The sequence below is a fragment of the Streptomyces virginiae genome, assembly GCF_000720455.1.
Taxonomy (GTDB): domain Bacteria; phylum Actinomycetota; class Actinomycetes; order Streptomycetales; family Streptomycetaceae; genus Streptomyces; species Streptomyces virginiae.
Genome location: NZ_JOAK01000028.1, coordinates 1 through 56910, shown reverse-complemented (window position 1 = coordinate 56910; position 56910 = coordinate 1). Strand labels below are relative to the sequence as shown.

Sequence of the window (56910 nt, the reverse complement as noted above, 5' to 3'; positions counted from 1 at the left end):
GCCGGAGGTGAGGCCGACGGCGCGGGTGCCCGAGTAGAGCGGGCCGCCGCTGTCGCCGGGTTCGGCGCACACGTTGGTGCGGATCATGCCGTAGACGACGTCGCCGCCGCCGTAGTTGACGGTGGCGTTGAGGCCGGTGACCCGGCCGCTGTGGATGCCGGTGGTGGAGCCGCGCCGGGTCACGGACATGTTGACCGTCGCGTTGACGGCGCTGGTGATGTCCTGGCTGCCGACGGTCCCCGGGGGCGCGGGGGTGTTGCTGGCGTACTTGATGAGGCCGTAGTCGTTGTTCGGGAAGCTGGACCCGGCGGTGGAGCCGAGGACGTTCGTGCGGGCGGAGTTGGTCCACCAGGTGCCCGCGCCGTCGGTGCAGTGTCCGGCGGTCAGGGCGTAGTAGTTGGCGCCGCTGCGGACGTTGAAGCCGAGCGAACAGCGCCAGCTGTTGGCGTAGATGGCGTCGCCGCCGGAGGCCAGTTTGGTGAGCTTGCCGGGGATGCGTTGGATGCGCAGCGCCCCCGCCTCGGTTCCGGCCTCGCGCTTGATTCTCGCGATGGCGGCGGCGGAGACGGTGGAGTCGGCGGAGACCACGAGGGTTCCGGTGGCGGGGTCGGCGTGCCAGGCGGTGCCCGCGACGTCGGCGCGCAGGACGGAGGCGCCGGCCGAGGCGAGCCGGTCGGCGCTGAATCCGCCGTCCTGGGGGTCCGCGCTCGCCGCCGTGGGTGCGGCGAGCGCTGCGGCGGCGGCCAGGCCGGTGGCCACCGCGAGCAGCCTGTTACGGGTGGTGCGCTTGATCCTCACTTCTCGTCCTCCTGGAGAGGGTCGGGGGCCCGGCGGTCGTGGGGGTGCCAGAGCCCGTGAGGCGCAGCCGGGGGCACGGCGGGCGCATGAACTTTGGCCGTGTCCCTGACAAGCGCTGTCGGGAGTGTCCTGTCGTCGGATACCGGTCGCAAGAGCGGCTTTCGGCCTCCGCGCGCCGCGTTTCACCGTGGTGTGCGGTGGGGTCCGGGGCGGTGGGAGAGGCCGGGGGAACGGGTCCGCGAGGGCGCGGTCGGACGGCGCGGCAGAGCCCGGTCGGGGCCCACGGTGATCGCGCCCCGCGCCTGGGATATGCCGGCTTGCGGGCGGCGGAGGTGGCGTCGGCCGCGCCGGGCGGGCGCGGCGGCGACGGTCGGTCTCCGGCCGGGGCCGGGTCGGCGCGGGTCCCCGTCGGAGTTCACCGCCCGGCCGGCCCGCTCGCGCGCGTACGCGCCGAAACGCCCCGGCGGCACGGTCACCGGGGCGGCCGGGTGGGGTTCAGCGCCCTCGGGTCCCTCGGGTCCCTCGGCACCCTCGGCGCCCTCCGCGACGAGGCCGGAGGCGCGTGCCGCCCGACGCCCTACGGGCCGGCGCACGACGGCCCGGGCGGTCACGGCCGGACGCCGGGGCCCTGCGGACGGGAAGGTGCCGACGGCCGGAACGGCCCCGTCCGCGGCGGGCGCGCGGCCTCGCCGTGCGCGGTCCTCGGCGGTGGCGGTCCGGGCAGCGCCGCGGACGCGGGCGCGACCGGGGCACGTTCGCGCGGCGGCGCCGGCCCCCGCGAGCGCGGAGCCCGCGGCGTCTGGTGCCACAGGGTCTCCCCCGGGCCCGCACGAGAGGGGGCCTGGCGCATACCGGTCGCACCCGGGCACACCCGTGGACGCGGCCCGGCGCGGTGCCGGGCGCCCCGGGGCGGGTAGGACCGGGCAGCACCGGAACGGCCGGAATTCGACCTTCCGGGTAGCCGGAAAGCCGGGTGTCCGGAGGGCCCCGCCCGGCGCCGGGCGACCGTACGGGGCGGCGTGCGGATCGTCTGCGTCTTCGCTCATCCCGCTCAGCCCTTCCACGCGCGTCCGGACGGGAATCCCCTCATACGCCGTCCGGGCGCGTGGAACTGACGTCGGCTCAGTCGCAGCAGCAGCCGCAGTTGCAGTCGCAGCAACCGCCGTCGCCACCGCCGCCGCCGGAGCCGCCCTCGGAACCCCCGCTCGCCGAGGAGTTCGGGCAGCAGTTGCAGCACTCGCAGGCGTCGCACCACGGGTCCCGCTTCTTGCGCGACCAGGGGCCCTCGTGCTCGGTGCAGCAGATCTGACAGGTGCAGAAGAGCCCGATGGCCACGGCGCAGCCGGCCAGCAGGCCGCGGGGCTGCCGCTGCGGGTGCCGACCGCCGCCGCCGAAGCCTCCGCCGAAGTCACCGCCGCCGAAGCCGCCGCCTCCCCCACCGCCGCCGTACCCGCCGGGTCCCGTGGGCGGCGGCCCGGCCGGGCCGCCGGGAGCCTGCGGGGTGTTCACGCCGTGCGGGCCGGCGCCGTAGGGGCTGGCGCCGTGCGGAGCGCCGCCGTAGGGATTGCCGCCGGTCCCGTCGTACGGGTTCGAGCCGTACGGATTCGAGCCGTACGGGTTCGGGCCCTGCCCGGCCGAGGCGGTGGCCGTGTGGCCGCAGCTCATGGTCCCGAAGGCCCGGTCGACCGAGGTGCGCAGTTCGTGCACGAGCAGCCGGTGGGCGAGCCCCGCGTCGGCGAACTCGACCTCGCCCAGCGCCAGACGGATGCCGTGCAGGGCGTCGTCACAGAGCCTGCGGGCCTCGGCGCGCGAGGTGCCGGTGGCGGTGAGCGGGTTCCAGGCGCCCGCCTCCGCGTCGGCGCCCTGGTCCTCCACGGCGTCCAGCAGGTGCGCGAGCCGGCCGAAGTAGCGGCCCGCCTCGGCCAGCGCGGGGGCGTTGCCCGGCCGTCCGGCCAGCTGTGCGGTATGCGCGAAGGCGGCGGCCGTCGCGGTCTCGGTCGGCTCGGTCACCACGAGCACGGAGGTGCCGGGGCCGGCCAGCGTCTCGATGCCCGCCTGCCGGTCCACCGCGTCCACGAGGACGGCGGTGTCGAAGCCGAGCGAGGCGCCGGTGCGCGCACCGGCCCGGTCCCAGCCGCGGGCCACCTTGCGGGCGGCGAGGGCGATGGGGGCGCGGGCCAACAGGCCGTCCCGGTCCGCCACGTGGTCGCGCACCTTCGCGGAGGCCAGGACGAGGGAGACGGCGGCCGCGAGCCTGGCCCCCTCGCCCTGGGCGACGGCGGCGGTGCGCATGCCGCGCAGGGGGCAGGGTCCGGCGGTGCGCCGGGAGCCGGGTGCGGGACCGGACTGAGCCTCCGTCAGAACGGAGACGAGGAGCCCGTCATAGTTCGTGACGATCCGGGCGAACTGCCCGTGGTCCCCCCGAAGTGCCAGGCACAGCCCGCACAGATGGGCCATCCACTCCGCCTTGAACCGCTCCCCGAGCCGGTGCGTGCAAGGTCTGACTATGCCGAACAAGCTGCTTCCCCCGTGTGTCGTACGCGTGCCTGCCCGGCATCGTATCGACCCGCGTCTTTCACCCGTACGTCCCCGTCGCCCACCCGTACGGCGGCGGCGGTCGTATTTTCACTCAGTCAGCAGCGGTAGCGACCGGGATCCTTGACCGTGCAACGGATGTTCTGCACCAGTACCGTCACGAAACCCCTGCGCGGCGACTATCCACTTGGCGCGTTGTCAGCATCATGGACGAGCATAGGGGCAGCGGAGAGAAAGACAGACTGACCGCGGTGAAAGGAGGCAGTCCATGGGTTCGGTGCGCAAGGCGAGTGCCTGGCTGGGTCTCGTGGAGGACAGCGACGACGAGCGCTACTACGACGACGACTACGCGGAGGCCGCCCACGGTTCCGTCGCGGGCCCCGGAGACCAGTGGGTGACCGACCCCCGCGTCAAGGTGGCCTCCGAGTCGGCCGTCGAGCACGGCCGCCGGATCGCGACGGTCACCCCGGACGGATTCCGCGACGCGCGCGGCATCGGCGAGCTGTTCCGCGACGGTGTCCCGGTGATCGTGAACCTGTCGTCGATGGACCCGACCGACGCGAAGCGCGTCGTCGACTTCGCGGCCGGACTGACCTTCGGGCTGCGCGGTTCGATCGAGCGGGTGGCGACCAGGGTCTTCCTGCTGACCCCGGCCGACACCCAGATCGTGAGCGGCGAGCCCGGCGGCCGCTCGCGCGACTTCTTCAACCAGAGCTGAGCAGGGCTCTCACCGGAAGGCGTCCAGCCCGGTGAGCGCCTTGCCCAGCACCAACTGGTGCATCTCGACGGTGCCCTCGTAGGTGAGGACCGATTCGAGGTTGGTGGCGTGCCGCATGACGGGGTATTCGAGAGAGATCCCGTTGGCGCCGAGGATGGTCCGCGCGGTGCGGCAGATCTCGATGGCCTCGCGGACGTTGTTGAGCTTGCCGAAACTGATCTGCTCGGGCCGCAGGGTGCCCGCGTCCATCCGCCGGCCCAGGTGGTGGGCGAGCAGGATGCCCTTGTGGAGTTCGAGGGCCATGTCCGCCAGCTTGGCCTGGGTGAGCTGGAAGCCGCCGATCGGCTTGCCGAACTGCTCCCGCGTCCTGGCGTAGTCGAGCGCGGCCTCGAAACTGGCCCGCGCCGCGCCCATGGACCCCCAGATGATCCCGTAGCGCGCGTGGCTGAGACAGCCGAGCGGCCCCTTGAGCCCGGTGACGAGCGGCAGCACCGCGTCGGCGGGCAGCCGTACGTCGTCCATGACCAGCTCGCTGGTGACGCTGGCCCGCAGCGACCACTTGTGCTTGATCTCCGGCGCGGAGAAGCCGGGCGTGTCGGTGGGCACCGCGAAGCCGCGGATCCCGTCGTCGGTCTGCGCCCACACCACGGCCACCGCCGCGACGGAGCCGTTGGTGATCCACATCTTGCGGCCGTTCAGCACCCAGTCCGTGCCGTCGCGCTTGGCGTAGGTCCGCATCGCCGCCGGGTCCGATCCCACATCGGGCTCGGTCAGCCCGAAGCAGCCGATGAGCTCGCCGGCGGCCATGCCGGGCAGCCAGCGCTGCTTCTGCTCCTCGGAGCCGTACTTCCAGATCGCGTACATGGCGAGCGAGCCCTGCACCGACACGAGGGAGCGGATCCCGGAGTCGGCGGCCTCCAGCTCCAGGCAGGCCAGGCCGTACTGGACGGCGCTGGCACCGGCGCAGCCGTAGCCCTCCAGGGACATCCCGAGCGCCCCGATGGCGCCGAGTTCCCGCGCCAGCTCGCGGATCGCCGGCAGCTCGCCGCTCTCGTACCACTGGGCGATGTTCGGCAGCACCCGGTCCGCGGCCCAGCCGCGGACGGTGTCCCGGACCGCGAGGTCCTCGGGCCCGAGGAGCTCGTCGAGCCCGAGCGGATCGGTGGGTACGAAGGACACGGGGCCTCCCGGCGGCCTGGGCGGCCCGAGGGCCGCGTGGTGCCGGGGGCCGCGTCGCGGCCGGCCCGGCCGACAGAACCTAGCAGCGCAAGTTTTGCGCGGTACCGCTGACGCTAGCGACCCGGCCGGTACAAAATCCAGCCCCGCTTCCCCGGCTCCGCCGAGCCGGTCCGGCTGCGCCGGGCGAAGAGGGCGGTCAGCCCGCGTGCTCCACCGGGGTCGGCCGCGGCTCGCCCTTGGCCTGCGCGGGCAACCGCACCGGCTCGGCCGCCTCTGCCGCCCCGCACTCCATGACCCTCGGAAGCTTCAGCGCCATCACCGCGCCGGCGAACAGCAGCCCCGCGCTGACCAGCAGCGTGACGTGCAGCCCGTGCACGAAGGCGTGCCGCGCCGCCGCGTACAGCGAGGCCCCGGCCGGGCCGCCGAGGCCCGCCGCGATCTGGTAGGCCTCGCCCAGGGAGTTCGCGGCGCCCGCCGAGTCCGCCGCCGAAACCCCCGGCACCGACGCCAGCCCCGGCCGGTACGCCGCGTTCATCACGCTGCCCAGCAGCGCGATGCCGATACCCGCGCCCAGCTGGTAGGAGGTCTCACCGATCGAGGCCGCCCCGCCCGCGGTCTCCGCCGGCGCCTCGCTCAGCATGGACTCGTAGGCGGCGAACAGCGTGGTCTGCAGTCCGAAGCCCAGCAGGATGAAGCCGACGGTCAGCAGCACCGGCCGGTCCTGCTGGCCCATCAGCGTCAGCAGCAGCACGGCGAAGGCCGTCAGCACGAAGCCCAGCGACACCATGGTGCGCGGCCCGACCCGGGCCAGGGTGTAGGAGCCGGTGGCGCCCGCGGCCATGGCGGCGAAGGTCAGCGGCAGCAGCCGAAGGCCGGTCTCCAGCGGGCTGAGGTGCAGCACCAGCTGCAGGTACTGGACGGCGATCAGCTCCAGGCCCACCAGCGCGAGCATGGCGAGCACGATGCAGGCGACCGAGGTGGAGAAGGCGGCCCGCGAGAACATCCGCATGTCGATCAGCGGGTGCTCGCGCCGCTTCTGGCGCCGTACGAACAGCACGAGGAGCGCCGCGCCGAGCAGCAGCGGGACCAGTGCCTCGGCGTCGAGGAGGTGCCGCTCGGCGCCGAACCGCTTGATCCCGAGGACCGAGCCGAGCACGCCGGCGGCGGCCATCAGCGCGCCGAGCACGTCCCACGGCCCGTCCGCCGAGCCGCGCGACTCCGGCAGCAGCCAGCGTCCGAGCGGCAGGATCAGCGCCATGAGCGGGATGTTGATGAGGAAGACCGAGCCCCACCAGAAGTGCTCGATGAGGAAGCCGCCGAGGACCGGACCGCTGGCCGCGCCGACCGCGGCGACGGCGGTCCAGATGCCGATGGCGAGGGCCCGCTCACGCCGGTCGGGGAAGACCTGGCGAAGGATCGACAGGGTGGCCGGCATGATCATCGCGCCGCCGACGCCGAGCAGGGCGCGCGCGGCGATGAGGACCTGGGCGTTGTCGGCGAGGGCCGCTGTCGCGGAGGCCACGCCGAAGAGTCCGTAGCCGAGGAGGAGGATGCGGCGGCGGCCGACCCGGTCCCCGAGGGTGCCGAAGAGGATCAGCAGCGAGGCGCAGACCAGCGGGTAGGCGTCGACGATCCAGAGGAGCTCGATCGGGCCGGGCCGCAGGTCCTCGGTGACGGACGGGACCGCGACGTGCAGGATCGTCGCGTCGAGCGCGACGAGGACCAGGCTGACGCACAGAACCGCCAGGACGAGCCAGCGGTTGGCACCGCCGGAGACCGCACCCAGCCGCTGCCAGGGCGAAGGGGTCCGGGCCGCGGCCGCGTTCGTCCCCGCCATGCATGTACCTCCCAGGTGATCCCTCGCGCTCGGTGGACCAGCGTCTGGTGGAGCCGCGAGGGGTGGTGCGCTGTGCGGCGTCCAACGGGGTCCGGCATCGACACGCGAGTGAACGGTCAGCGTACGCGAGTTCGTGTGCCCGTCACGTGGCCAAGCTCTCATCCCGGCGGCGCCCCCCGTGTGGCGTGTGCCACTCCCCCACCCCGGAATTCTCCCCCGCGTACGCGCCCGCTCACGTTGCGTCGTCCTCGGCGCCGGCCCCGGTCGGGCGCCACCGATAATCATGCCCGTGGAAGATCTTGGATTTCGCCGGGCCGCGCCCGCGCTGGCCGTCTTCGCGGCGGTCCGGCTGCTCGGGCTGACCGTGCTCGCCGTGTGGGGCGCGGCGGCGGGCAGCAGCCCGCACACGCTGCTGTCGGCCCGATGGGACTCGCTCTGGTACGCCCGCATCGCCGCCGAGGGGTACGGCTACGAGATCGTCCTGCCCGACGGGGACGTTCACTCGAACCTGGCGTTCTTCCCGCTCCTGCCGTGGCTGGAACGGGCGGTGTCGGCGGTGACCGGGCTCTCGTACGGCTCGGCGGGCCTGGTGGTGTCGGTGCTCGCCGGGCTCGCGGCGGCATGGGGGATCTTCGCGGTGGCCGACCTGCTCCACGGCCGCCGGACCGGGGTGTTCGCCGTCGCCGTCTGGGCGGCACTGCCCGTCGGGATCGTGCAGTCCATGGCCTACAGCGAGGCGCTGTTCACGGCGCTGGCCGCGTGGGCCCTGTACGGGGCCCTGCGCGGCCGGTGGCTGACGGCGGGCCTGCTCGCCGCCGGGGCCGGGCTGACCCGACCGGTCGGCGCGGCGGTCGTCGCGGCGGTGTGGGTGGCCGCCGTACTGGCCTGGCGGCGCGGGGAGCGGTCGTGGCGCGTGGCGCTCGGGGCGCTCCTGGCTCCGGCGGGCGCGGCCGCGTACGTGCTGTGGGTGGGCGCGCGCACCGGGGGCGGTCTGCTCGGGTACCTGGACGTGCAGGCCGGCTGGGGCAACGGCTTCGACGGCGGCTGGGCCTTCGCCCGCTTCGTCGGGGCGAAGCTGGCCTCGTCCGCCTGGCCGGCCGGGCTGGGGCTGATCGCCGGGGTCGTCCTGGTGCTGTGGCTGTACGGGGCGTGCGTGCGGCAGCGGCAGCCGGCGCCGCTCCTCGTGTACTGCGGGATCGTCGTGGCGCTCGCGCTGTGCGCGTCCGGTTACTTCGGTTCGAAGCCTCGGCTGTTGCTGCCGGCGTTCCCGCTGATGCTGGTGCCGGCGGTGGCGCTCGCCCGGTGGCGGACCCGGCGGGCGGTCCTGGTGCTGGGCGCGGCCGCCCTGGCCTCGGCGGTGTACGGGGCGTTCTGGCTGAACGGCTCGGGCCCTCCGTAGGATCCCCCGAGCGCCGGACCGGATCTCTGCCGGCCCTCCACGGGCAGGGGAATCGACCTGCGGCAATAAAGCCCGAATAAGCGGCCGAAACAATTACCGGACACCGGATCGAGAAGCATCCAACCCCTGCCGGAATGCCGGGAATTAGGGCCCGCGTGAGACCAACTCCACATCACATGGTCATCACAAAGCCCGCGATTCGCCCGGGCTGACCATCGCCGCGCGGTAACGTCGATTGAGTGCGTACCGACCAAATCCTGACCCGTCTGGAGCGGGTGTTCGCCCGGCTGGACCGGGAACCAGAGCGACCGGCTCATCTGCAGACCCCGCAGATGAGCCGGCACCGCGTCGTACTCCTGGGCTCGACCCTCGCGTTCTACCTCGCCATCGTGGTGGCCGTGCTGACCACGTCCTGGCTGGTCCGCCTCGACTGGCAGATCATGTTCTTCCGGCCCTACGAGCAGTGGCCGCAGCTGCACGCCTTCCTCGACTACCTGGTCGTGCTCGGCCAGCGCGGGCCCACCGCGGTCATGGTCGCCGCGTGGCTCGGCTGGCGCTCCTGGCGGCAGCACACCCTCCGCCCGCTGATCACCCTCGGCGTGGCGCTGTTGCTGCTCAACGTCACCGTCGGGTCCGTGAAGCTGGGCCTGGGCCGGCTCGGCCCGCACTACGCCACCGAGATCGGCTCGGCCGAACTCTTCGCGGGCGGCGATATATTCCCTTCCGGCCACACCGCCAACGCCGTCGTGACCTGGGGGATCCTGGCCTACCTGGCCTCCACCGTGGTCACCCGGCGGGTGCTGTCCGTGGTGTCCGCGGTCGTCTCGCTGAGCGTCGGCGCCACCACCGTGTACCTCGGCACGCACTGGGTCAGCGATGTCCTGCTGGGCTGGTCCGCGGGTCTGCTGATCCTGCTGGCCCTCCCCTGGTTCGAGCCGCTCATCGCACGGGCCGAGGCCTACGTCTTCGACCTGCGCGAGATGCTGCGCCGCCGGGCCGAGACCGGGCGGATGCCCGCCCCGGTCGTCTCCGCGCTCACCCCGCTGCTCTCCGCGGGCGGCAAGTGGCAGCTGAGGCCCCTCACGCAGACCCCCGAGGAACCGGCCGCGGTGCCCACCGCGGCCGTGCCGGCCGGCGCCCCCACGGGACACTCCCCGGCGCACCGCCCGGCCGTGCACCCGGCCAACCGGCCCCACCTGATCCGCTCCGAGCGGACCCCGGTCACCCCGGTCGGCAGCCGCCGGCCTCCGCACACCGAGCGGGCCGGCACCAGGGGCACCGCCGCCCGTCCGGTCGCCGGCGGCTGACGTCCACGGCGGGGGCGGTACGCACCACCCACCCCCGCACCGCGAAGGCGGGCCGGGTCATCGACCCGGCCCGCCTTCGGCGTTCGTCAGCGCCGCGCCCGGACGTTCGTCCGTCCCGGGTCACGCTTGTGTCACAGAATATCTACAGTCGCCAATTGCTTTCCCGAGCGCGACACGCCCGGGGTTCGGACGTATTCGAATTTCCGTCGAGAAGCACAGAATTGCCGCGGCGCATTTCCGCGGGCAGCCTGGACCGGACCAGCTGAATCCCCCTCAGGTCCGCTACATTTCCTTCACTTCTCCGGCCCCACGGCCCGCCCCAGCAGATCTCTCAGGTCCCTCATCCGATCGGTGAGCCCGGGCGGCTCGACCACTTCGAACTCACAACCGAGCAGCATGATGTGAATCACCAGAACGTCCAGGTTCACGGCCCCGGTGCGCAGCAGGCAGGTGTGCGCGTCGACCGCTTCCAGGACTCCGTCGCTCGGCCCGATGATCTGCGCCGCCTCCTGCTCGGAGATCTTCAGCCGGACCACCGCGCGGGCGGCGTAGACCCGCTGGGACACGCCTTCGGAGACGTACGCGGCGAGGTCCTCGGCGGGTGGCGGGCGCGGGGTGAAGCGCGGTCCGTGGGGCGGTCTGGGCTCGATCCGGTCCGCGCGGAAGGTGCGCCACGCCTCGCGGTCCAGGTCCCAGGCGACCAGGTACCAGCGCCGCTCCGTGCAGACGAGCCGGTGCGGTTCGACAGTGCGGCGGCTGACGCTGCCGCCGTGGTCGCGGTACCCGAAGCGCAGCCGCTCGGCGTCCCGGCAGACCGCGGCCAGTTCGGTCAGGACCGAGGCGTCCACGGTGGACCGCTGGGCCCCCCGCAGCATCGGCACGGTGAAGTCGTTGAGGGCGGACACCCTGCGGCGCAGGCGCGACGGCAGAACCTGCTCCAGCTTCGCGAGGGCCCGTACGGAGGCCTCCCCGATCCCCTCGACCCCGTTGCCCGCGGCGGTCCGCAGCCCGACGGCGACGGCCACGGCCTCGTCGTCGTCCAGCAGCAGCGGCGGCAGTTCGGCCCCGGCTCCCAGCTGGTAACCGCCACCGGTCCCGGGACTGGCGTTCACCGGGTACCCCAGCTCCCGCAGCCGGTCCACGTCGCGCCGGACCGTCCGGGCGGTGACGCCGAGGCGGTCGGCGAGGTCGGCGCCGGTCCATTCGCGGTGGGCCTGGAGCAGGGACAGCAGGCGCAACAGCCGTGCGGAGGTCTCGAGCATCCCCCGAGTCTGCCAGCGCCCGGCCGCCGTTCCGCCGGGTCCCGACGAAGGGCCGCGGAGCCCCAAGCCTGCGGCTCCGCCCCGCCCACACCCTCCACCTCCGCCCCGAGCCCGATCCCGGCTCCGCCGCAGGCGCGGGCTTCCGGCTCCCCCCCCAGCCCCGAATCGGCACGGCTGCAGGCCAAGGCTTCGGCTCCGCTGCAGGCACGGGCCCGGCTCCGCCGCGAACGCATGCTTCGCCTCCGCCGCAGGCGCGGGCTTCCGGCTGCACCCCAGCCCCGAATCGGCACGGCCGCAGGACACCGACTTGGGCTCAGCCTCCAGCACCCGACTTCGCCACAGGCACGGGGCTCAGGACGGCCGCAGGCTTCGGCTCCGCCGCAGGCGCGGGCTTCCGGCTGCACCCCAGCCCCGAATCGGCACGGCCGCAAGCACCGACTTGGGCTCAGCCTCCAGCACCCGACTTCGCCACAGGCACGGGGCTCAGCACGGCCGCAGGCCTCGGCTCCGCCGCCGACGCGGGGCCCGGCTTCGCCGTGAGCGCAGGCTTCGGTTCCGCCCCAGCGGCGAATCGACACAGCCGCAGGCACCAACTTGGGCTCACCCTTCAGGACCCGGGTTCGCCACCGGCACGGGTTCGGCACGGCCGCAGGCGCGGGGATCGGCACGGCCGCAGGCTTCGACTTCGACGCAGGCATAGGGCATGGCTTCGCCGCAGGCGCGGGCTTCGGCTGCGCCCGGGCGCCGAATCGGCACGGCCGCAGGCCAAGGCTTCGGCTCCGCCGCAGGCCTCGGCTTCGCCGCTTACACGGGACTCGGCTTCGCACCCGGCACGGGGCCCGGCTTCGCCACAGGCGCGGGGCCCGGTTTCGCGCCCGGCACGGGACTCGGCTTCGCCGCAGGCGCGGGGCCCGGTTTCGCGCCCGGCACGGGACTCGGCTTCGCCGCAGGCGCGGGACCCGGCTTCGCGCCCGGCACGGGACTCGGCTTCGCCGCCGGCACGGGGCCCGGCTTCGCGCCCGGCACGGGGCCCGGCTTCGCCGCCGGCACGGGGCCCGGCTTCGCGCCCGGCACGGGCCTCGGCTTCGCCGCAGGCACGGGACCCGGCTTCGCGCCCGGCACGGGACTCGGCTTCGCCGCAGGCGCGGGACCCGGCTTCGCGCCCGGCACGGGACCCGGCTTCGCGCCCGGCACGGGACCCGGCTTCGCGCCCGGCACGGGGCCCGGCTTCGCCGCAGGCGCGGGACCCGGCTTCGCCACAGGCGCAGGCTTCGGCTTCGGGCCCGGCACGGGGCTCGGATTCGCCGACGGCGCGGGGCTCGGCTCTGGGATCAGCAGGAGCGTGCCCACGGCGATCGCTTCCGGCTTGGGGCCGATCGCCTCGCGGTTGGCCTCGTACAGCGCCTGCCACCCGCCCTGCACCCGGCGCTCGCGGGCGATCGTGACCAGCGTGTCCCCGCCCCGTACGGTGTGCATCCGCCCGGCGAGCCCGTACCGCTTCGAGCAGACCGGCCACGCGTTCCACCCCTGCGCCGCGAGGACCTCCTGCGCCACCCTGATCTGCTGCGCGCGGTCCGCCAGGTCGGCCCGCGGCGCGAACGCCAGGCCGCCGTACTCCTCCCACGTCGGCTGCCAGAACTGCAGCCCGCCGTAGAAGCCGTTGCCGGTGTTGACCGCCCACCGCCCGCCGCTCTCGCAGTCGGCCACGCAGTCCCAGGGCCATTCCCCGCCAGGGCCGCAGTCCCCGGGTCCGCTCCCGATCACGCCCGGCGACCCGGGGTGCGCGGCCCCGGCCGGACCCGGCGCGGGCGGCGGCGGTGCCGCCTCCGCCGCCGCCTGGGGTGCTGCGAGCGCCAGTACGACGGCCGCGACGGCGGCGCGGGCGGCCCGGGCGATCCGGAGGTTGGGCATCGGGTCACGCTACGCAGCGCTCCACGGCGGCCCGGGCCCCGCCACGCGGCGGGGCACCGCACCCCACCCGGTCGGCCGACCTCCCCCTCCCCCCGAAACGGCCACACCCGGCCACCAACTGCGCACAACCAGAAAACAGTTGGCACAAAACCGAAGCTCCGGTCGCACGGTTCACCCTTCCGGGCGCCCGGTTCGAATCCGTTCCCTCAAATGGCGTGACCCCGGCCGCCGCTCCCGCGTTGTGCCCGGCGAGCCGGGAGCCTCCCGGACCCGCACCTATGCCGAGGAGCACCCCGTGCCGCGCATGCTCGACGTCAGTGATGAGGTACGTGCCGAGATCGGCGACGAAGAAGCCGACAGGCTGCTCGTCGGCGACGACGCGCCGCGCAGTTACGACTGCACCTCCTGCCGCACCCCGGGCGACCCCGAGAACGACCGCACCAGCACGGTGCTGTTCGTCGGCGAGGAGACCGCCGTCCTCGCCTTCGCCCACGCCACCTGCATCCCCTCGCAGGTCGTCTCCGTCTCCGAGGAGCAGCTCCAGGGCGCGGTCCGCAGCATCACCGGCGACAGCCCGGCCTCCGCGCAGGACACGGGCGCGGCCGCTCCGCAGAACGTGCCCGGCGGACAGGCCGTCCTCGGCATCACCAGCGGCCTCGTGCTGATCGGCGGCGAGCTGCACCCCGCCCTGGTCGTCGAGCCGACCGCGCCCATCGCCCGCCCGGGCAGCGACGGCCCCGGCGACGACTTCCTGCCGCTCCTGATCGAGCAGGGCTTCATCCCGGTGACCGACACGGCCGAACTCCCCACCCTCCTCGGCGGCTGGTCGGTCCTGCTCGCGGCCGGGCAGCTGCACGCCGTGCTCCAGCCCGGCGCCGAGGGCGGCGGCCAGGTCGCCTGGTGGCAGGCGCACCAGGCGCTGTCGGTCACCGACGGCTGGCGGGCCGCCGTCCAGAAGACCCAGCGCGTGCTCATCTACGCCGCCCCGGTCGGCTCCATCGGCCAGCAGCCCCGCGAGGACCTGCTGCGCGACGCGCTGGACAAGGCCGCCGCCGCGGGCAAGCTCGTGGCCGCCGCGATGCCCCTGGCGGGGACGCCCGGCGCCTGATCCCAGCCGGTACCGAACGGCCGCCCGGCCCCCGCGGAGGGGGCCGGGCGGCGTGCGCCGGGGGTGTGCGGTCCGTCCCGCACACCCCCGGCGATGTGTGTTTCCTCCCCCGTCACCCCGCATCCGCAGAGCGCGCGTTTCGTTGGCTGATACGTGCATCCATACGACTCCTCCCGCGCCCCGTCCTATCCGAGCACCGTCCCCGCCATGCGTCCCGTACGGGACCGGGACAGCTCTCCGGCCGTCTCGCACACCCCGATCTACGACACGCTGTACTCGGAGTACCTGCGCGCCTTCCGGGCCCTGCCGGGCGACCGTACGGGCGAGGAGGACCTCGGGTTCACGGCCTTCTCGTACGGGGGCGGCTACACGGTCGGCTCGTACGGCAGCGGCGGCTGGAGCGGTTCGGCGTGGCAGCGGATGGACGGCTGGCAGCCCTCCTACAGCCCGCAGAGCCCGTCCCAGACGCAGTCCCCCTCGCAGGCCCAGTCGCCGTCGCAGCCCCAGACCCAGCCCGCCTACTCGTACGCGGGCAGCCCCGGATACGCCGACGGGCGGCAGCACCAGACCGGGATGACGCACATCCCGGCGGCCCTGCCGCCCGCTCCGCGCCGGGGCTACTGACCCCGGACCGCCGCTACTTCTTCTTCTTGTACTGGGCGCCGCGCTTCTCGCGCACCCGCACCGAGATGTGGATCGGGGTGCCCTCGAAGCCGAACTCCTCGCGCAGGCGGCGCTCGATGAAGCGCCGGTAGCCGTGCTCCAGGAAGCCGGAGGCGAAGAGGACGAACCGCGGCGGCTTGCTCCCCGCCTGGGTACCGAACAGGATGCGGGGCTGCTTGCCGCCGCGGATCGGGTGCGGGTGGGCGGCGACGATCTCACCGAGGAAGGCGTTCAGCCGGCCGGTGGGAACGCGCGTCTCCCAGCCCGCCAGGGCCGTCTCGATCGCCGGGACCAGCTTCTCCATGTGACGGCCGGTGAGCGCCGAGACGTTCACCCGCGGCGCCCAGGAGACCTGCTGCATCTCGGTCTCGATCTCGCGCTCGAGGTAGTAGCGGCGCTCCTCGTCGAGCTCGTCCCACTTGTTGTAGGCGATCACGATCGCGCGGCCGGCCTCGACGGCCATGGTGATGATGCGCTGGTCCTGGACGCTGATGGTCTCGGTGGTGTCGATCAGGATGACCGCCACCTCCGCCTTCTCGACGGCCGCGGCGGTGCGCAGCGAGGCGTAGTAGTCGGCGCCCTGCTGGAGGTGGACCTTCTTGCGGATGCCGGCGGTGTCGACGAACTTCCAGGTGACGCCGCCGAGCTCGATGAGCTCGTCGACCGGGTCGCGGGTGGTGCCGGCCAGCTCGTTGACGACGACCCGGTTCTCCTTCGCGACCTTGTTCAGCAGCGAGGACTTGCCGACGTTCGGGCGGCCGATCAGCGCGATGCGGCGCGGGCCGCCGGGCGCGGCGCCGCCGAAGGTCTGCTCCGGGGCTTCCGGGAGGACGTCGAGGACGGCGTCGAGCATGTCGCCGGTGCCGCGGCCGTGGAGCGAGGAGACGGGGTGCGGCACGCCGAGGCCCAGCGACCACAGGGACGCCGCGTCGGACTCGCCGCTCTGGCCGTCGACCTTGTTGGCGCACAGGACGACGGGCTTCTTGGCCTTGCGGAGCAGCTTGACGACGGCCTCGTCGCTGTCGGTGGCGCCGACCTTGGCGTCGACGACGAAGACGACCGCGTCGGCGGTCTCGATGGCGTACTCGGCCTGGGCGGCGACGGCCGCGTCGATGCCGAGGACGTCCTGCTCCCAGCCGCCGGTGTCGACGACCTTGAAGCGCCGGCCGGCCCACTCGGCCTCGTAGGTGACGCGGTCACGGGTGACGCCGGGCTTGTCCTCGACGACCGCCTCGCGGCGGCCGATGATGCGGTTCACCAGGGTCGACTTGCCGACGTTGGGCCGGCCCACGACGGCGAGGACGGGCAGCGGGCCGTGGCCCGCCTCCTCGATGGCACCTTCGACGTCTTCGAGGTCGAAACCCTCTTCCGCGGCGAGCTCCATGAACTCCGCGTACTCGGCATCGCCAAGTGCTCCGTGGTCGTGCTGGTCGTTCATGAAGTCCGTTCCTCGTCGTTCGTGGTGATCGGTGGTGCCCGCGCAGCGCGGTTCCACTACTAGGTCAAGTCTCGCTCAGCGCCCGGTCAGGCGCTTGGCGTCGGCCAGGTGGGCGGTCAGCCGGTCCTGGATGCGTACGGTGGCCTGGTCCAGCGCGGTACGGGTACGACGGCCACTGCCGTCCCCGGCGTCGAAGGCCGAGCCGAAGACGACGTCGACCCGGCTCTTGAAGGGCGGCAGCCCCGGGATCAGCCTGCCGCGGTCCTCGGCGCTGCCGAGGACGGCGACGGGCACGACGGGCGCGCCGCTGCGGACCGCGAAGTACGCCAGTCCCGCGCGCAGCGAGGCGAAGTCGCCCTCTCCCCTGCGGCCCTCGGGGAATATCCCGAGGGCCCCGCCCTGGTCGAGCACGGCGAGGGCGCGGCCTATCGCCGCCCGGTCGGCGCCGGAGCGGTCGACCTTGACCTGCCCGATGCCGTCCAGGAACGGGCCGAGCGGGCCCACGTACGCTTCCTTCTTGATCAGGAAGTGCAGGGGGCGGGGCGCGGTGCCCATCACCATGGGGCCGTCTATGTTGTGCGTGTGGTTCACGGCGAGGATGACGGGGCCCGAGGCGGGCACCTTCCAGGCGCCCAGTACGCGCGGCTTCCACAGCCCGTACATGAGGCCGATGCCGATGCGCCTGCCGACCGCCGCACCCTTGAGGGAGGGCGTTCGGCTCACGTGCGGACCGCCCGCTTCTCTTCGACGAGCGTCACGACGCACTCGATCACCTGGTCGAGCGTGAGCTCGGTGGTGTCCACCTCGACGGCGTCGTCGGCCTTGGCCAGCGGGGAGGTCTTGCGGCCGGAGTCGGCGGCGTCGCGCTTGATCAGCGCCGCCTTGGTGGCCGCGAGGTCGGCGGCCTCCTTGCCGCGGAGCTCTCCGCTGCGCCGGGCGGCGCGCGCCTCGGCGGAGGCCGTCAGGAACACCTTGAGGTCGGCGTCGGGCAGGACGGTGGTGCCGATGTCCCGGCCCTCGACGACGATCCCGTCCGCGTCCCGGGCCGCCTCGGCGGCGATGGAGCGCTGCAGCTCGGTGATGAGCGTGCGCACCTCGGGGACCGCGCTGACGGCGCTGACCTTGGAGGTGACCTCCTGGGTCCGGATGGGGCCGGCGGCGTCGAGGCCGTCCACGGTGATGGTGGGCGCGGCCGGGTCGGTGCCGGACACGATGGAGGGCTTGCCGGCGGCGACCGCCACGGCCTGCGCGTCGTCGGTGTCGACCCCGTTGGAGATCATCCACCAGGTGATGGCCCGGTACTGGGCACCGGTGTCCAGGTAGCGCAGCCCGAGCTTGGCGGCCACGGCCTTGGAGGTGCTGGACTTGCCCGTGCCGGAGGGACCGTCGATGGCGACGATCACGGCGGACGGAGCGGCGGTTTCCACGGTGCGGGCACCTTCCTGGTTGCGCGTACGTGTCCGGGCGCGGCAAAGCGCCCCTCTCCAAGGTTACCGGGCCCCGGAGGGGCGCATTGCCGATCGGGCCGGGCCCGCGCTCTCCGGCTACTGGCTGCGCAGTGCCCAGCCCCGTTCCCGCAGCTCGGCGGTGAGCCCTGCCACGGACCTCGGCTCCACCATGAGCTGGACCAGACCGGCCTGCTGGCCCGTGGCGTGCTCGATCCGCACGTCCTCGATGTTGACCCCGGCACGGCCCGCGTCGGCGAAGATACGTGCCAGCTCGCCCGGCTGGTCGCTGATGAGCACGGCCACCGTCTCGTAGACCGTGGGCGCCGCTCCGTGCTTGCCCGGGACCCGCACCCGGCCCGCGTTCCCGCGGCGCAGTACGTCCTCGATGCCCGCGGCTCCGCCGCGCCGCTTCTCGACGTCGGCGGACTGGAGGCTGCGCAGCGCGTCCACGGTCTCCTCCAGGTCCGCGGCGATCCCGGCGAGGACGTCGGCGACCGGTCCCGGGTTGGCCGAGAGGATCTCCACCCACATCCGCGGATCCGAGGCCGCGATCCGGGTCACGTCGCGGATGCCCTGCCCGCACAGCCGGACGGCCGTCTCGTCGGCCTCCTCCAGGCGGGCGGCGACCATGCTGGAGACGAGCTGCGGGGTGTGCGAGACGAGCGCCACGGCCCGGTCGTGCGCGTCCGCGTCCATCACCACCGGCACGGCCCGGGACAGGGCGACGAGTTCCAGCGCGAGATTGAGCACCTCGTGGTCGGTGTCCCGGGTCGGGGTGAGCACCCAGGGCCGCCCCTCGAAGAGGTCCGCCGTCGCGGCGAGCGGCCCCGACTGCTCCTTGCCCGCCATCGGGTGCGTGCCGATGTAGGCGGTGGCGTCGACGCCGAGCGCGGCCAGTTCCCGCCGCGGCCCGCCCTTGACGCTGGCCACGTCGACGTAGGCGCGCGCCGCACCGCGTCCTATCAGGTCGGCCAGGGTCGCGGCGACGTGGGCCGGCGGTACGGCGACGATCGCGAGGTCGACCTGCTCCTGCGGGGGCTCGTCGGTGCCGGCCCCGAGGGCGGCGGCCGTGCGGGCCCGGTCGGGGTCGTGGTCGGCGAGGTGCACGGTGATCCCGCGTGCTGTCAGGGCGAGCGCCGCGGAGGTGCCGATCAGTCCGGTTCCGATGACGACGGCGGTTCTCACGGGGCGCTCCACGGGTGCGTGACGACAGGTTCTGACTCAGGGTAGCCAGACGGTACGCCGCGAGGGCCCGGCTGCCCGCCCAGTGGGACGGCGGCCGGGCCCTCGCCCGCGCAACCTTCAGAGCTTCTGCTGCCTGATGATGTCCTCCAGGGAACCGGAGGGGATCTCTCCGCCCGGTGTCAGCTGGTCGACCGCCTCCGGCAGGGCCTGCGCGATCTCGTCCGCGGCCTGCTCCGGGGAGACGCCGGTCTGGGCCGCGACCTTCTGGAGGGTCTCGTCCGGCAGGGCCTCGCTGATCTGCGCGCCGCTGACCGACTGGTTCTGGCCCGTGCCGATCCAGGACTGCGCCTGGTCGGCCAGGCCGGACTTGGTCAGCATGTCCAGGAGGCCGCCGAGCGGGTTGTCGGCGCCGCCGCCCGCCCGTGCTCCGCCGGCGCCGCCGCCCATGAGCGCGCCGAGCAGGGCGCCGAGGATGTTGCCTCCGCCACCGCCGCCACCGCCCTGGCCGCCGCCGCCGAGAAGACCTCCGAGGAGACCGCCGAGGTCGTCACCTGCCATCGTCATGCCTTTCGCAGGAGGGCCGGGTCGCGCGGACAGCGCCGTACCCGGCTTCGAGACACGGACAATGTCGCCCATACCGGATGGGGTCGCCACCTGGCACCCGGGCCCGCTCCCCTTGCGGTAGAACGATCGTCATGATCTTCCACATCGTCCCGCTCGCGGACTGGACCGCCGCGCCCGAGCTGCCGTTCGCCCCGCCCTCGCTGGACTCCGAGGGATTCGTGCACTGTTCGGCGGACCGTGCGACGGCGCTCGGCATCGTCGACTCGCACTACCGCGCGCAGCCGGGAACCCTGCTGGCGGTCGAGCTCGACGAGGACGCGCTGACCGCGGAGGTCCGCCGGGAGGGTGATTCCGGTGGCCGATTCCCACATGTTTTCGGACCGCTGAACCGGGACGCCGTGATCCACGTGTGGGAGGTCGTACGCACACCCGGCACACCTGCCTCACTGACACCGTGGCAGCCGGGCCCGTGAAACGGCGCGGCGGGCTTCACCCGAGGCCCGCCGCAGGCCAGGATGCTGCACGCCGATCCGGCCACAGAGCGAGGAGAGACTGATGAGCGACCCCACGCAAACCGTCCGGCGCAAGGTACTGGTGGCCGGTGCGGCCGCCCTGGCCGGCGGTGCGCTCACCGCCTGCGGCAGCGGAGGCGGCGACGGCGAGAAGACCTCGTCGGGCGAGCCGAACGCCGCCACCCCGCCAGCGGGGTCCGCCCCGGCGGCCACCCCCTCGGCGGGCGGTGCCGGCGGCGGGAAGTCCATCGCGAAGGCGGCGGACGTGCCCGTGGGCGGCGGCAAGGTCCTCAAGGAGGAGAAGCTCGTCGTCACCCAGCCCACGAAGGGCTCCTTCCGCTGCTTCACGGCGGTCTGCCCCCACCAGGGCTGCCTGGTGAACAAGGTGGCGGACGGCACCATCGACTGCCCCTGCCACGGCAGCGAGTTCAAGGACACGGACGGCGCGGTGGTCAAGGGACCGGCCACCAAGGGCCTGGCCGAGAAGAAGATCACGGTCGCGGCGGACGGCAACATCACGCTCGCGTAGCGACACTCCCCCAGAGAGGCGCTCACGGCCCTGCCGGCCCGCGGAAACGGCCCGGCAGGGCGGGAGCGTCCTGGCGTAGGCTCCCGGGATGGACGATCTGACGCTGGTACGGGACCACACGGTCTACCGGTGCGTGGTGGGCTCCCGGGCCTTCGGGCTGGCCACGGAGACCAGCGACACCGACCGGCGTGGTGTCTACCTCGCCCCGACGCCGCTGTTCTGGGGGTTCGCCAAGCCCCCCACGCACGTGGAGGGGCCTCGGGACGAGGAGTTCTCCTGGGAGCTGGAGCGCTTCTGCGAACTCGCCCTGCGCGCCAACCCGAACATCCTGGAGTGCCTGCACTCACCCCTGGTGGAGCACGTCGGTCCGGTCGGCGCGGAGCTGCTCTCGCTGCGCGCGGCCTTCCTCTCCCGCCGCGCCCACACCAGCTTCAGCCGGTACGCGGCCTCCCAGCACGGCAAACTCCTCGCGGACGTCCGCGTCCACGGCGCGCCGCGCTGGAAGCACGCCATGCACCTGCTGCGCCTGCTGCTGTCCTGCCGCGACCTGCTGCGCACCGGCACTCTGACCATCGACGCGGGCCCGTACCGCGACCGCCTCCTCGCGGTGCGCCGCGGGGAGCTCACCTGGGACGAGGTCGACGCCTGGATGACGGGCCTGCAGGAGGAGACGGACAAGGCCCTGGCCGGCACCCCCCTGCCGGAGGAACCGGACCGGGCCCGGGTGGAGGACTTCCTCGTCCGCGCCCGGCGCGCGTCAGCCGCGTCAGCCGCGTCAGCCGCGTCAGCCGCGTAGGTCGTGTCAGCCGCGTAGGCCCCCCGGGGCCCGCCGCCGGACGACGAAGGCGTCCAGCGCGTCGTACGCCGACCCGTGCTCGGGCAGCGCGGTGGCCGCCTGCGCGGTGTCCAGCACGGCGTGCAGCGCCTCGAAGTCCTTCCGGACCGCGGCGACGGGCGGGCCCTCGTAGCCCCCGTGCTCGGCGGCCGTCTTCGCCTCGATCAGGGCGGCGAGGTACGGCGGCGCCTCCGGCACCTCGGTCAGCAGGGTCGGCAGGTGCGCCTGCACCTCGGCCGACCGCATCAGGTGGATGCCGGTGAGCAGCGCCCGGAAGGCGTAGAGGAGCGGCTTGAGTTCGGCGGCCTTCTCGAACAGCCGCCACTGGGTGTTCGCGAACCCCCGGTAGTGGTGGGCGTGGTGGGAGGTCAGGACGCCCGGCGCCAGGGCGACCAGTTCCTCGTGCGCCGGCGTCGTGTGGACGACGAGCGGGGAGAGCAGCTGCTCCAGTACGTAGCCGTTGCGGTTGAGCATCAGGCGGACGAACTTGCGCAGGTCGTGCGTGACGAGGTCCATCTCCACGTCGTCCCGGTCCCACATGCGGGTGCGGGTCTCCTCCGGCTCGCGCAGGCCCAGGAGGTCCTCGACCGGCAGCAGGTGCGCCCCTCGCAGGTCGATGTCGGAGTCCCGCGACGGGAAGCCGTACAGGTGGGCTCCCGAGACGGTGGCGAAGAGCAGCGGGTCGGGCTGCTCGGCCACGACGGGGGTCAGGTCGATACTCAGGGCGTCCAGCATGGATCAAGCATCCCAGAGGGCGCCGAAGGCCAGGAGTTCGTCCCGGTACTCGATGCGGCCCTCCCATTCGCGCGGCCAGACGTCCGCTCCGAGGTGGGCTCCGGCGAAGGCGCCGGCGAGGCAGGCGATGGAGTCGGAGTCGCCCTTCGTGCAGGCGGCGCGGCGCAGCGCCGTCAGGGGTTCCTCGGGGAAGAGCAGGAAGCACTGCAGGGCGGTGGCGAGGGCCTCCTCGGCGATCCAGCCGTCGCCGGTGGTCAGGCAGGGGTCGGTCTCCGGGGACGGGGAGCGCAGGGCGGCCGCGAGCCGGTCCAGCACCGCCAGGCACTCGTCCCAGCCGCGCGCGATGAAGGACTCCGCGGTGGCGTCGGAGGCGGTCCGCATCCAGAGGTCGCCCAGCCAGCGCTCGTGGTAGCGGGTGCGGTTCTCCAGGGCGTACGAGCGCAGCCGCCCGACGAGGCCGGTGACCTCGGTGCCGGAGGCCAGCAGGTGCACCGCCCGTGCGGTCAGGTCGGAGGCGGCGAGCGCCGTGGCGTGGCCGTGGGTGAGGGCGGACTGGAGCTGGGCCGCTCCGGCCCGTTCCTCGTCGGTCCAGCCGGGGACGAGCCCGACGGGGGCCACCCGCATGTTCGCCCCGCAGCCCTTGGAGCCGGTCTGGCTGGCGTCGTGCCAGTCGCGCTGCGGGTCGTTCAGCAGGGCGCAGGCCCGCAGGCAGGTGTTGCCGGGCGCCCGGTTGTTCTCCGGGGAGTGGTACCAGTCGACGAACTCCTCCCGGACCGGGCGGGTCAGACGCAGCGGGCCCACCCTGCCGCGGTCGGTCGCGGTCCGTATGCCGCGCGCCAGGGCGAGCGTCATCTGGGTGTCGTCCGTGACGATCGCCGGGCGGGGCAGGCGCATCTCGCGCCACGGGCCCGTCTTGGCGAGGATCGCGGGAACGTCGTTGAACTCGGTCGGGAAGCCCAGGGCGTCGCCGAGGGCCAGGCCGACCAGCGCGCCGGTCGCGGCTCGCTTCGTCATCGGGTGGGTCCTTCCGGTCGGAGCAGGGGTGGGTGGAGGGCGGTCGCCGGGCCGGCCCGGTAGAGGGCGGCCGGTTTGCCGCGGCCTCCGGTGAGCCGGGCGGCGCCCGGTACGGCCTCGACGAACCCGGGCGTCGTGAGGACCTTGCGGCGGAAGTTGGGGCGGTCGAGGACGGTGTCCCAGACGGTCTCGTAGACGGCCAGGAGCTCGCCGAGCGTGAACTCGGGCGGGCAGAAGGCGGTGGCCAGGCAGGTGTACTCCAGCTTCGAGCGGATCCGTACCCGTGCGTCGGCCAGGATCGCCGCGTGGTCGAAGGCCAGGTCCGGGGCCTGCCCCAGGGGCAGCCAGCGGGCCTGGGCCGCGTCCCCGCCGCCTTCCGCCGCCGGTTCCGGCAGGTCCGGGACGAGGGCGGTGAAGGCCACCGAGACGACCCGCATCCGGGGATCGCGGTCCGGCTCGCTGTAGGTGCGCAGCTGCTCCAGGTGCAGGTCGGCCACGACCTGCTGCGGCAGGCCGGTCTCCTCGGCCAGTTCGCGCCGGGCGGCCGTCTCTGCGGACTCCCTGGGCAGGACGAACCCGCCGGGCAGCGCCCAGGCGCCCGCGAACGGCTCCTGGCCGCGCCGGATCAGCAGCACGTGCAGGGCGCCGCCGCGCACGGTGAACACGGCGAGGTCGACGGTCACCGCGAACGGCTCGAAGGCGTACGGGTCATAGCCCGGCTCCGGCGCGCCGCTCATCGGTTCTCCGGGAGCGGGTCGGCGAACCGCCAGCCTTCGGCGAGCAGTTCGTCCACGGCCGCCACGGCCGTGGCCAGCCGCTCCCGCCGGTCCCCGCGCAGGGACAGGAAGCGCCGTCCGGTCGCCTCCAGCTCCTCGCGGAACCGCCGGGTCATCCAGGGTCTGAGCTGGGGGCCGTCGCGCAGTCCGTCGTCCTCGAAGGGCACGTCGGCGTCCTCGGTCAGCAGGTAGAGGTCCCGGTGGGTGCGGGAGGCGATCCGCTCGACCTCGGCGTTGCGGCCGCCCATGTACCGCTCGTGCCAGATGCCGGTGGCGAAGGAGTCGGTGTCGCAGATCAGCACCGGGGAGCCCTGGCGGGCGGCCCGCTCCTCCTCCGCGTCCTGGCGGCGGGCGATCAGCGGGAACTCCTCCGAGGTGAAGGTGACGTCCGCCCACGTGGCGCCCGGGTCGGCGGCCCTGGCCGCGGCGAGCTTGTCCTCGCTGTGGCGGCGTCCGTACTCGGCGACCCAGCCGGTCGCCGACCAGACCCCGCCGCGCGCCCGCAGGTGCGCGGCCAGGTCCCGGGACAGCGTCGTCGTCCCGGTGGACTCGGCGCCGAGTACGACGACGCGGCGTGCGAGGCGGGCCCGTACGGCGGGTCCCAGGAAGTCCCAGCAGGCGGCGGGGTCGGCCCGGACGGCCGTCCCGGACACCGGGAAGAGGGTCCGCGCGGGGTCCACGCAGACCTCCTCGGCGCCGAACCTGCGGGCGAGTTCGGTCCCGTACTCCTCCGAGGTGAAGACGGCGTCGACGGGCCGGCCGACCGCGGCCCGGAAGATCGCCATGTGGGCCTCCCAGACCGCCGGATCGTGCAGGTCGACGGGGATGTCGTCGACGGCTCCGACGACGTCCGCGTCCGGGTGGGCCTCGCGCATCCAGGCGACGCGGTCGGCGAGCGGCACGGACTCCACGGAGGCCGCGCAGACCAGGACGGTCAGCCGCTCGCAGCGGTCCTGGGCGGTGCGCACCAGGTGGTGGTGGCCGGCGTGCGGCGGGTAGAACTTGCCGAGCACCAGCCCGTGGCCGAAGCGCCTCATGCCGTCGCCTCCACGGCCGCCGCGGGGGCGGTGCGCTCCGGGAGCGACCTCCGCCAGCCGAGCAGGCCCACGACGCACAGCGCGAGGAAGCCGACGTAGAGCAGGGCGGTGAGGTGGAGCCCCTTGTAGACGTACAGGGGGACGTAGACGAGGTCCGCGGCGATCCACAGCCACCAGGACTCGACGAGCTTGCGGCACTGGCCGTAGGTCGCCGCGAGGGAGAGCACGGTCGTGGCCGCGTCCCAGAAGGGGACGGTGGAGTCGGTGGCCCGGGCGAGGAGCAGGGTCAGGCCGAGCGTCGCCACCGCCCCGGCGGCGGCCAGCCAGGCCCATTCGGTGCGCGTGGTGCGGCGCACCGGCAGGGCTTGGGCGGTTCCTGGTCCACCCCCGTGGGTCCAGGACCACCAGCCGTACGCGGCCAGGGCGATGAAGACGATCTGGAGCCCGGCGTCGGCGTACAGGCCGGCCTGGGCGAAGAGCACGATGAAGAAGACGTTGTTGGCGATCCCGATCGGCCAGTTGGCGATGTGCTGACGGGCCACCAGCCAGACGCACAGGGCGCCCGTGGCGAAGCCGAGCACCTCGGTCCAGCTCAAGGTCCAGTTCATGCCGAGCCCCACTTCCTTTAATAGTCACTGTGACTATAAACAGGGGTGCGGGGCCGGGGCAAGGGAAAAGCCCGCAGTGCCGTGGGCACTGCGGGCTCTTCCGGTGGAGCGGGGTCCTGCGGGCGGTCCTACAGACCGACCTCGCGCATCAGCATGCCGACCTCGGTGTTGGTCAGGCGGCGCAGCCAGCCGGACTTCTGGTCGCCCAGCTCGATGGGACCGAAGGAGGTCCGCACGAGCTTGTCGACGGGGAAGCCCGCCTCGGACAGCATGCGGCGGACGATGTGCTTGCGGCCCTCGTGGAGGGTCACCTCGACCATGTAGTTCTTGCCGACCTGGTCCAGGACGCGGAAGTTGTCGGCGCGCGCCCAGCCGTCCTCGAGCTCGATGCCGTCCTTGAGCCGCTTGCCGATGTCACGCGGCAGCGAGCCGGTGATGGCGGCGACGTAGGTCTTCTTCACGCCGTACTTCGGGTGCGTGAGGCGGTGGGCCAGCTCGCCGTGGTTGGTGAGCAGGATGATGCCCTCGGTCTCGGTGTCCAGCCGGCCGACGTGGAACAGGCGCGTCTCGCGGTTGGTGACGTAGTCGCCGAGGCACTGGCGGCCGTCGGGGTCCTCCATGGTGGAGACGACACCGGCCGGCTTGTTCAGCGCGAAGAACAGGTACGACTGGGTGGCGACGGTCAGACCGTCCACCTTGATCTCGTCCTTCGGCTGGACGCGCTTGCCCTGCTCGGTGACGATCTCGCCGTTGACCTCGACGCGGGCCTGCTCGATGAGCTCCTCACAGGCGCGGCGCGAGCCCATGCCGGCGCGGGCGAGGACCTTCTGCAGACGCTCGCCCTCCTGCTCGGCGCCCGGGAAGGTCTTCGGGGTCCGGATCACGGGCTTGTCGGCGTACCGGTCGCGCACGCGCTCCTCGATGCGCGCGTCCAGCTCGCGCGGGCGGGACTGGCCGCTACGGCTGCCCGGGCCGCTGCGCGGGCCGCCGGCGCCGCCGATGCCGGGGGTCCGGGAGGTCCGGGGACCGCCCTTGGCGCCACCGCGCGCCGCGGCGCCGCGGGCACCGCCGCCGCCCGCCTTGGGGCCGCTGCGTCCGCTGCGCTCGCCCTCGGGGCCGACGTCGTAGCGGCGCTCCTCCGGGCGGGGGTTGCGGATGCGGGGGGCCGGCTGGTCGCGGTCGCGCGAGTCCGAGCCGCCGCCCTGGTAGCCACCGCCGCCCTGGTAGCCGCCGCGGGAGCCGCTGCCACCGCCGGAGCTGCCACCGCGGTAGCCGCCGGAGGAGGAGCCGCCACGGGACCCGCCGGACCCGCCGGAGCTGCCGCCGCGGCTGCCACCGCCGGAGCCGCTCCCGCGGTAGCCACCGCCGCCGCTGGAGGAGCCGCCGCGGGAGTTACCGCGCCCGCCGCCGCCACCGCCGCCGCTGTTCCTGTTGCCACCGTTGCCGTTGCCGCTGCTTCGCATCAAAGTTCCGTCGTCTTGTCGTCTTCATCGGTGTCCGGTGCGTCCGGATCGAACGACGGCACACCTTCTTGCGTCTCGGCTTCGATCGCGTCCGCCTCGGGGAGGAAGGGCGCGAGCTCCGGGAGCTCGTCCAGGCCGCGCAGGCCCATCCGCTCCAGAAAGTAGTTCGTCGTCCTGTATAGGATCGCACCTGTTTCGGGTTCCGTCCCCGCCTCCTCCACCAGACCGCGCTGGAGGAGGGTCCGCATGACCCCGTCACAGTTGACTCCGCGCACGGCGGACACCCGCGAGCGGCTCACCGGCTGGCGGTACGCGACGACCGCCAGGGTCTCCAGCGCCGCCTGGGTGAGCCGGGCCTGCTGGCCGTCCAGGACGAAGCCCTCGACGGCCGGGGCGTACTCCGCCCGGGTGTAGAACCGCCATCCGCCCGCGACGAGCCGCAGCTCGAAGCCCCTGCGGGCGGCCGTGTACTCGTCGGCGAGCTCCCGCAGCGCGTCCGCGACCTCGCGCGGGGTGCGCTCCAGCACCTTGGCCAGGTGCGCCTCGGTCGCGGGCTCGTCGACGACCATGAGGACGGCCTCCAGGGCCGGCTTCAGTTCCAGCGCGGCCACCGCGCTGACGTCGCTGCTCAATCCTTCACCTCCACGATCTGGTCGAACTCGTCGGTCACGGTCGGCATGCCGTCGCCCTCCCCGCCGCTCCAGCGCACCGTGAGGGTCCGCAGGGCCTCCTCCTGGTCGAGGACGACCGCCTTCTCCCGGTAGAGCTCCAGGAGGGCCAGGAAGCGCGCCACGACGGTGAGGGTGTCCTCGGCGTCCTCGGTGAGCTCCTGGAAGGTGGCCTCCCCGCGCGCCTTCAGCATCCGCACCACCAGCCCGGCCTGCTCGCGCACGCTGACGAGGGGCGCGTGGATGTGGTCCACGTACACCTGGGGCTTGGCCTTGGGCTGCATGGCCTTGACCGCGAGCCGGGCGAACCCTTCGGCGCCGATGCTGATGACGACGTCCGGCAGCAGGTCCGCGTGGTGCGGCTCCAGCCCCACCGTCCGGGGGTAGCGCCTGCCCTCGCTCTCCGCGCGGCGCTCGAAGATGTCGGCGATCTGCTTGTACGCGCGGTACTGCAGCAGGCGCGCGAAGAGCAGGTCCCGGGCCTCCAGGAGGGCGAGGTCGGCCTCGTCCTCGACCTCGGCGACCGGCAGCAGCCGGGCGGCCTTCAGGTCGAGCAGGGTCGCGGCGACGACGAGGAACTCGGTGGTCTGGTCGAGGTCCCAGTCGGGACCCATGGCCCGGATGTACGCCATGAACTCGTCGGTGACCTTGGACAGCGCGACCTCGGTGACGTCGAGCTTGTGCCGTGAGATCAGCTGGAGCAGCAGGTCGAACGGCCCCTCGAAGTTGTCGAGCCGCAGCGTGAACCGGCCGTCGCCCGCGGCGGTGCCGGCCGCAGCGCCCTCCGCGGGCCCCGCCGCGGGCTCCCGCGGCCCCTCTGCGGACTCCGCCGCGTCCGGGGTCCCGGCGGCTCCGCCGGGCGGACCGTCGATCGCCTCGGCCGGCTCCGGCTCCGGCGCGGCCGGAGCGGGGGCCGGGGCCCCGGCGGCCGCTCCCGGGCCGCGCCCCAGGCTCCGGCGGGCCGGGCGGGCGGCGTCGTGGTGGGGGGGCATGGCGGTCCAGGTGGGTACGGAAGAAACGGCAGGTCGGCCACAGGAAGCCTAGGCCCTGCCCGAACGATTCCCCGCCCGGCGGGCCGGGACCGCGCGACCGCCGCCCGCGACGAGCAGCGCCCCGGGGAACGATCGGCCCCGCCGGCGGCGCCCCCACAGGTGCTTCGGCTGCGGGGGACGTCGCCGCGAGCGGCGGGGCAGGAAGCCCGGGAAGCCCCGCACACGGCGAGAGGCCGCCGACGGCAGGTCGGCGGCCTCTCGGCAAACGTCAGGCGCGGGGGCGCAACCGCCACCCGCGCTGCGGGGCCCGGTCCCGGCTGAGCGGCGCCGCAGGCGGCCGGCAGGGGGCCGGCAGGGGGTCAGCGGCCGCGGAGGCGGCGGACCAGGATGCTGGCGTCGCCGCGGGACTCCAGGTCGGCGAGGACGACCGCCACCGCCTCGCGGACGATGCGGCCGCGGTCGACGGCCAGGCCGTGTTCGCCGCGCAGCACCAGCCGCGCGTGCTCCAGGTCCATCAGCTCCTCGGCGGAGACGTAGACCGTGATCTTCTCGTCGTGCCGTTCACGACCGCTGGGCCGCCGGTTCGCACCGCGGCCCTGGCCCTTGCCCCGCCGGGTCGCCCCGGCCGGGGCGGAAGCCGCCCCGGCGGTCGGCCCGACCGGACTGACAGAACCTTCCTGCGGTCGCCGCGGCTGCCCCACCACGGGCCCGCCCGCGTCCGTACCGGCCTCAGCCTCCCGGCTGCGGCCCTCTCCCGCCGTGCCCCCGGCCGGAGCGGCCGAGTGTTCCGCGGCGGGCGCCTCGTCGGCCCCGCGGCGCGGCGAGGACGACTGGAGCGCCATCCCACCGGTCGTACGGAACAGTTCGTCGGCTCCGGGCAGACTCACTCGGCGTGACACCGGGCGAGCACCTCCCTGGCGAGCTGGCGGTAGGCGGCGGCGCCGACGGAGTTGGACGCGTACGTCGTGATCGGCTCGCCGGCGACCGTGGTCTCCGGGAAGCGCACCGTCCGGCCGATGACCGTGTGGTAGACGTGGTCGTCGAAGGCCTCGACGACGCGCGCCAGCACCTCACGGCTGTGCACCGTACGGGAGTCGTACATGGTGGCGAGGATGCCGTCGAGCTCCAGCTCGGGGTTGAGCCGCTCCTGCACCTTCTCGATGGTCTCGGTCAGCAGCGCCACGCCGCGCAGCGCGAAGAACTCGCACTCCAGCGGGACGATGACCTTGTGAGCCGCCGTCAGGGCGTTCACGGTCAGCAGACCGAGCGAGGGCTGACAGTCGATCACGATGTAGTCGTAGTCGGCCATCAGGGGCTTCAGGGCCCGCTGCAGGGTGGACTCGCGCGCGACCTCGCTGACCAACTGCACTTCCGCAGCGGACAGGTCGATGTTGCTCGGCAGCAGGTCCATGTTGGGGACCGCCGTCTTGAGCAGCACCTCGTCGGCCGACATGCCCCGCTCCATGAGCAGGTTGTAGACCGTCAGGTCGAGTTCCATCGGGTTCACGCCGAGACCCACGGACAGCGCGCCCTGCGGGTCGAAGTCGACGAGCAGCACGCGGCGCCCGTACTCGGCGAGCGCGGCACCCAGGTTGATGGTCGACGTGGTCTTGCCCACGCCGCCCTTCTGGTTGCACATCGCGATGATCTTCGCCGGACCGTGGTCGGTCAGCGGACCCGGGATGGGGAAGTACGGGAGCGGGCGTCCGGTCGGGCCGATCCGCTCACGGCGCTGGCGGGCAGCGTCGGGGGCGAGGGTGGCCGCGTACTCGGGGTCCGGTTCGTACTCCGCGTCGGGGTCGTAGAAGTGCCCCTCGGGCACATTGTCGTAGTCGGCGAATCCCGTGGGCGTATCGCCGCTCAGGTCGCCGGCCCTGGAGTTCACGTCTAGGCCGTCCATGCTCTTTTGGGGCGTCGTCATGTGCTGGTGGTTTGCGAAGGTGCGTACTGCGACGGAGCCGACAGCTTCGAGCCCGGCAGGACTCTGGCCCCGGTCAGGGACTCCTGCTCCACCACCCCCAGGAGTAAATGTCGACTCATTCACAAGTCGTCTTACCTCCTCGGACGTGACCAGGACACTTATCGATAGGTCAGCGTGGCACCATGCCGACGGTTGGCGACTCTATGGCGTGTCACCACTCAGCGGCAACACAATCCGTCGGACCCGGCACGATGTGTCGGCAACCGAACACCACTCTGTCAAGGGCGTCCGAGCTGTCGCTGTGAAGTTTCGCGGGTGCGCGAAAGGGTTAAAGGGTTACGTTCGAGGCGAGTTGAGCGGGGTCTCGGGGCACTCCGCAAACGCGTCCGGCCGGACCTTGCGGGCAAGGTCCGGCCGGATACGTGAGATTGACGTCAGTCGTTGACGTGTCAGCCGAGCAGCGTGCTGAGCTCAAGGGTCTCGAGGCCGTGGGCCTCGGCGACCGGACCGTAAACGACCTGGCCGTCATGGGTGTTGAGGCCCAGCGCGAGCGCGGGGTCACGGCGCAGCGCCTCGACCCAGCCGAGGTTCGCGAGCTGCACGATGTAGGGCAGCGTGGCGTTGGTCAGCGCGTAGGTGGAGGTGTTCGGCACCGCGCCCGGCATGTTGGCGACGCAGTAGAAGACCGAGTTGTGGACCTGGAAGGTCGGCTCGGCGTGGGTGGTCGGACGGGAGTCCTCGAAGCAGCCGCCCTGGTCGATCGCGATGTCGACAAGTACACTTCCGGGCTTCATCTTGGCGACGAGCTCGTTGGTGACCAGCTTCGGGGCCTTCGCACCCGGGATCAGGACGGCGCCGATGACGAGGTCGGCCTCGACGACGGCCTTCTCCAGCTCGAAGGCGTTGGAGACGATCGTCTTGATCTTCGTGCCGAAGATCTTGTCGGCCTCGCGGAGCTTGTTGATGTCGCGGTCGAGCAGGGTCACGTGGAAGCCCATGCCGATGGCGATCTGCGCGGCGTTCCAGCCGGAGACGCCGCCGCCGATGACGACGCACTCGCCGGCGTGGGTGCCGGGGACACCGCCCGGCAGGACGCCTCGGCCGCCGGCCGAGCGCATCAGGTGGTAGGCGCCGACCTGCGGGGCCAGGCGGCCCGCGACCTCGGACATCGGGGCGAGCAGCGGGAGCGCGCGGTTGGCGAGCTCGACCGTCTCGTACGCGATGGCGGTGGTGCCGGACTCCAGCAGGGCGTCCGTGCACTCGCGGGAGGCCGCCAGGTGCAGGTAGGTGAAGAGGGTCTGGTCCTTGCGGAGGCGGTGGTACTCCTCCGCGATCGGCTCCTTGACCTTGAGCAGCAGGTCGGCGGTGGCCCACACCTCGTCGGCGGTGCCGAGGATCTCGGCGCCGGCCGAGACGTACTCGGCGTCCGTGATCGAGGAGCCGACGCCGGCGTTCTGCTCGATGAAGACCTGGTGGCCGTTGCGGACCAGCTCATGCACGCCGGCGGGCGTGATGGCGACCCGGAACTCGTTGTTCTTGACCTCGCGGGGGATGCCGACCTTCATCGTCGATCACGGTCCTTGACTCAGGGGGAAATAACGGGGCACTTCCATACATACCCGCCCACAAGAGTGCGCAACGGGATGCACCACGAGATGGCGTGGTGAACCCAGTTTAATGAAGGATGAGTCGCTGTCTAGCCTTGCAAACGAATAATCTCAGTCGGATCCACTGCGGATTTCGCAGGCTGCGGGGTCGTCTCCCAGCAATCTGTCTGCTGCGGACCGGTGCAGTCGCGCGGCCGCGGGGTCCCCGAGACGGTCCAGCGTGTCGGCCAGCCGGACCTGCAGCGCGGCCTGAAGCCGCTGGTCGCCGGCCCGGCGCGCCAGCTCCACCGCCTCGCGGCAGGTGTGCAGGGATTCCTCGGGCCGGCCGGCGTACTCCTGGATCCGGGCCATCTCGCTCAACGCCCTGGCCTGCCCCGGGACATCGGCCAGTTTCCGGTAGCCCGCGGCGGCGGCCCGCCAGCTGCGCAGCGCGTCCCCGTACCGGCCCGCGTACGTGTGGACGTTGCCGAGCCGTCCGTACAGCCGTGCCTCGTCCGCGCGCTCCCCCCGCGAGAGGGCCTGGGCGAGCGCCCGGCCGAACCAGTCGGCGGCCCGGTGCCAGTCCGCCAGCTCCTGGTAGGCACCGCCTACGGATTCCATCGCGCGGCCGGTCGCGTACGGGTCGCCGGCGGCCCTTCCGGCGTTCAGGGCGGCCCGGTACCGCTCCAGGGCCTCCTGGGTGCGGCCGGTCTCGGCGTCCAGGTCGGCCAGGTTCAGCAGGGCGGCGGCCTGCTCCCGGTGCAGGTCGCGGCGCTCGGCCACGTCGAGGACCAGGCGGTGCAGCCCGTAGAGCTCGGGAGCGGCCTCCGTGGTGCCCCGGTGGTCCGCGAGGGCCCGTACGAGGGCCGCGACGAGCCGGCGGGCGAGGGTGTCCAGCTCGCCGTCGGCCACCGCCAGGGAGGCGGCGGCGGAGAGGGCCGGCAGCCGGGTGTCCAGCCAGACGGCGGCGGCCCGCCGGTCGGGGAAGCGCAGGGCGCGCGGGAGGCCGTCCATCAGCTCCTGGAGGTCGGCGTCGAGGTCGTCGCCCTCGGCGGCCGCCATGGCCCGGCAGGAGTGCAGCAGCCGGACGGTCCGCTCCAGCATCCGGGCGCGGGCCAGCCGGACCTCGGCGGGGCGCTCCTTGGTCTCCAGCAGGGCCTGGAGCATCGGCGCGAGGCAGCCGGGCAGCAGGAACAGGCCGTCGGGGGCGTGCCGGACCAGTCCCAGCCCGGCGAAGTCGTCGAGGGTGGACTGGGCGGCGGCCACGGAGCAGCCGGCCAGCGCGGAGGCGGTGTGCGAGTCGACGAGGCCGGCGGGGGCCAGCGGCAGCAGGCGCAGGGTCCGCTGGGCGGGCTGCGGCAGGGAGTCGTAGACGAGCCGGAAGGCGCGGCCGAGCGGCCCGCCGGGGCCGGCGGGCATGTCGTGGAGCTGCTTGGCCACGTCGGCGACGGCGGCCTTGGGGCGGGCCGCGAGCCAGCCGCCGACGAGTTCGAGGGCGGCGGGCTGGCCCCCGCAGGCCTCGGCGAGGGTCTCGGCGGCCCGCGGGTCCGCGGTGACGCGGGTGTCGCCGATGCGGCGGGCGAGCATCCCGACGGCGGAGACCGGGTCCAGCCCGCCGAGGGTGCAGGGGCGCACGTCGGGGATGCCGGTGAGCGGGCCCTCGGCGGTGACCACGACGAGGCAGTCGGGGGTGTCCGGGAGCAGGGCGTCGACCTGGTGCGGATCGGCCGCGTCGTCGATCAGGACGATCGCCCGCCGGTCCTGGAGCGCGTCGCGCAGGGCGGAGCTGAGTTCGTCCTCGCCGGCGCCGGGCGGGGTGGGCCGGCCCAGTGCCGCCAGCAGGCCGCGCAGGGCCCGCTCGGTCGCCACGGTCTGTCCGCCGGGGGCCGTGAGCCGGGTCCGCAGCACGCCGTCGGGGTACTGCTCGGCGACCTCGCGCACGAACGTCTCGGCGAGGGCGGTCCGGCCGGATCCCGGGCGGCCGGCCACGAGCAGCACCCGCGCCCGGGGAGCCTTGGCCTTGCGGCCGGAGAGGGTGTCGAGCCCGGTCCGTGCGATGTCCTCGCGCAGCTCCTTGAGCTCACGCCGCCGCCCGACGAAATCCGTCACGGATCCGCTCCTCTCCCTGCCTTCGGATTGCGAGCGTAGTTCACGCAGAGCGACGGCCCGTGTGGAGCGCGGCGGGTAAATCCCCCAATCGGATCAGCGGATGGTCGGCTTTTTCCCGTGCGGCTGTCTGTGGCGGCGGGTGGGGGATCGCCGCTGCGCGGGGCCGTCCCCCACCCGCCCTTCCGCCGCTCCCCGGGGCCCTGCCCCGGACCCCGCGTCTCGATCTCCCCCAGCCACCGCCGGGAGGTACCCCGGGCGGGGCTGGGAATCAGGCCTCGTACGGGCGGGCCGGCCACGGCGCGGCGGCCGGGCGCAGGGCGGCGACGCCGCCCTCGGAGGCCAGCGCGGCGGACAGCGCCAGCACCCCGGTCACGAGCCCCGGGTTGCCGAGCTCGCCCGCCAGGATCCCCCGTACCAGCTCCGCCAGCGGCACCCACGCCACCTCCATGTCCGCCTCCTCCGAGCCGGTCTCGGCGTACCGTTCGCCGTCCGCCTCGGAGACGCCGCGGGCGAGGAAGACCCGGATCGCCTCGTCCGACCCGCCCGGGGAGGCGTAGAAGTCGACGAGCACCCGCCAGTCGTCCGCCTTGACGTGCGCCTCTTCGTAGAGCTCGCGCTGCGCACCGAGCAGCGGGTTCTCGCCGGGGACGTCCAGCAGCCCGGCCGGCAGCTCCCACAGCCGCCGCCGCACCGGGTGCCGGTACTGGCTGAGGACCAGCACCCGTCCCTCCTCGTCCAGCGCGAGCACGCACACGGAGCCGGGGTGCACCTGGTAGTCGCGGCGGGCGGTCGAGCCGTCCGGCATCCGGACCTCGTCGGAGTCCACCGCCGTCTTCGCGCCCTGGAACGGCCGCCGGCTCGACAGCGTCTCCCAGGATTCCGACGTGTCCTTGATGTTCATGCCCCGAAGCCCTCCACAACGCGCGACAGCCGGGGTACGGATCTTTCCGTACCCCGGCCGTCTACGTTATGCGGTCAGGCGCTCACTTCGCGGACTGCTGCCGCTCCACGGCCGCCTTGACCAGACCCGCGAACAGCGGGTGCGGGCGCGTCGGGCGCGAGCGCAGCTCCGGGTGGGCCTGCGTGGCCACCAGGTAGGGGTGGACCTCGCGCGGGTACTCGACGTACTCGACGAGCTTGTTGTCCGGGGAGGTGCCGGAGAAGACGATGCCCGCCTTCTTCTCCAGCTCGCCGCGGTAGGCGTTGTTGACCTCGTAGCGGTGGCGGTGGCGCTCGTCGACGTACGCCTGGTCGCCGTAGACCTCGCGCACGATGGAGCCCTCGGCGAGCTTCGCCGGGTACATGCCCAGGCGCATGGTGCCGCCCAGGTCGCCCGCGCCCTCGACGAAGGCCAGCTGCTCCTCCATGGTCGAGATGACCGGGTGCGGGGTGGAGGCGTCGAACTCGGTGGAGTTGGCGTCCTCGATGCCGGCGAGGTTGCGCGCGGCCTCGATGACCACGCACTGCAGGCCCAGGCAGAGGCCGAGCAGCGGGATCTTGTTCTCGCGGGCGTAGGTGATCGCGCCGACCTTGCCGTTCACACCGCGGTCGCCGAAGCCGCCGGGCACGCAGATCGCGTCCACGTCGGACAGCTGGGCCGCGGCGCCGGCCGGGGTCTTGCAGTCGTCGGAGGTGACCCACTTGATCTGGACGCGGGCCTTGTTGGCGAAGCCGCCGGCGCGCAGCGCCTCGGTCACCGACAGGTAGGCGTCGGGCAGGTCGATGTACTTGCCGACGAGCGCGACCTTGACCTCGTGGTCGGGGTTGTGGACCCGGTCCAGGAGGTCCTCCCAGACGGTCCAGTCGACGTCGCGGAAGGGCAGGTCGAGCTTGCGGACGACGTAGGCGTCCAGGCCCTCGGTGTGCAGGACCTTGGGGATGTCGTAGATCGACTTGGCGTCGATGGCCGCGACCACGGCCGCCTCGTCCACGTCGCACATCAGCGAGATCTTGCGCTTGATCGAGGTGGGGACGTCGCGGTCGGCGCGCAGCACGATGGCGTCGGGCTGGATGCCGATGTTGCGCAGGGCCGCCACCGAGTGCTGGGTCGGCTTGGTCTTCAGCTCGCCGGAGGGGCCGATGTAGGGCAGCAGCGAGATGTGCACGACGAAGACGTTGTCGCGGCCGACCTCGTGGCGGACCTGGCGGACGGTCTCCAGGAACGGCAGCGACTCGATGTCGCCGACGGTGCCGCCGACCTCGGTGATGACGACGTCGACGTCGTCGGTCGCCATGCGGCGGATGCGGTGCTTGATCTCGTTGGTGATGTGCGGGATGACCTGCACGGTGTCACCGAGGTACTCGCCGCGCCGCTCCTTGGCGATGACCGTGTTGTAGACCTGGCCGGTGGTGACGTTGGCCGAGCCGTCGAGGTCGACGTCGAGGAAGCGCTCGTAGTGGCCGATGTCCAGGTCGGTCTCGGCGCCGTCGTTGGTGACGAACACCTCGCCGTGCTGGAACGGGTTCATGGTGCCCGGGTCGACGTTCAGGTACGGGTCGAGCTTCTGCATCGTGACCCGCAGACCGCGCGCCTTCAGGAGCGCACCCAGGCTGGAGGCCGTCAGGCCCTTGCCGAGGGAGGAAGCGACACCCCCGGTGACGAAGATGTGCTTGGTCGTCATGGATTTGGGCGGCATCGCCAAGAGGGGGCTCCCGTGGTCGCGAGGTGAGGTGCGTCCGGCGCCGGCCACCGTCGATCCGGAAGGGTCTCAGGGGGCGCCGAAGCTGCGGTTTCGGGGCCCCTGATTCGCACAGGCAGACCACCGGTCCACGGGGTACCAGCCTATCAGCGCCCGGGCCGGTCCGCCTCCGGCCACGCGCCGTCGACGGCTCGTAGCAGAGCGCCGAAGTGCGCCGGGGCGCGGAACCCGAGGCTCACCCGTTCGGCCGAACGGCATTGCCCGCGGCCTGGAGAAGATCACTAGGGTGCCGTCATATCCTGCTCGGATATTGCACACATCACCGCCGGGCAGTCCGTCAGACGGCCTAACCGAGCCGATATACGGAATCATGGGCTCACGCGGAGATCCCTGCACACAGGAGACCGCGCAAACGCGCAATGCAAGCGCCCTTCGGGGCGGACGTGGCCGTTCGACTGGAGATGCACGTGTCCGGGCGCATCGAGGATTACGCACTGATCGGGGACATGCAGACCGCGGCGCTGGTCTGCCGGGACGGGGCGGTGGACTGGCTGTGCCTGCCCCGCTTCGACTCCCATGCCGTGTTCGCGAGCATTCTCGGCACCGAGGATCACGGGTTCTGGCGGATCGGGCCGGCGTTCCCGGCCGGCTCCGACGCCCCGCCTGCCACCCGCCGCCGCTACCGCGGTGATTCGCTGGTGCTGGAGTCGGAGTGGGACACCCCGCGGGGCAACGTCCGCGTCATCGACTTCATGCCGCCGCGCGAGCACCACGCGCCGCAGCTGATCCGCATCGTGGAGGGCGTCAGCGGGCGCGTCCCCATGCGCTCCACCCTGCGGATGCGCTTCAGCTACGGCCGGGTGGTGCCGTGGGTGCACAAGGTCGACGGGCGTACCGTCGCCGTCGCCGGCCCCGACTCGGTCTGGCTGGACACCGACGCGCAGACGTACGGCAAGGACCTGACGACGTACTCCGACTTCACCGTCGGGCCCGGCGACCGGATCGCCTTCAGCATCAGCTGGCAGCCCTCGCACCGCGGCGCGCCCGAGGCTCCCGACGCCGAGGCGGCCCTGGAGTCGACCGCCGAGTTCTGGCGCGAGTGGGTCGAGCAGTGCACGTACCACGGGCCCTACCGGGAGGCCGTGGTCCGCTCCCTGATCACGCTCAAGGCCCTCACGTACGGCCCCACGGGCGGGATCGTCGCCGCGCCGACCACCTCCCTCCCGGAGGAGATCGGCGGGGTCCGCAACTGGGACTACCGCTACACCTGGCTGCGCGACGCGGCCATCACCCTCTCCTCGCTGCTGCGCACCGGCTACCGCGAGGAGGCCCGCGCGTGGCGCGAGTGGCTGCTGCGCGCGGTGGCCGGCGACCCGGAGAACCTGCAGATCATGTACGGGATCGCGGGCGAACGGGAGCTCGGCGAGACCGAGCTGGACTGGCTGCCCGGCTACGAGGGCTCCCGCCCGGTGCGCGTCGGCAACGGCGCCGCCGGCCAGCTCCAGCTGGACGTGTACGGCGAGGTCACCGAGGCCCTGCACCTGGGCCACATGACCGGCCTGGCCCGCAGCGACTACGCCTCCCTGCTCCAGCTCAAGCTGATCCGCTACCTGGAGACGCACTGGTCCGAGCCGGACGAGGGCATCTGGGAGGTGCGGGGCCCGCGCCGGCACTTCGTGCACTCCAAGGTGATGGCCTGGGTGGCCGTGGACCGCACGATCAAGCTGATCGAGAGCGGGGACGCGGACGGTCCGCTGGAGCGCTGGCGGGAACTGCGCGACGAGATCCACCAGGACGTGTGCGAGAAGGGCTACGACAAGGAGCGCAACACCTTCACCCAGTCGTACGGGTCGAAGGAGCTGGACGCCTCCCTGCTGCTGATCCCGCAGATGGGCTTCCTGCCGCCGGACGACAAGCGGGTCATCGGCACCATCGAGGCGATCCAGCGCGAGCTGTCCACGCCCGACGGTTTCATCCTGCGCTACCCGACGGCGGGCGAGGAGGCCGGTGTGGACGGCCTGGAGGGCGACGAGGGAGCCTTCCTCGCCTGCTCGTTCTGGATGGCGGACGACCTGGCGATGATCGGCCGGGTGGACGAGGCGCGCCGGCTGTTCGAGCGGCTGCTGGCGCTGCGCAACGACCTGGGCCTGCTGGCGGAGGAGTGGGATCCGCGGCTCCAGCGGCAGGTGGGGAACTTCCCGCAGGCGTTCAGCCACGTTCCGCTGATCGACACGGCGCTGCGGCTGACCGCGAGCGGGGCGTACGGCGGCTGAGGCCGCCGCCGGGGTGGCGGGGGGACGGCGGGGGCGGGGTGACGGCCGGGTGGCGGGGCGCGGTGCTCACCGCGCCCCGGTGATCCTCCGGGCCTAGGCTGGAAGGGTCTTATGCCCTCCGTCCGTTGGAAGGGGGCAGCCATGGCTCCCCTCTCGAAGGCGGGCGCGGCCCTGACCGCGCTCCGCGAGGATCTGTCCGGTGAGGTGTTCGCCCCGGAGGATCCGGGCTACGACGACGCCCGGACCGTCTTCAACGCGATGATCGACCGCAGGCCCGCCGTGATCGCCCAGTGCGAGAGCGCGGAGGACGTGGTCACCGCCGTGCGCTTCGCGAGGGACCTGGACCTGCACATCGCCGTGCGCGGCGGCGGGCACAGCGTCGCCGGGATGGCCCTCAACGACGGCGGCCTCGTGGTGGACCTGCGGCGGATGCACGAGGTGACGGTCCACCCGGCGGCCGGCGCCGCACACGTCGGGGGCGGCGCCACGATGAGCCACCTGGACCGCGCCTGCCAGCCGTACGGTCTCGCGACCACCGGCGGCCGGGCCTCCACCACCGGGGTCGGCGGCTTCGTCCTGGGCGGCGGCACCGGCTGGCTGGACCGCAAGTTCGGCCTGGCCGTCGACAACCTGCTGGGCGTGGACCTGGTCACCGCCGAGGGCGAGCTGGTCCACGCGACCGCGGAGGACCACCCCGAGCTGTTCTGGGGGCTGCACGGCGGCGGCGGGAACTTCGGCGTCGCCACCTCGCTGACGCTGCGTCTGCACGAACTGCCGCACATGTCGATCGCGTTCGTGCTGTACCTGCCCGAACGCGGGCCCGAAGTGGTCCGCGCCTACCGGGACCTGATCGAGGCCGCGCCGCCGGAGGCCTCCGGCGCCGCCCTGTACATCACCGGGCCGCCCGAGGACTTCGTGCCGCCGCACCTGGTCGGCCTGCTGCTGGCCGGGGTGCTGCTGACGTACGCGGGCCCGGAGGACGAGATGCGCAAGCTGGCGCAGCCGCTGCTGGCGATCCCCCACGAGTCCGAGATCGTCACCGCCATCCCGTACGCCGACCTCCAGTGCATGATCGACGACCCGCCGGGGATGCGGAACTACTGGTCGGCGGAGTACCTCACCGGCCTGCCCGACGAGTTCGTCGACGTCTTCTGCGCCCGCGCCGGGTCGATGCCGGTCCCGACCGGCACCCAGCACCTGGTCTTCCCGCAGGGCGGCGCCATCGCCTCCGGCCCCGACGACTATCCGGTGCCGTACCGCGGCGCGCCCTGGGCGGTGCACCCGTTCGGGGTGTGGGAGGACCCGGCCGACGACGACAGGTGCCGGCAGTGGGTCAAGGACGTCCGGTCCGACTCCGAGCCCTGGAGCACCGGAGCGGTGTACCTGAACTTCACCGGGAACGAGGGCACGGACCGGGTGGTGTCCGGCCTGGGCAGCGAGAACATGGAGCGGCTGGGCGCCCTGAAGCGGCAGTACGACCCGGACAACGTCTTCCGCTTCAACCACAACATCCGGCCGGCCTGACCCCCTGATAGCGTCCCGCGACATGGACAGTCAGGGCGGGATCACGGTTCAGCGGGCACTGGAGCTGCCGGGGCTGCGCAGCGGCCTGCCGGAGGTGGTGGCGTGCGCCGACCGCCTGGGCCGCACCGTCCGCTGGGTGCACGCGGGCGAGGTGCCGAACATCGCCTCCCTGCTCAAGGGCGGCGAGCTGCTGCTGACCACGGGGCTCGGCCTCGGCACCCGTCCCGCCGAACAGCGGGCCTTCGTACGCCGCCTCGCGGACCGGGGCATCGCCGCGCTGGTCGTCGAGCTGGGACCGCGCTTCACGCGGCTGCCCGCGACGCTCGTGGAGACGGCGCGCGCGGCGGGTCTGCCCCTGGTCCAGCTCCACCGGGAGGTCCCCTTCGTCGCGGTCACCGAAGAGGTCCACACCGAGATCGTCAACGGCCACTACGCCCTGCTCCAGCGGGCCGAGGAGGTCCACCGGCGCTGTACGGAGGCCCTGTTGGGCGGCGGGGGCATCCCCCAGGTGCTGCGCATCCTGGCCGACTTCACCGGCAATCCGGTCTTCCTGGAGACCCCGGACGGGCAGTTGCTGTACGCGGCCGCCAGCTCGGCCGGGGACCCGGGCGCGGACCCGCTCCAGGTGTGGGAGGGGCTGCGCGGCCAGCGCGAGGCCGAACCGTCCGCGAACACCGTGGTGATCGACGTACCGGGCGGCGGCCCCGGCACGGGCTCGGTACGGGCCCGGGTGGTCCTGGTCGGGGTCTCGGGCCCGCTGCTCCCGGTACACCGGATGGCGGCGGAGCGTACGGCCGGCGTGCTGGCCGTGGTCCTCATGCAGGCGCGGCAGGAGGAGGAGCTGGCGGCGCGCGGCCGCGGCGACTTCCTCACGGACCTCGCGGAGGGCCGGATCTCGGCGGAGGACGCGCCGGCGCAGGCCCGTGTGCTGGGCTTCAAGCCGGGCGCCGGACCGCTGCTGCCGGTGGTCATGCGGCTGTCGGACCTCGGCCCGTCCGGCAACTGGGCCGTCCTGGCCCGGGCGGTCCTGGAGGAGCTGTCGTCCACCGGGGTGCCGGTCCTGCTGGGCGTCCGCCCGGTCGAGGGCCGGGTACCGCTGCTGGTGTCGCTGCGGGCGGAGCCGGAGCGCACGGCGGTCGCCGACCGGGTCGCGGCGGCGCTGCGGGCCGGTGTCGAACGCGCCGGCCTGGACCGGGCCACCGCCCCGCCGGCCGTCGTCGTCGGCGTCGCGGGCGGCTGGGCGGCGGCCTCGGCGGGTCTGCGGCACGCGGCGGAGACGGCGACGGCGGCCCACGGCCTGCCGGCCCGCCCCTGGTACGACGCCCGCCGCCTCGACATCGACCTGCTGCTGTGGCGGCTGCGCGAACACCCCGACCTGGCGGCCTTCGTAGACCGGGCGATCGGTCCGCTGCGGGCGCACGACGCGACGTCGCGGCCGCCGCTGCTGCCGACCCTGGAGACGTACCTGGCCCATGCGGGCCGCAAGGCGGAGACGGCCCGTGAGCTCCACCTGAACCGGCAGACCCTCTACAACCGGCTGGCGCGCATCTCGGAGCTGCTGGGCACCGACCTGGACGACCCGGAGACGGTCCTCTCCCTCAGCCTCGCCCTCCGCGCCCGCCGCCACGCCACCCCTTCCTGACCCGTCCCCCGCACCCCTCGGCGCCGGGGCGCCTCGCGGCTTCGGCCCGCTGCGCCGGACTCCGTCCGTCGACCCGCAGCCCCCCCCCCTCGCTCGGGGGCGGCCCAGCCCTTTCAGCCCCACCGGCGCATGAGACACGGGACCCGGGCGGAGCCCCGCCACTCCAGCCTCGCCGGCGCTTGAGCCGCGTGACCCGGGCGGAGGCCCGCCACTCCAGCCTCGCCGGCGCTTGAGGCGCGTGACCCGGGCGGAGCCCCGCCACTTCAGCCTCGCCGGCGTTTGAGGCGCGTGACCCGGGGGGAGCCCCGCCACTTCAGCCTCGCCGGCGCTTGAGCCGCGTGACCCGGGCGGAGGCCCGCCACTTCAGCCTCGCCGGCGCTTGAGCCGCGTGACCCGGGCGGAGGCCCGCCACTTCAGCCTCGCCGGCGTTTGAGGCGCGGGGTTCGGGGCGGAGCCCCGCAGCGGCGGCGCGGCCGGAGGTGGCGGGGGTGGCCCTGCGGGGCTGTCCCCTACCCGCCCTTCCACCGTTCCCCGGGCTCTGCCCGGACCCGCGCCTCAAACGCCGGCGAGGCTGAAGGGCGGTGCTACGCCCTGACCCGCGCCAGCAACGCCAACGAGGCTGAACGGCGGCGCTGCGCCCGGATCCGCGCCTCAAACGCCGGCGAGGCTGAAGGGCGGTGCTACGCCCGGACCCGCGCCAGCAACGCCGGCGAGGCTGAACGGCGGCGCTGCGCCCGGATCCGCCCCTCGAACGCCGGCGGGGCTGAAGGGCCGGGCGGCGCCGCAGGCGAAGGGCTAGCGGCGGCGTTCCGTCAGTTCGTCGTAGACGGACAGGACCTGGGCCACCGTGTCGTCCTCCGACGGCCACGTCGCGGCCTGGACGCGCCCGGCGGCGGCCAGGTCCGCCCGGCGGGCCGGGTCGGCCAGGAGGCCGGCCACGGCCGAGGCGAGGGCGCGCGCCTCCCCCGGCGGGACGAGCACCGCGCCCTCCCCCACCAGCTCCGGCACCCCGCCCACCGCCGTGGCGACCAGCGGCACGCCCGCACGCAGCGCCTCCTGCGCCAGCAGTGCCCGCGTCTCCCAACGGCTCGGCAGCACCGCCAGGTCCGCCGCCGCCAGCAGTTGCGCCGCGTCCCGGCGGCGTCCGAGCAGCCGGACCGGGAGCCCCTCCGCCTCGATCCGCCGGGCCAGTTCGGCCCGTAGCGGCCCCTCGCCCGCGATCACCAGCAGCGGTACGGGTTCCAGGGCCCGCCACTCCCGCGCCGCGTCGAGCAGGACCGAGTACCCGCGGTGCGCCACCAGGCTGCCGACCGCGATGAGCAACGGCCGTTCCACCAGTCCGAGTTCCGCCCGCAGCTTGCCGGGGTCCGACGCCCCTTCCGGGGCGGCGGGGACCGCCACGGGCGCCAGCCGCGCGTCCCTGGCGCCCCGCTGCCGCGCGAGGTCCACGAGGTCCGAGGAGGCGCCGAGCACCACCGCGGCGGCCCGCGCCACGCGCCGTTCCAGTATCCGGCTCAGCCGCCCGAGCGCGCCCGGCGCCGTCGGGCCGTCGCCGTGCCAGCTCACCACCAGCGGCACCCGGCGCCCGCGTATGGCCAGCGCGGCCCGCAGCCCGGCCCGCACCCCGTGCGCGTGCACGACGTCCGCCCCGGCGCACGCCGCCCGCAGCACGCTCACCGCGTCGGGCGCGAACTCCGCCCCGGCGCCGGTGAAGTCGTACTCCCCCTCCGCCTGCACGGGCGCGCACACGGTGACCCGCACCCCGCGCGCGGCGAGCCCGGTGGCGAGCGATCGGACGTGCGCGCAACTGCCCGCGCCCGCCCCGCCGCCGAGCACTTGGACGGTGCGCAGCGGCTGGCGCCCGTAGGGCTGTGCCGCGACGGGGGTGGAGACCGGGGAGCTGCTCACGGGCCGAAGCTCCAGGGTGAGGGGAGTCAGAGACGTCGCCAAGAATGCCAGTCCGTACGCGCGTTCCGGGACCATATGGGTGCGGATCCTGTGCGAGATACGGCCGGACACCCCCCGGCCTCACCCACACGGCTTAAGTGGAATCCGGAGAGTGACGTGCCGATCGGTCTGTTTCGGGTCCGAACCGGTCGTTCGCGGACAAGCGGAGGGCCCGGAACGTCATGCGTTCCGGGCCCTCCGGCCGATGTACGGGCTCACGCGTCGGCGCGCGCCGCCGCCAGCAGTTCCTCGGCGTGCGCCCGCGCGGAGGCGGAGTCCTCGTGCCCCGCGAGCATGCGCGAGAGTTCGCGGATGCGGTCCTCGCCCTCCAGGACGGTGACGCCGCTGCGGGTGACCGAGCCGTCGTTGGTCTTCTCCACCAGCAGCTGCCGGTCGGCGAAGGCCGCAACCTGCGGCAGGTGGGTGACGACGACGACCTGCGCCGACCTGGCGAGCTTCGCCAGGCGCCGACCGATCTCGACCGCCGCCTTGCCGCCGACGCCCGCGTCGACCTCGTCGAAGAGGTAGGTGGGCACCGGGTCGGTGCCCGCGAAGACGACCTCCACCGCGAGCATCACCCGGGAGAGCTCACCGCCGGAGGCGCCCTTGGCGATCGGCCGCGGCTGGGCCCCCGGGTGCGGGGCCAGCAGCAGTTCGACCTCGTCGGTGCCGGAGGGGCCGTAGGCGACCGGGCGGCCGTCCACGTCCACTCCTTCGGGGTCCTCCGTCTGCCGGATGTCGATCGTCACCCGGGCGTGCGGCATCGCCAGCGACGCCAGCTCCTGCGTCACCGCGGAGGCGAAGCGCGTCGCCGCCTCCACCCGGGCGTCGGTCAGCGCCTGCGCCAGCAGCGACAGTTCGGAGCGCAGCCCGTCCCGTTCCGCGGTCAGCTCGGTGATCCGCTCGTCGTCGCCGTCCAGCTCCAGCAGCCGGGCCGCGCCCTGTTCGGCCCACTCCAGCACGGCGTCCACGGTGCCCTCGGAGCCGTACTTGCGGGTCAGCTGCGTGAGAGCGGCCCGGCGCTCCTCCACCGCGGCCAGCCGCAGCGGATCGGCGTCGAGGTCGTCGGCGTAGCCCGCCAGTTCCCCGGCGACGTCGGACAGCAGGATGCCGAGCTCCCCGATCCGCTCGGCGAGCGCGCCGAGAGCCGGGTCGTGCGACCGTACGGATTCCAGTGCCCGGTGGGCTCCGGCGACGAGCATGTTCGCGTCGATGGCCTCGGGGTCCTCGGGGTTGCCCGCGAGCGCGGCGTGCGCCGCCTGGGCCGCCGAGGCCAGTGCTTCGGCGTGCCCGAGCCGCTCGGCCTCGGCCGCCAGCTCGGCGTCCTCGCCGGCCACCGGCTCCACGGCCGCGATCTCGTCCAGCCCGAAGCGGAGCAGGTCCGCCTCCTGGGCCCGCTCCCGGGCCCGGGTGGTGATCTCGTCGAGCTCCACGGCGACCGCGCGGAGCCTGCGGTAGGCGGAGGCGTACTTCTCCAGCGGGACGGCGACGGTGTCCCCGGCGTACCGGTCGAGCGCCTGCCGCTGCCGGGCCGGCCGGAGCAGGCCCTGCTGGTCGGTCTGTCCGTGTACGGCGACCAGGTCGTCGGCGAGTTCGCCGAGCAGGCCGACGGGCACGGAGCGGCCGCCGACGTGGGCGCGCGAGCGCCCCTCGGCGGACACGGTCCGGCTGATCAGCAGGGCGCCGTCGTCGAGCTCGGCGCCGGCCTCCTCGGCCCGTACCGCGGCGGGGGCGTCCGGGCGCATGACGATGCGGCCCTCGACCACTGCCGCCTTGGCCCCGATCCGCACCAGGGCCGGGTCGGCGCGACCGCCGAGCAGCAGCCCGAGGCTGGTGACGACCATCGTCTTGCCCGCGCCGGTCTCGCCGGTCACCGCGGTGAAACCGGGCGACAGCTCGACCACCGCGTCGTCGATGACCCCGAGCGACCGTATCCGCATCTCCTCAAGCACGGGACGACGATACCGAGGTTTCCCCGGTGCCATGTGACGTCACCCGTCCCGAGTTTTCCGAACGCATGTGCTATTAATGCTCTCGCGGCGGGCCCGGAACGGCAACACCGTTGATCGCGGCCGGGCTTGCGGGCGGCGAGGTCCCGTGGACGCCCGCCGCCGGCCGGTTCATCCGGTGAGGTACGTCCCTCAATGGGGCGCGCCGCGCCATCCCGACACCGGCAGCGCGAACTTCGCGACGAGCCGGTCCGTGAAGGAAGCGTGGTGCAGCCGGGCGAGCCGCACGGGCACCGCGCCCCGCCGGACCTCCACCCGGGCCCCGGCCGGCAGGTCCAGCATGCGCCGGCCGTCGCACCACAGGACTCCGTGCGGGGTGCCGTTCTGCACCTCCACCGCCAGGACCGAGTTCGGCGAGGTCACCAGCGGCTTCGCGAACAGCGCGTGCGCGCTGATCGGCACCATCAGCAGCGCCTCCACCTCCGGCCAGACCACCGGACCGCCCGCGGAGAAGGCGTAGGCCGTCGAACCGGTCGGGGTCGCGCAGACGATGCCGTCACAGCCGAAGCCGGTCACGGGGCGCCCGTCGATCTCCAGGACCACCTCCAGCATCCGCTCCGGGGACACCTTCTGGACCGCGGCCTCGTTCAGCGCCCAGTCCCGGTGGACGACGTCACCGTTCGTGCGCACGATCACGTCGAGGGTCATCCGCTCCTCGACCTCGTACGAGCGGGTCACGACCCGGTCCACGACCTTGTCCAGGTCGTCACGCTCGGCCTCGGCGAGGAAGCCGACCCGGCCCAGGTTGACGCCGAGCATCGGCACGCCCGAGGCGCGCGCGAACTCGGCGCCCCGCAGCAGGGTCCCGTCACCGCCCAGCACCACCAGCAGCTCGCACCCGTCGAGCACCCCCGGCGTGGACTCGGTGACGAGCTCCACCTCCGGCGGCAGCGGCAGGTCCACCGCCTCGTGGGCGAAGACCCGTACGCCCAGCCCGCAGCGCAGCAGCCCCTTGACGACCAGCTCGGCGCTGCGGATGGCCGCCGGCCGTCCGGTGTGCGCGAGCAGGAATACGGTCCGTTCCCCCGAAGAATCTGTCACTGCGGCCCCTCCGCCACTGCACGGTCAACATCCGCCGGGTCGAGCGCCGGTGCCCCCGCCCTCAGCCACAGAAAGTACTCGACGTTCCCGGACGGCCCCGGCAGCGGACTGGCGGTGACTCCGAGGACCCCCAGTCCCAGACCCGCCGCCCGGGCCGCCACCTCGCGCACGGCCTCCGCCCGCAGCTCCGGGCTGCGCACGACGCCGCCGCTGCCCAGCCGGTCCTTGCCCACCTCGAACTGCGGCTTGACCATCAGCACCAGATCGGCGTCCGGCGCCGTGCACCGCACCAGCGCGGGCAGCACCAGACCGATGGAGATGAAGGACAGGTCGCCGACGACGAGGTCCACCGGGACGCCGTCGATCTGCTCGACCGTCAGCTCGCGCACGTTCGTACGGTCCTTCACGGTGACCCGGTCGTCGCTCTGCAGCGACCAGGCGAGCTGCCCGTAGCCGACGTCGACCGCCATGACGTGGGACACGCCCGCGCGCAGCAGCACGTCGGTGAAGCCGCCGGTGGACGCGCCCGCGTCCAGCGCCCGGCGGCCCTCGACCCGCAGCCCCTGCGGCAGGAAGGCCGCGAGGGCGCCCGCGAGCTTGTGCCCACCGCGGGAGACGTAGTCGGGGTCGGCGTCGTCCTTGAGGACGACGAGGGCCGCGCTGGTCTCGACCTGGGTGGCGGCCTTGGTCGCGGTGGTGCCGCCCACGGTCACCCGGCCCGCGGCGATCAGCTGCGCGGCGTGCTCGCGCGAGCGGGCCATGCTGCGGCGTACCAGTTCGGCGTCCAGGCGGCGGCGTGCCACTCCTGCCACGTTCGGTTCAGCTCCTGTTTTCGTACGGTCCGGGGAGGGGCGGTGCGTCCAGCGCCGTCAGCGCCTCACGCAGCCCCCGGTGGACATCCTCGTACACCTCGACGTGTCCGTCCGCCCCGAGGTGGTCCGCGTCCGCCAGCCGCGCCAGGTGCGCGTCCACCCCGGCGTGGCCGGTGGGGGTGCGTACGACGCCCAGCGGGACGGGCCCGGCGGGCTCCACCGGCTCGGCGGGGGCCTGCGCCGCCGTCTCGGCTCCGGCCGGCCCGGCTCCGCCCGCGCTCTGGGCCTCGGCCCGGGTCTCGGCTGCTTCGTCGGTCATGCCACGACGCTACCGCGAAGCGCCCCCGCGGCCACGCGCGGCTCTGCGGTACGGTCGTGATCACGATGGCTACGATCCAGGAGTGCCGTGACGCACTCGACGAACTCTCCGGCAACCTCGCGCGGGCCGAGGCCGACGTGCGCGGCGCGGCCGCGTTCGACCGCTCCCTCAGCTGCCACATCACCGACCTGGACCAGACGTTCACGGGCCGCCTCCACGCAGGCCGGATCCGGGTGGACGCGGTCACTGCGGGCCCGCCGGCCCAGAAGGCCGAGATCCGCCTCGCGATGACCGGCGACGACCTGGTCGCGCTGGTCGCGGGCGAGCTGAAGTTCGCGAAGGCCTGGGCCTCCGGCCGGGTCAGGCTGGAGGCCGGCTTCCGCGACCTGCTGCGGCTGAAGAGCCTGCTCTAGCGGGGTCCGCCAAGCCCCGCCTGCCCGGCGGGCGGGGTCCGGCAAGACAGCCCCTAGGGAGTGTCCGCACAGTAGCGCCGGCCGCCCGGAGGGCGGGCGCGCAGGCGGGACCTTGCGGACACGACCTAGGGCTGGGCGGGCTCGGCCGCCCGGACCTGGATGCGCGAGCGCCGTGCCGCCGGGATCACCAGCGGCGTCCCCGTCTCCGGGTCGTCGATGACCTGGCAGCGCAGCCCGAACACCTTCTCCACGAGCTCCGCGGTGACCACCTCCTGCGGCGGCCCCTCGGCGATGACCTTCCCGCCCCGCATCGCGATCAGGTGCGTGGCGTAGCGGGCCGCGTGGTTGAGGTCGTGCAGCACGGCGACGAGGGTGCGCCCCTGCGTCTCGTGCAGTTCGGCGCACAGGTCCAGCACGTCGATCTGGTGCTGGATGTCCAGGTACGTCGTCGGCTCGTCGAGCAGCAGCAGCGGGGTCTGCTGGGCGAGGGCCATCGCGATCCACACGCGCTGGCGCTGCCCGCCCGACAGCTCGTCCACGGCCCGGTCGGCGAGCTCGGCGACCCCGGTCGAGGCCATCGACTCGGTGACGATTCGCTCGTCCTCGGGCGACCACTGCCGCAGCAGCCCCTGGTGCGGGTACCGGCCGCGCGAGACGAGGTCGGCCACCGTGATGCCGTCGGGCGCGATCGAGGACTGCGGGAGCAGGCCCAGGGTCTTGGCGACCTTCTTCGCGGGCATGGACCCGATGGCCTGTCCGTCCAGCAGCACCCGGCCCTCGGACGGCTTCAGCATCCGCGACAGGGCCCGCAGCAGCGTGGACTTGCCGCAGGCGTTGGGGCCGACGATCACCGTGAAGGAGTTGTCGGGGATCTCCACCGACAGGTTCTCGGCGATGACCCGCTGGTCGTAGCCGAGGGTCACGTTCTCCGCGGTCAACCGCTGCACTTGCGCACTCCTGAGGTTCATATACGTCCTGCCTTGCGCTCGGTGACGAGCAGCCAGAGCAGATAGACACCGCCGACCAGCCCGGTCACCACGCCCACCGGCAGCTGGTCCGCGCCGAAGGCCCGCTGCGAGGCCCAGTCCGACAGCAGCAGCACCACCGAGCCCATCAGGGCGCCGGTCAGCAGGTTGGCGCCGGGCGAGCGGGTGAGCCGCCGCGCCAACTGCGGCGCGGCCAGCGCGACGAAGCTGATCGGCCCCGCCGCGGCGCTTGCCGCCGTCGTGAGCAGGATGGCGGCCAGCATCAGCAGCAGCCGGGTGCGTTCCACCCGTACCCCCACCGCGTACGCGGCGTCGTCGCCCATCTCGATCATCCGCAGGGCCCGGCTCTGCCCCAGCACCAGCGGGAACAGCACCGCACAGGTCACCATCAGCGGCCACACCTGCGCCCAGTCCCGGCCGGCCAGCGAACCGGTCAGCCAGACCATCGCGCGTGAGGCCTCCACCAGCTGGGCCTTGGTGATCAGGTACTGGATGACGGCCACCAGCATCGCGGAGGCGCCGATGCCCACCAGCACCAGCCGGTAGCCGTGGATGCCCCGCTTGTACGCCAGCAGGTAGACGGCGGCGCCGGCCAGCAGGCCTCCGAGCAGCGCGCCGACGGCGACCTCGGTCGCCGAGCCGTTCAGCAGGATGATGACGACGAGGGCGCCGACCGCGGACCCGTAGGAGAAGCCGAGCAGGTCGGGCGAGCCGAGCGGGTTGCGGGTCACCGACTGGAAGACGGCCCCCGCCATCCCGAGGGCCGCGCCGACCAGCAGGGCGACCAGCACCCGGGGCAGCCGCAGGTCGTTGACGATGAAGTCGTTGGCGGGGGTGCCGTTGCCGAGCAGGGTCTGTACGACGTCCCACGGCGCGATGTCGAAGTCGCCGGTGCCGATGAGCAGGACGGCCATGACGAACGCGGCGAGGACGAGCAGGACGCCGACGGCCAGGGCGCGCCGCTCGATCCGCAGCGACATCCCGCCCGGGAGCCGCACGGGACGGGCTTTGGCGGTCACGGTCACAGCTGGGCCATCCTCTTGCGCCGGACGAGGTAGATGAAGACGGGCCCGCCGATGAGGGCGGTGACGATGCCGACCTGCAGCTCGGCGGGCCGGGTGACGACCCGGCCGACGACGTCCGCGCCGAGCAGCAGGACGGGCGACAGGACGGCCGAGTACGCGAGCACCCAGCGCATGTCCGGTCCCGTGAACACGCGCACGAGGTGGGGGATCATCAGGCCGATGAAGACGATGGGCCCGCAGGCGGCGGTCGCCGCACCGCAGAGCAGGGTGATGGCGAGCATCGCGCCGACCCGCGTCCGCGTCAGGTTCGCCCCCAGTGCCCGGGCCGTGTCGTCGCCCATGGCCATCGCGTTGAGCGGCCGGCCGAGCGTCAGCGCGAGCACCGCGCCGACCAGGAGGAACGGGGCGACCTGCCGGACGGTGTCCATGTTGGCCGAGGCCAGCGAGCCCACCGTCCAGAAGCGCAGCTTGTCCAGCGCCTTGCTGTCCATCAGCTGCACGGCGTTGATGTAGCCGACGAGGGCCGCGCTGGCCGCCGTACCGGCGAGCGCGAGGCGTACCGGGGTGGCGCTGCGGCTGCCGCCGAGCACGTACACGACGACCGAGACGACGGCGGCGCCGAGGAAGGCCCACCACACGAACTCGCTCAGCGAGTTCGCGCCGAAGAAGCTGATCGCGGAGACCACGGCCGCCGCGGCGCCCGCGTTGACGCCGAGGATGCCGGGCTCGGCCAGCGGGTTGCGGGACAGCGCCTGCATCACCGCCCCGGACAGGCCCAGTCCGAGCCCGACCATCAGCCCGAGGAGGGTGCGCGGGACCCGCAGGTCCCGCACGACCACGTCCGAGGTGGTCCCCGAGTAGTGGAAGAGACCGTGCCAGACCTCCTCCAGGGGCATCTGCTTGGCGCCCACGGCGATGCTCACCACCGCGATCAGGGCGAGCACCACGAGGGCGCCGGCGAGGCCGGCGGCACGCGCGGCATGGCGTGGGCGGGCGACGGCGTCGGGCGGGGGCGCCGCGCTCGGTCCGGATTCAGGGGGACTCTCAACCAACACGCAGGTTAGGTTAGCCTAGCCTCCGCCCCGAACGGACCCCCGGGGCTTGCCTAAAGACCCAGCCTGGCCAGCGCCTTCGCCGCGTCCAGCGTGCACACGTCCTCCCCCGCGGACGTCCAGGCCGCCGCACACAGCGCCCGCAGGCCGTCCAGCGGATCCCGGTCCGCGCCGCTCCCGCTGTCGGCGGCCTCGTCACCCCCGTCGGCCTGGTCATCCTCGTCGTCCTCGCGCAGTTCGAGCTCGCCGTTGTTCAGCGCGACCGCCGTCCACCCGCCGCAGCGGAACCCCTCCGCGGCCGGCACCACCTCCGGCTGCCCGGACAGCAGCCCGCGCAGGTCCCGGTCCACGTAGGTCGGCCGGTGCCGGGGCTCCGCGCGCAGCAGCTGCTCCGCGTCGGTCACCCCCGTGAGCACCAGCAGCGAGTCCACCTCCCCGTTGAAGGCGCCCTCGATGTCGGTGTCCAGCCGGTCCCCGACGACCAGCGGCCGCTTCGCCCCGGTCCGCAGCACCGTCTCCCGGTGCATCGGGGGCAGCGGCTTGCCCGCCACCTGCGGGTCCGCGCCCGTGGCGATCCGTACGACCTCCACCGCGGCCCCGTTGCCCGGCGCGATGCCCCGCGCCCCGGGGATCGTCAGGTCGGTGTTCGACGCGTACCACGGCACGCCCCGGTTGATCGCGTACGCGGCCTCCGCGAACCGGCCCCACGCCAGGTCCGGCCCGCCGTAGCCCTGCACGACCGCCGCGAGGCCCTCCTCGTCGGCGGACTCGACCGGCACGAGCCCGCGTTCGCGCAGCGCGACCCGCAGCCCCTCCCCGCCGATCACCAGCACCTTCGACCCCGGCTCCACCTGCTCCGCGATCAGGCGGGCCACCGCCTGCGCCGAGGTGATCACCTCCGCCGCCGCCGTCGGGATGCCCAGCTCACCCAGGTGCTCGGCGACGGACTCGGGGGTCCGCAGCGCGTTGTTCGTGACGTACGCGAGGTGCATGCCGTCGGCGCGGGCCGCCGCGAGGGACTCCACGGCGTGGCCGATGGCCCGCCCGCCCGCGTACACCACACCGTCCAGGTCCAGGAGAGCGGTGTCGTACGCCTGGTGCAGACTCTGGTCACACGCCGCGGGACTGGTCCTGATCTGCCGGGTCATCGTGGCCGCTCCCTCTGTGATCGATCTTGTCCGATTCCCTACTGCCCCGATCATCCCGCATGGCGAGACGCGACTTACCATGCACCAATGACCATTTCTGGCACCGCGGAGCACGGACTGCGCCTGATCCCGTTCCATGGCCTGCGCTACGTCCCCGAGCGTGTCGGCAGCCTGGCCGCCGTCACCTCGCCGCCGTACGACGTGGTCGTGCGCCCCGACGGAGTCGACCACCTCGAATCCGCCGATCCGCACAACATCGTCCGCCTGATCCTGCCCCAGGCCGGCACCCCGGCCGCGCGCAACGAGCAGGCCGCGCGCACCCTGCGGGACTGGCTCGCCGCGGGCATCCTGTCCGCCGACCCGGAGCCCGCGCTGTACGTGTACGAGCAGCGCAGGGCGGGCCTGCTCCAGCGCGGCGTCATCGGCGCCCTGGCCCTGTCCGCCGCCGACGCGGGCATCGTCCTCCCCCACGAGGACGTCATGCCGGACGTGGTGACCGACCGTGCGGGCCTGATGCGGGCCACCTCCGCCAACCTCGAACCCCTCCTCCTCACCTACCGCGGTGACGACCCCGCCGCGGGTGCTGCGGCGGTCGTCGAACGGACCGCCCAGCGCGCCCCCCTGCTGTCGACCACCACCGAGGACGGCTTCCAGCACCGGCTCTGGGCCATCACCGACCCGGCCGAACTCGCCGCCGTCACGGCGGATCTCAGCCACCGCCAGGCCCTCATCGCCGACGGCCACCACCGCTGGGCGACGTACCTGCGCCTCCAGGAGGAGCACGGCTCCCCCACCGCGTGGGACTTCGGCCTGGTGCTGCTCGTGGACACCGTCCGCTACCCGCTCCAGGTCCGCGCCATCCACCGGATGCTGCGCCGCCTCCCGGTCGCCGACGCGCTGGCCGCCGTCGCCGGTCACTTCCGGGTCCGCCCCGTCGAGGGGCCCCTCCCGCTGGCCCTGGACGCCCTCTCGGACGCGGCGGAACGCGGCAACGCCTTCCTCCTCGCCGGTGACGGCACCTTCCACCTGGTCACCGATCCCGACCTGGCCCTCCTGGACCGTACGGTCCGCCACGACCGCCCCGAGGCCTGGCGCCGGCTGGACGCCACCGTGCTGCACGCGACGCTGCTCGACTCCCTCTGGCACGTCCCGGACGCCCCCGACCAGATCACGTACATCCACGACGCCGCGTCCACGGTGGCCATGGCCGAACGCCACGGGGGCACCGCCGTCCTGCTGCACCCCGTACGCGAGGAGGTCGTGCGCGACCTCGCCCGCCAGGGGGTCACCATGCCCCGCAAGTCCACGTCCTTCGGGCCGAAGCCGGCCACCGGCCTGGTCCTGCGCGGACTGGGCTAGGGCGTTTCCCGGCCCACACCTCCCGGGCACGACCTCCCGGACACGAAGAAGGGCGGTACCCCGTTCGGGGTACCGCCCTTCTCCTCTACCTCAACGTGGCTCAGGCCTTGTCGCCCCGGACCTCGGCGTCGGCCGCGGACTGCTCCAGCGGCTCGTACTCCTCGTCGTCCTCGTCGTAGTACTCGGTGACGTCGGTGGCGCGCTCGGCCGCGGCGATCTCCGCCGCGTCGTCGTCCTCGTCGTCGTCCTCGTCGTCCTCGTCGACGAGGTCCTCGGTCCCGTCCCGGTCCTCGTCGTCGGCCGGGTCGATCGCGGCGTCGACGAACTCGACGCCGTCGAGCTCGGCGAGACGGTCGGAGGCGTCGGTGGCCCCGTCCTTGTCCGCTTCGAGGGCCTTGCCGAACCACTCGCGGGCCTCGTCCTCACGACCGGCCGCCAGCAGGGCGTCGGCGTAGGCGTACCGCAGGCGCGCGGTCCACGGCTGGACGGCGTTGGAGGCCAGCTCGGGGCTCTGCAGGGTCACGATGGCGGCTTCGAGCTGCCCCTGGTCCCGCCGGGCACCGGCCGCGACCAGTCGCATCTCGACCTGGCCGGCCTTGTCGAGCTTCTGCACCTCGGGCTCACCGGCCATGGCCAGCGCACGCTCGGGGCGGCCGAGGCCGCGCTCGCAGTCGGCCATGACGGGCCACAGCTCAACGGATCCGGTCATGCGCTTGGCGGCACGGAACTCGGCGAGGGCCTCGCTGTACTTCTGCGTGGCGTACGCGGCGAAGCCGGCGGCCTCGCGGACGGCGGCGACGCGGGAGGCCAGGCGCAGGGCGATGCGCGAGTACGCGTACGCCTGCTCGGGCTCGTCGTCGATCAGCCGGGCGACCATGACCAGGTTCTTGGAGACCTCTTCGGCCAGACCCTTGGGCAGGCTCAGCAGCTCCTGACGCACGTCGGCGTCGATCTCGAGGCCGGTGACGTCCTCGTCGATCGGGAGGCGCTTGACCGGGTCGCGGTCGCGGTCCGAGCGGTACCCGCGGTCACCGCCACGGTCGTCACGACCCCGGTAGCCACCGCGGTCGTCGCGGCCGCCACGGAAGCCGCCGCGGTCGCCACCGCGGTCGCCGCCACGGTCGTCACGACGGGGGTACGAGGGGCGGTCGCCGCGGTCACCGCGGTCGTCACGGCGCGGGTAGGACGGACGGTCGCCACCACGGTCGTCACGGCCACCCCGGTACCCGCCACGGTCGTCGTCGCGACGCGGGTACGAGGGACGGTCCCCGCGGTCACCGCGGTCGTCACGGCGCGGGTAGGAGGGACGGTCGCCACCACGGTCGTCACGCCCACCGCGGAACCCGCCACGGTCGTCATCGCGACGCGGGTACGACGGACGGTCGCCCCGGTCGTCACGACGGGGGTACGAGGGACGGTCCCCGCCACGGTCGTCACGACGCGGGTACGAGGGACGCTCGCCGCGGTCGTCACGGCGGAAGGAGGGACGGTCGCCACCGCGGTCGTCGCGACGCGGGTAGGACGGACGGTCCCCGCCACGGTCGTCGCGCCCACCGCGGAACCCGCCACGGTCGTCATCGCGACGCGGGTACGACGGACGGTCGCCGCCACGGTCGTCACGACGCGGGTAGGACGGACGGTCACCGCGGTCGTCGCGACGCGGGTAGGAGGGACGGTCGCCACCGCGGTCGTCACGACGCGGGTAGGACGGACGGTCGCCACCACGGTCGTCGCGCCCACCGCGGAACCCGCCACGGTCGTCATCGCGACGCGGGTAGGACGGACGGTCGCCCAGGTCGTCACGACGCGGGTACGAGGGACGGTCACCGCGGTCACCGCGGTCGCCACGGTCGTCACGGCGGGGGTAGGAGGGACGGTCGCCGCCACGGTCGTCACGCCCACCGCGGAATCCGCCACGGTCGTCGTCGCGACGGGGGTACGAGGGACGGTCCCCGCCCCGGTCGTCACGACGCGGGAAGCTGGGACGGTCGCCGCCCCGGTCGTCACGACGCGGGTAGGACGGACGGTCACCACGGTCGTCGCGACGGAAGGAGGGACGGTCGCCACCGCGGTCGTCACGACGCGGGTAGGACGGACGGTCGCCACCACGGTCGTCACGGCGGAAGCCGCCGCCACCGCCGCCGGAGGGACGTCCGCCACGGTCGTCGCGACGGTAGCCGCCGCCACCGCCACCGCTGCCGCCGGCCGGCCTGCCGCCGCGGTCGTCGCGACGGAACGGGGGACGGTCGCCGCCACGGTCGTCACGGCCCCCGCGGTAGCCGCCCCTGTCACCGCCGTCGTTGCGCCGAGGCTCGCGCTCCGGACGATCGTCGGGAGAGTTGGACATGGGTGTGACTCCTGTCTTCGGGGTACCGCTAGTCATTCTCGCGCAACCAACCCATGGCCGCGCTTCGGCGTAAAGAGGTGAAAAACAAAAAAGGACCCTTGGTCCAGCGTTGAACGCTGGACCAAGGGTCCTTTGAAAGATTGTTCGGCGGCGTCCTACTCTCCCACAGGGTCCCCCCTGCAGTACCATCGGCGCTGAAAGGCTTAGCTTCCGGGTTCGGAATGTAACCGGGCGTTT

General features: G+C 73.6%; 47 protein-coding genes, 1 rRNA gene and 2 pseudogenes (1 of these 50 only partly in view). 13 read left to right on the top strand and 37 right to left on the bottom strand.

Annotated elements, in window-relative coordinates; all coding sequences use genetic code 11:
• Both IG86_RS0131295 and IG86_RS43780 read right to left on the bottom strand, forming a co-directional pair.
• On the bottom strand, nt 1–798 hold the 5' portion of the coding sequence (locus IG86_RS0131295) for a S1 family peptidase (RefSeq protein ID WP_030901411.1). Its footprint begins 87 nt before the window's first position; only the first 798 of its 885 coding nucleotides appear in the window; its start codon is at nt 796–798; the stop codon falls past the left edge of the window.
• 1122 nt (nt 799–1920) lie between these two features.
• Nucleotides 1921–3315, bottom strand: a complete 1395-nt coding sequence (locus IG86_RS43780) for a DUF5685 family protein (RefSeq protein ID WP_037943354.1) — start codon at nt 3313–3315, stop codon at nt 1921–1923.
• Between the two features lie 286 nt (nt 3316–3601).
• On the opposite strand from IG86_RS43780, the gene IG86_RS0131280 reads away from it, so the two are divergent.
• Nucleotides 3602–4051, top strand: coding sequence for a cell division protein SepF (locus IG86_RS0131280; protein ID WP_030030440.1), 450 nt, complete (start codon nt 3602–3604; stop codon nt 4049–4051).
• Nucleotides 4052–4060: 9 nt separating this feature from the next.
• On the opposite strand, the gene IG86_RS0131275 is transcribed toward IG86_RS0131280, so the two are convergent.
• Nucleotides 4061–5230: an acyl-CoA dehydrogenase family protein gene (locus IG86_RS0131275; protein ID WP_030831123.1), complete on the bottom strand. Its 1170-nt coding sequence runs from the start codon at nt 5228–5230 to the stop codon at nt 4061–4063.
• 196 nt (nt 5231–5426) lie between these two features.
• A complete protein-coding gene (locus IG86_RS0131270) occupies nt 5427–7067 on the bottom strand; it encodes an MFS transporter (protein ID WP_037943352.1) in 1641 nt (546 codons plus the stop codon).
• Between the two features lie 283 nt (nt 7068–7350).
• On the opposite strand from IG86_RS0131270, the gene IG86_RS0131265 reads away from it, so the two are divergent.
• Together IG86_RS0131265 and IG86_RS0131260 are read left to right on the top strand one after the other, a co-directional pair.
• Nucleotides 7351–8466 carry a glycosyltransferase family 39 protein gene (locus IG86_RS0131265; protein WP_030901403.1) on the top strand — a complete coding sequence of 372 codons (1116 nt, stop codon included), beginning with the start codon at nt 7351–7353 and terminating at the stop codon, nt 8464–8466.
• Between the two features lie 239 nt (nt 8467–8705).
• Nucleotides 8706–9773 (top strand): phosphatase PAP2 family protein, encoded by a 1068-nt coding sequence (locus IG86_RS0131260; protein WP_030831131.1) that lies wholly within the window; start codon nt 8706–8708, stop codon nt 9771–9773.
• Between the two features lie 293 nt (nt 9774–10066).
• Here the strand turns inward: IG86_RS0131260 and IG86_RS0131255 are convergent, their stop codons facing one another.
• A complete protein-coding gene (locus IG86_RS0131255; RefSeq protein WP_030831133.1) occupies nt 10067–11035 on the bottom strand; it encodes a helix-turn-helix transcriptional regulator in 969 nt (322 codons plus the stop codon).
• Nucleotides 11036–12364: 1329 nt separating this feature from the next.
• A pseudogene (locus tag IG86_RS44035) lies at nt 12365–12946 on the bottom strand (transglycosylase family protein); the annotation flags it as partial.
• A gap of 295 nt (nt 12947–13241) precedes the next feature.
• On the opposite strand from IG86_RS44035, the gene IG86_RS0131245 reads away from it, so the two are divergent.
• Nucleotides 13242–14054 carry a hypothetical protein gene (locus IG86_RS0131245; RefSeq protein WP_030831138.1) on the top strand — a complete coding sequence of 271 codons (813 nt, stop codon included), beginning with the start codon at nt 13242–13244 and terminating at the stop codon, nt 14052–14054.
• Nucleotides 14055–14261: 207 nt separating this feature from the next.
• Nucleotides 14262–14678: a hypothetical protein gene (locus tag IG86_RS0131240; RefSeq protein ID WP_045937107.1), complete on the top strand. Its 417-nt coding sequence runs from the start codon at nt 14262–14264 to the stop codon at nt 14676–14678.
• Nucleotides 14679–14691: 13 nt separating this feature from the next.
• On the opposite strand, the gene der is transcribed toward IG86_RS0131240, so the two are convergent.
• From der to IG86_RS0131215, 5 genes are all read right to left on the bottom strand, one after another.
• Nucleotides 14692–16155 (bottom strand): ribosome biogenesis GTPase Der, encoded by a 1464-nt coding sequence (gene der / locus IG86_RS0131235; RefSeq protein ID WP_030831143.1) that lies wholly within the window; start codon nt 16153–16155, stop codon nt 14692–14694.
• Nucleotides 16156–16230: 75 nt separating this feature from the next.
• Entirely contained in the window at nt 16231–16920 is a 690-nt protein-coding gene (locus IG86_RS0131230; protein ID WP_030831145.1) for a lysophospholipid acyltransferase family protein, read from the bottom strand.
• Nucleotides 16875–17582 (bottom strand): (d)CMP kinase, encoded by a 708-nt coding sequence (gene cmk, locus IG86_RS0131225; RefSeq protein ID WP_030831148.1) that lies wholly within the window; start codon nt 17580–17582, stop codon nt 16875–16877. The genes IG86_RS0131230 and cmk overlap by 46 nt, the downstream gene beginning before the upstream one ends.
• 117 nt (nt 17583–17699) lie before the next feature.
• Nucleotides 17700–18788: a prephenate dehydrogenase gene (locus IG86_RS0131220; RefSeq protein WP_030661300.1), complete on the bottom strand. Its 1089-nt coding sequence runs from the start codon at nt 18786–18788 to the stop codon at nt 17700–17702.
• 117 nt (nt 18789–18905) lie between these two features.
• Nucleotides 18906–19424, bottom strand: a complete 519-nt coding sequence (locus IG86_RS0131215) for a YidB family protein (protein ID WP_385873626.1) — start codon at nt 19422–19424, stop codon at nt 18906–18908.
• 59 nt (nt 19425–19483) lie between these two features.
• On the opposite strand from IG86_RS0131215, the gene IG86_RS0131210 reads away from it, so the two are divergent.
• The 3 genes from IG86_RS0131210 (at nt 19484) to IG86_RS0131200 (ending at nt 21189) form a co-directional block, all read left to right on the top strand.
• Entirely contained in the window at nt 19484–19825 is a 342-nt protein-coding gene (locus IG86_RS0131210) for a DUF952 domain-containing protein (RefSeq protein ID WP_030901394.1), read from the top strand.
• An 82-nt stretch (nt 19826–19907) separates the two neighbouring features.
• On the top strand, nt 19908–20393 hold the full coding sequence (locus tag IG86_RS0131205; RefSeq protein WP_030901391.1) for a Rieske (2Fe-2S) protein: 486 nt from the start codon (nt 19908–19910) through the stop codon (nt 20391–20393).
• 88 nt (nt 20394–20481) lie between these two features.
• Nucleotides 20482–21189 (top strand): nucleotidyltransferase domain-containing protein, encoded by a 708-nt coding sequence (locus IG86_RS0131200; RefSeq protein ID WP_030901389.1) that lies wholly within the window; start codon nt 20482–20484, stop codon nt 21187–21189.
• 6 nt (nt 21190–21195) lie between these two features.
• On the opposite strand, the gene IG86_RS0131195 is transcribed toward IG86_RS0131200, so the two are convergent.
• From IG86_RS0131195 to IG86_RS0131130, 14 genes are all read right to left on the bottom strand, one after another.
• Nucleotides 21196–21963, bottom strand: coding sequence for a nucleotidyltransferase domain-containing protein (locus tag IG86_RS0131195; RefSeq protein WP_030831171.1), 768 nt, complete (start codon nt 21961–21963; stop codon nt 21196–21198).
• 3 nt (nt 21964–21966) lie between these two features.
• A complete protein-coding gene (locus IG86_RS0131190) occupies nt 21967–22977 on the bottom strand; it encodes an ADP-ribosylglycohydrolase family protein (protein ID WP_030901387.1) in 1011 nt (336 codons plus the stop codon).
• Nucleotides 22974–23714, bottom strand: coding sequence for an NUDIX hydrolase (locus tag IG86_RS0131185; protein ID WP_030831175.1), 741 nt, complete (start codon nt 23712–23714; stop codon nt 22974–22976). The genes IG86_RS0131190 and IG86_RS0131185 overlap by 4 nt, the downstream gene beginning before the upstream one ends.
• Nucleotides 23711–24790, bottom strand: coding sequence for an AAA family ATPase (locus IG86_RS0131180; protein ID WP_030831178.1), 1080 nt, complete (start codon nt 24788–24790; stop codon nt 23711–23713). Before IG86_RS0131180 ends, IG86_RS0131185 begins: the two co-directional genes overlap by 4 nt.
• Entirely contained in the window at nt 24787–25398 is a 612-nt protein-coding gene (pnuC, locus tag IG86_RS0131175; RefSeq protein WP_037943348.1) for a nicotinamide riboside transporter PnuC, read from the bottom strand. Before pnuC ends, IG86_RS0131180 begins: the two co-directional genes overlap by 4 nt.
• Nucleotides 25399–25526: 128 nt before the next feature.
• Nucleotides 25527–26861: a pseudouridine synthase gene (locus IG86_RS0131170; protein WP_030831181.1), complete on the bottom strand. Its 1335-nt coding sequence runs from the start codon at nt 26859–26861 to the stop codon at nt 25527–25529.
• Nucleotides 26861–27493 carry an SMC-Scp complex subunit ScpB gene (gene scpB, locus IG86_RS0131165; protein ID WP_030831184.1) on the bottom strand — a complete coding sequence of 211 codons (633 nt, stop codon included), beginning with the start codon at nt 27491–27493 and terminating at the stop codon, nt 26861–26863. Before scpB ends, IG86_RS0131170 begins: the two co-directional genes overlap by 1 nt.
• Nucleotides 27490–28521: a segregation and condensation protein A gene (locus tag IG86_RS0131160; RefSeq protein WP_030901380.1), complete on the bottom strand. Its 1032-nt coding sequence runs from the start codon at nt 28519–28521 to the stop codon at nt 27490–27492. Before IG86_RS0131160 ends, scpB begins: the two co-directional genes overlap by 4 nt.
• Nucleotides 28522–28880: 359 nt before the next feature.
• Nucleotides 28881–29420 carry a hypothetical protein gene (locus IG86_RS0131155; RefSeq protein ID WP_078906096.1) on the bottom strand — a complete coding sequence of 180 codons (540 nt, stop codon included), beginning with the start codon at nt 29418–29420 and terminating at the stop codon, nt 28881–28883.
• Nucleotides 29405–30442: a ParA family protein gene (locus IG86_RS0131150; protein WP_225884681.1), complete on the bottom strand. Its 1038-nt coding sequence runs from the start codon at nt 30440–30442 to the stop codon at nt 29405–29407. The genes IG86_RS0131155 and IG86_RS0131150 overlap by 16 nt, the downstream gene beginning before the upstream one ends.
• Nucleotides 30443–30891: 449 nt before the next feature.
• Nucleotides 30892–32007: an alanine dehydrogenase gene (ald, locus tag IG86_RS0131145; RefSeq protein WP_030720084.1), complete on the bottom strand. Its 1116-nt coding sequence runs from the start codon at nt 32005–32007 to the stop codon at nt 30892–30894.
• Nucleotides 32008–32160: 153 nt separating this feature from the next.
• Entirely contained in the window at nt 32161–34137 is a 1977-nt protein-coding gene (locus IG86_RS0131140) for a tetratricopeptide repeat protein (RefSeq protein ID WP_244306171.1), read from the bottom strand.
• A gap of 268 nt (nt 34138–34405) precedes the next feature.
• Nucleotides 34406–35038: an NUDIX domain-containing protein gene (locus IG86_RS0131135; RefSeq protein ID WP_030831196.1), complete on the bottom strand. Its 633-nt coding sequence runs from the start codon at nt 35036–35038 to the stop codon at nt 34406–34408.
• Between the two features lie 82 nt (nt 35039–35120).
• A complete protein-coding gene (locus IG86_RS0131130; RefSeq protein ID WP_030661268.1) occupies nt 35121–36773 on the bottom strand; it encodes a CTP synthase in 1653 nt (550 codons plus the stop codon).
• 446 nt (nt 36774–37219) lie between these two features.
• Between IG86_RS0131130 and IG86_RS0131125 the strand changes: the two genes are divergently transcribed.
• The 3 genes from IG86_RS0131125 (at nt 37220) to IG86_RS0131115 (ending at nt 42215) form a co-directional block, all read left to right on the top strand.
• Nucleotides 37220–39049 carry a glycoside hydrolase family 15 protein gene (locus IG86_RS0131125; protein WP_030831199.1) on the top strand — a complete coding sequence of 610 codons (1830 nt, stop codon included), beginning with the start codon at nt 37220–37222 and terminating at the stop codon, nt 39047–39049.
• Between the two features lie 141 nt (nt 39050–39190).
• On the top strand, nt 39191–40573 hold the full coding sequence (locus IG86_RS0131120; protein WP_030831202.1) for an FAD-binding oxidoreductase: 1383 nt from the start codon (nt 39191–39193) through the stop codon (nt 40571–40573).
• 22 nt (nt 40574–40595) lie between these two features.
• Nucleotides 40596–42215 (top strand): PucR family transcriptional regulator, encoded by a 1620-nt coding sequence (locus IG86_RS0131115; RefSeq protein ID WP_030831205.1) that lies wholly within the window; start codon nt 40596–40598, stop codon nt 42213–42215.
• A 795-nt stretch (nt 42216–43010) separates the two neighbouring features.
• Here IG86_RS0131115 and IG86_RS0131105 read toward each other — a convergent pair.
• The 5 genes from IG86_RS0131105 to IG86_RS0131085 all read right to left on the bottom strand — a co-directional run bounded on the left by IG86_RS0131105 (nt 43011) and on the right by IG86_RS0131085 (nt 48343).
• On the bottom strand, nt 43011–44123 hold the full coding sequence (locus IG86_RS0131105; protein WP_030901373.1) for a glycosyltransferase family 4 protein: 1113 nt from the start codon (nt 44121–44123) through the stop codon (nt 43011–43013).
• A gap of 254 nt (nt 44124–44377) precedes the next feature.
• On the bottom strand, nt 44378–46102 hold the full coding sequence (gene recN / locus IG86_RS0131100; RefSeq protein ID WP_030901370.1) for a DNA repair protein RecN: 1725 nt from the start codon (nt 46100–46102) through the stop codon (nt 44378–44380).
• Nucleotides 46103–46303: 201 nt separating this feature from the next.
• On the bottom strand, nt 46304–47212 hold the full coding sequence (locus tag IG86_RS0131095) for an NAD kinase (protein WP_030901367.1): 909 nt from the start codon (nt 47210–47212) through the stop codon (nt 46304–46306).
• A complete protein-coding gene (locus IG86_RS0131090; RefSeq protein ID WP_030831218.1) occupies nt 47209–48024 on the bottom strand; it encodes a TlyA family RNA methyltransferase in 816 nt (271 codons plus the stop codon). Before IG86_RS0131090 ends, IG86_RS0131095 begins: the two co-directional genes overlap by 4 nt.
• A 7-nt stretch (nt 48025–48031) precedes the next feature.
• Nucleotides 48032–48343 (bottom strand): hypothetical protein, encoded by a 312-nt coding sequence (locus IG86_RS0131085; RefSeq protein ID WP_030831222.1) that lies wholly within the window; start codon nt 48341–48343, stop codon nt 48032–48034.
• A gap of 65 nt (nt 48344–48408) precedes the next feature.
• Between IG86_RS0131085 and IG86_RS0131080 the strand changes: the two genes are divergently transcribed.
• A complete protein-coding gene (locus tag IG86_RS0131080) occupies nt 48409–48756 on the top strand; it encodes an SCP2 sterol-binding domain-containing protein (protein ID WP_030831225.1) in 348 nt (115 codons plus the stop codon).
• A 125-nt stretch (nt 48757–48881) separates the two neighbouring features.
• Here IG86_RS0131080 and IG86_RS0131075 read toward each other — a convergent pair whose 3' ends face one another.
• Genes IG86_RS0131075 through IG86_RS0131060 form a run of 4 tightly spaced genes read right to left on the bottom strand, consistent with a single transcriptional unit; the run spans nt 48882 to nt 52967 of the window.
• Complete coding sequence (locus tag IG86_RS0131075; RefSeq protein WP_173429246.1) at nt 48882–49724, bottom strand: ABC transporter ATP-binding protein; 843 nt, start codon at nt 49722–49724, stop codon at nt 48882–48884.
• Nucleotides 49721–50722: a FecCD family ABC transporter permease gene (locus IG86_RS0131070; RefSeq protein WP_051785524.1), complete on the bottom strand. Its 1002-nt coding sequence runs from the start codon at nt 50720–50722 to the stop codon at nt 49721–49723. The genes IG86_RS0131075 and IG86_RS0131070 overlap by 4 nt, the downstream gene beginning before the upstream one ends.
• Before the next feature lie 41 nt (nt 50723–50763).
• Nucleotides 50764–51822: a FecCD family ABC transporter permease gene (locus IG86_RS0131065; protein ID WP_030901361.1), complete on the bottom strand. Its 1059-nt coding sequence runs from the start codon at nt 51820–51822 to the stop codon at nt 50764–50766.
• A 50-nt stretch (nt 51823–51872) separates the two neighbouring features.
• The gene (locus IG86_RS0131060) at nt 51873–52967 is read right to left on the bottom strand and encodes an HAD-IIA family hydrolase (RefSeq protein WP_030901358.1); all 1095 of its coding nucleotides are present in this window, start codon (nt 52965–52967) and stop codon (nt 51873–51875) included.
• A gap of 87 nt (nt 52968–53054) precedes the next feature.
• Here IG86_RS0131060 and IG86_RS0131055 point away from each other — a divergent pair, with 87 nt between their 5' ends.
• Complete coding sequence (locus IG86_RS0131055; RefSeq protein ID WP_030901356.1) at nt 53055–54326, top strand: DUF1015 family protein; 1272 nt, start codon at nt 53055–53057, stop codon at nt 54324–54326.
• 100 nt (nt 54327–54426) lie between these two features.
• Here IG86_RS0131055 and IG86_RS0131050 read toward each other — a convergent pair whose 3' ends face one another.
• The 3 genes and pseudogenes from IG86_RS0131050 to rrf all read right to left on the bottom strand — a co-directional run.
• A complete protein-coding gene (locus IG86_RS0131050) occupies nt 54427–55266 on the bottom strand; it encodes a tetratricopeptide repeat protein (RefSeq protein WP_037943342.1) in 840 nt (279 codons plus the stop codon).
• 210 nt (nt 55267–55476) lie between these two features.
• A pseudogene (locus IG86_RS45620) lies at nt 55477–56658 on the bottom strand (hypothetical protein); the annotation flags it as partial.
• 157 nt (nt 56659–56815) lie between these two features.
• Nucleotides 56816–56910: ribosomal RNA gene (gene rrf, locus IG86_RS40285) — 5S ribosomal RNA — on the bottom strand; the annotation flags it as partial.

What these genes read in the sequence shown, in the direction of transcription:
- IG86_RS0131240 (WP_045937107.1), top strand. Translation starts at nt 14,262, where the DNA reads ATGCGTCCCGTACGGGACCGGGACAGCTCTCCGGCCGTCTCGCACACC.
- IG86_RS0131280 (WP_030030440.1), top strand. Translation starts at nt 3,602, where the DNA reads ATGGGTTCGGTGCGCAAGGCGAGTGCCTGGCTGGGTCTCGTGGAGGAC.
- IG86_RS0131215 (WP_385873626.1), bottom strand. Translation starts at nt 19,424, where the DNA reads ATGGGCGACATTGTCCGTGTCTCGAAGCCGGGTACGGCGCTGTCCGCG.
- IG86_RS0131150 (WP_225884681.1), bottom strand. Translation starts at nt 30,442, where the DNA reads ATGACGACGCCCCAAAAGAGCATGGACGGCCTAGACGTGAACTCCAGG.
- IG86_RS0131080 (WP_030831225.1), top strand. Translation starts at nt 48,409, where the DNA reads ATGGCTACGATCCAGGAGTGCCGTGACGCACTCGACGAACTCTCCGGC.
- IG86_RS0131185 (WP_030831175.1), bottom strand. Translation starts at nt 23,714, where the DNA reads ATGAGCGGCGCGCCGGAGCCGGGCTATGACCCGTACGCCTTCGAGCCG.
- IG86_RS0131135 (WP_030831196.1), bottom strand. Translation starts at nt 35,038, where the DNA reads ATGAACATCAAGGACACGTCGGAATCCTGGGAGACGCTGTCGAGCCGG.
- IG86_RS0131200 (WP_030901389.1), top strand. Translation starts at nt 20,482, where the DNA reads ATGGACGATCTGACGCTGGTACGGGACCACACGGTCTACCGGTGCGTG.
- IG86_RS0131115 (WP_030831205.1), top strand. Translation starts at nt 40,596, where the DNA reads ATGGACAGTCAGGGCGGGATCACGGTTCAGCGGGCACTGGAGCTGCCG.
- IG86_RS0131085 (WP_030831222.1), bottom strand. Translation starts at nt 48,343, where the DNA reads ATGACCGACGAAGCAGCCGAGACCCGGGCCGAGGCCCAGAGCGCGGGC.
- IG86_RS0131270 (WP_037943352.1), bottom strand. Translation starts at nt 7,067, where the DNA reads ATGGCGGGGACGAACGCGGCCGCGGCCCGGACCCCTTCGCCCTGGCAG.
- IG86_RS0131205 (WP_030901391.1), top strand. Translation starts at nt 19,908, where the DNA reads ATGAGCGACCCCACGCAAACCGTCCGGCGCAAGGTACTGGTGGCCGGT.
- IG86_RS0131255 (WP_030831133.1), bottom strand. Translation starts at nt 11,035, where the DNA reads ATGCTCGAGACCTCCGCACGGCTGTTGCGCCTGCTGTCCCTGCTCCAG.
- der (WP_030831143.1), bottom strand. Translation starts at nt 16,155, where the DNA reads ATGAACGACCAGCACGACCACGGAGCACTTGGCGATGCCGAGTACGCG.
- IG86_RS0131195 (WP_030831171.1), bottom strand. Translation starts at nt 21,963, where the DNA reads ATGCTGGACGCCCTGAGTATCGACCTGACCCCCGTCGTGGCCGAGCAG.
- IG86_RS0131060 (WP_030901358.1), bottom strand. Translation starts at nt 52,967, where the DNA reads ATGACCCGGCAGATCAGGACCAGTCCCGCGGCGTGTGACCAGAGTCTG.
- ald (WP_030720084.1), bottom strand. Translation starts at nt 32,007, where the DNA reads ATGAAGGTCGGCATCCCCCGCGAGGTCAAGAACAACGAGTTCCGGGTC.
- IG86_RS0131190 (WP_030901387.1), bottom strand. Translation starts at nt 22,977, where the DNA reads ATGACGAAGCGAGCCGCGACCGGCGCGCTGGTCGGCCTGGCCCTCGGC.
- IG86_RS0131160 (WP_030901380.1), bottom strand. Translation starts at nt 28,521, where the DNA reads ATGCCCCCCCACCACGACGCCGCCCGCCCGGCCCGCCGGAGCCTGGGG.
- IG86_RS0131265 (WP_030901403.1), top strand. Translation starts at nt 7,351, where the DNA reads ATGCCCGTGGAAGATCTTGGATTTCGCCGGGCCGCGCCCGCGCTGGCC.
- pnuC (WP_037943348.1), bottom strand. Translation starts at nt 25,398, where the DNA reads ATGAACTGGACCTTGAGCTGGACCGAGGTGCTCGGCTTCGCCACGGGC.
- IG86_RS0131055 (WP_030901356.1), top strand. Translation starts at nt 53,055, where the DNA reads ATGACCATTTCTGGCACCGCGGAGCACGGACTGCGCCTGATCCCGTTC.
- IG86_RS0131170 (WP_030831181.1), bottom strand. Translation starts at nt 26,861, where the DNA reads ATGCGAAGCAGCGGCAACGGCAACGGTGGCAACAGGAACAGCGGCGGC.
- recN (WP_030901370.1), bottom strand. Translation starts at nt 46,102, where the DNA reads ATGCGGATACGGTCGCTCGGGGTCATCGACGACGCGGTGGTCGAGCTG.
- IG86_RS0131130 (WP_030661268.1), bottom strand. Translation starts at nt 36,773, where the DNA reads ATGCCGCCCAAATCCATGACGACCAAGCACATCTTCGTCACCGGGGGT.
- IG86_RS0131075 (WP_173429246.1), bottom strand. Translation starts at nt 49,724, where the DNA reads ATGAACCTCAGGAGTGCGCAAGTGCAGCGGTTGACCGCGGAGAACGTG.
- IG86_RS0131210 (WP_030901394.1), top strand. Translation starts at nt 19,484, where the DNA reads ATGATCTTCCACATCGTCCCGCTCGCGGACTGGACCGCCGCGCCCGAG.
- IG86_RS0131180 (WP_030831178.1), bottom strand. Translation starts at nt 24,790, where the DNA reads ATGAGGCGCTTCGGCCACGGGCTGGTGCTCGGCAAGTTCTACCCGCCG.
- IG86_RS0131120 (WP_030831202.1), top strand. Translation starts at nt 39,191, where the DNA reads ATGGCTCCCCTCTCGAAGGCGGGCGCGGCCCTGACCGCGCTCCGCGAG.
- IG86_RS0131070 (WP_051785524.1), bottom strand. Translation starts at nt 50,722, where the DNA reads ATGTCGCTGCGGATCGAGCGGCGCGCCCTGGCCGTCGGCGTCCTGCTC.